At 50.9% G+C, this 44,582-nt stretch carries 44 protein-coding genes; 18 read left to right on the top strand and 26 right to left on the bottom strand.

Annotated elements, in window-relative coordinates; genetic code table 11:
* The 4 genes from NP589_RS13650 to NP589_RS13635 form a co-directional block, all read right to left on the bottom strand.
* Positions 1–646: radical SAM protein (locus NP589_RS13650; RefSeq protein WP_371929672.1), on the bottom strand; the 646-nt coding region annotated here is incomplete at its 3' end.
* A gap of 119 nt (positions 647–765) precedes the next feature.
* Positions 766–1,527, bottom strand: a complete 762-nt coding sequence (locus NP589_RS13645) for an ABC transporter permease (RefSeq protein ID WP_256607494.1) — start codon at positions 1,525–1,527, stop codon at positions 766–768.
* Positions 1,524–2,501 carry an ABC transporter ATP-binding protein gene (locus tag NP589_RS13640; protein WP_256607493.1) on the bottom strand — a complete coding sequence of 326 codons (978 nt, stop codon included), beginning with the start codon at positions 2,499–2,501 and terminating at the stop codon, positions 1,524–1,526. Before NP589_RS13640 ends, NP589_RS13645 begins: the two co-directional genes overlap by 4 nt.
* 382 nt (positions 2,502–2,883) lie before the next feature.
* Entirely contained in the window at positions 2,884–3,291 is a 408-nt protein-coding gene (locus NP589_RS13635) for a flagellar basal body-associated FliL family protein (RefSeq protein ID WP_256607492.1), read from the bottom strand.
* A gap of 62 nt (positions 3,292–3,353) precedes the next feature.
* Here NP589_RS13635 and nagZ point away from each other — a divergent pair, with 62 nt between their 5' ends.
* The 3 genes from nagZ to NP589_RS13620 are packed head-to-tail and all read left to right on the top strand — an operon-like array spanning position 3,354 to position 5,645.
* Positions 3,354–4,370 carry a beta-N-acetylhexosaminidase gene (nagZ, locus tag NP589_RS13630; RefSeq protein ID WP_256607491.1) on the top strand — a complete coding sequence of 339 codons (1,017 nt, stop codon included), beginning with the start codon at positions 3,354–3,356 and terminating at the stop codon, positions 4,368–4,370.
* Positions 4,363–4,908 carry a hypoxanthine-guanine phosphoribosyltransferase gene (locus NP589_RS13625; protein ID WP_256607496.1) on the top strand — a complete coding sequence of 182 codons (546 nt, stop codon included), beginning with the start codon at positions 4,363–4,365 and terminating at the stop codon, positions 4,906–4,908. Before nagZ ends, NP589_RS13625 begins: the two co-directional genes overlap by 8 nt.
* Positions 4,905–5,645 (top strand): S-methyl-5'-thioinosine phosphorylase, encoded by a 741-nt coding sequence (locus tag NP589_RS13620; RefSeq protein WP_256607490.1) that lies wholly within the window; start codon positions 4,905–4,907, stop codon positions 5,643–5,645. Before NP589_RS13625 ends, NP589_RS13620 begins: the two co-directional genes overlap by 4 nt.
* A 97-nt stretch (positions 5,646–5,742) precedes the next feature.
* On the opposite strand, the gene NP589_RS13615 is transcribed toward NP589_RS13620, so the two are convergent.
* A complete protein-coding gene (locus NP589_RS13615; protein WP_020482153.1) occupies positions 5,743–5,937 on the bottom strand; it encodes a hypothetical protein in 195 nt (64 codons plus the stop codon).
* Positions 5,938–6,059: 122 nt separating this feature from the next.
* On the opposite strand from NP589_RS13615, the gene NP589_RS13610 reads away from it, so the two are divergent.
* Together NP589_RS13610 and soxZ are read left to right on the top strand one after the other, a co-directional pair.
* A complete protein-coding gene (locus NP589_RS13610) occupies positions 6,060–6,521 on the top strand; it encodes a thiosulfate oxidation carrier protein SoxY (protein WP_256607489.1) in 462 nt (153 codons plus the stop codon).
* A 1-nt stretch (position 6,522) separates the two neighbouring features.
* A complete protein-coding gene (soxZ, locus tag NP589_RS13605) occupies positions 6,523–6,834 on the top strand; it encodes a thiosulfate oxidation carrier complex protein SoxZ (protein WP_256607488.1) in 312 nt (103 codons plus the stop codon).
* 8 nt (positions 6,835–6,842) lie between these two features.
* Here the strand turns inward: soxZ and NP589_RS13600 are convergent, their stop codons facing one another.
* Genes NP589_RS13600 through NP589_RS13585 form a run of 4 tightly spaced genes read right to left on the bottom strand, consistent with a single transcriptional unit; the run spans position 6,843 to position 10,366 of the window.
* The gene (locus NP589_RS13600) at positions 6,843–7,802 is read right to left on the bottom strand and encodes a beta-ribofuranosylaminobenzene 5'-phosphate synthase family protein (RefSeq protein ID WP_256607487.1); all 960 of its coding nucleotides are present in this window, start codon (positions 7,800–7,802) and stop codon (positions 6,843–6,845) included.
* Positions 7,803–7,836: 34 nt separating this feature from the next.
* A complete protein-coding gene (locus NP589_RS13595) occupies positions 7,837–8,514 on the bottom strand; it encodes an HAD family hydrolase (protein ID WP_256607486.1) in 678 nt (225 codons plus the stop codon).
* Complete coding sequence (locus tag NP589_RS13590) at positions 8,511–9,437, bottom strand: hypothetical protein (RefSeq protein WP_256607485.1); 927 nt, start codon at positions 9,435–9,437, stop codon at positions 8,511–8,513. Before NP589_RS13590 ends, NP589_RS13595 begins: the two co-directional genes overlap by 4 nt.
* A gap of 2 nt (positions 9,438–9,439) precedes the next feature.
* Positions 9,440–10,366: a GGDEF domain-containing response regulator gene (locus NP589_RS13585; protein WP_256607484.1), complete on the bottom strand. Its 927-nt coding sequence runs from the start codon at positions 10,364–10,366 to the stop codon at positions 9,440–9,442.
* A 158-nt stretch (positions 10,367–10,524) separates the two neighbouring features.
* On the opposite strand from NP589_RS13585, the gene NP589_RS13580 reads away from it, so the two are divergent.
* Both NP589_RS13580 and pntB read left to right on the top strand, forming a co-directional pair.
* Positions 10,525–12,081 carry a Re/Si-specific NAD(P)(+) transhydrogenase subunit alpha gene (locus NP589_RS13580; RefSeq protein WP_256607483.1) on the top strand — a complete coding sequence of 519 codons (1,557 nt, stop codon included), beginning with the start codon at positions 10,525–10,527 and terminating at the stop codon, positions 12,079–12,081.
* 10 nt (positions 12,082–12,091) lie between these two features.
* A complete protein-coding gene (gene pntB / locus NP589_RS13575; protein ID WP_256607482.1) occupies positions 12,092–13,480 on the top strand; it encodes a Re/Si-specific NAD(P)(+) transhydrogenase subunit beta in 1,389 nt (462 codons plus the stop codon).
* Positions 13,481–14,390: 910 nt separating this feature from the next.
* On the opposite strand, the gene NP589_RS13570 is transcribed toward pntB, so the two are convergent.
* The 3 genes from NP589_RS13570 to NP589_RS13560 all read right to left on the bottom strand — a co-directional run bounded on the left by NP589_RS13570 (position 14,391) and on the right by NP589_RS13560 (position 16,778).
* Complete coding sequence (locus NP589_RS13570; protein ID WP_256607481.1) at positions 14,391–14,735, bottom strand: hypothetical protein; 345 nt, start codon at positions 14,733–14,735, stop codon at positions 14,391–14,393.
* 104 nt (positions 14,736–14,839) lie between these two features.
* On the bottom strand, positions 14,840–15,355 hold the full coding sequence (locus NP589_RS13565) for a hypothetical protein (protein WP_256607480.1): 516 nt from the start codon (positions 15,353–15,355) through the stop codon (positions 14,840–14,842).
* Between the two features lie 76 nt (positions 15,356–15,431).
* The gene (locus NP589_RS13560; protein ID WP_256607479.1) at positions 15,432–16,778 is read right to left on the bottom strand and encodes a DUF723 domain-containing protein; all 1,347 of its coding nucleotides are present in this window, start codon (positions 16,776–16,778) and stop codon (positions 15,432–15,434) included.
* A gap of 571 nt (positions 16,779–17,349) precedes the next feature.
* Here NP589_RS13560 and NP589_RS13555 point away from each other — a divergent pair.
* Positions 17,350–17,832, top strand: a complete 483-nt coding sequence (locus NP589_RS13555) for a hypothetical protein (protein ID WP_256607478.1) — start codon at positions 17,350–17,352, stop codon at positions 17,830–17,832.
* Positions 17,833–18,317: 485 nt separating this feature from the next.
* Here the strand turns inward: NP589_RS13555 and NP589_RS21685 are convergent, their stop codons facing one another.
* The 11 genes from NP589_RS21685 to rpoE form a co-directional block, all read right to left on the bottom strand.
* Positions 18,318–19,970 (bottom strand): PAS domain-containing sensor histidine kinase, encoded by a 1,653-nt coding sequence (locus NP589_RS21685; protein WP_305891011.1) that lies wholly within the window; start codon positions 19,968–19,970, stop codon positions 18,318–18,320.
* Positions 19,967–21,250, bottom strand: coding sequence for an HD-GYP domain-containing protein (locus NP589_RS13535; RefSeq protein WP_256607477.1), 1,284 nt, complete (start codon positions 21,248–21,250; stop codon positions 19,967–19,969). Before NP589_RS13535 ends, NP589_RS21685 begins: the two co-directional genes overlap by 4 nt.
* 409 nt (positions 21,251–21,659) lie before the next feature.
* Positions 21,660–22,187, bottom strand: coding sequence for a hypothetical protein (locus NP589_RS13530; RefSeq protein WP_256607476.1), 528 nt, complete (start codon positions 22,185–22,187; stop codon positions 21,660–21,662).
* A gap of 186 nt (positions 22,188–22,373) precedes the next feature.
* The gene (locus NP589_RS13525) at positions 22,374–23,102 is read right to left on the bottom strand and encodes a hypothetical protein (RefSeq protein WP_256607475.1); all 729 of its coding nucleotides are present in this window, start codon (positions 23,100–23,102) and stop codon (positions 22,374–22,376) included.
* Positions 23,089–24,150, bottom strand: coding sequence for a hypothetical protein (locus tag NP589_RS13520; protein WP_256607474.1), 1,062 nt, complete (start codon positions 24,148–24,150; stop codon positions 23,089–23,091). Before NP589_RS13520 ends, NP589_RS13525 begins: the two co-directional genes overlap by 14 nt.
* Positions 24,143–25,399 carry a hypothetical protein gene (locus NP589_RS13515; RefSeq protein WP_256607473.1) on the bottom strand — a complete coding sequence of 419 codons (1,257 nt, stop codon included), beginning with the start codon at positions 25,397–25,399 and terminating at the stop codon, positions 24,143–24,145. Before NP589_RS13515 ends, NP589_RS13520 begins: the two co-directional genes overlap by 8 nt.
* A gap of 42 nt (positions 25,400–25,441) precedes the next feature.
* Positions 25,442–26,350, bottom strand: coding sequence for a cysteine synthase A (cysK, locus tag NP589_RS13510; RefSeq protein WP_256607472.1), 909 nt, complete (start codon positions 26,348–26,350; stop codon positions 25,442–25,444).
* A gap of 13 nt (positions 26,351–26,363) precedes the next feature.
* Positions 26,364–27,770, bottom strand: a complete 1,407-nt coding sequence (locus tag NP589_RS13505; protein WP_256607471.1) for a DegQ family serine endoprotease — start codon at positions 27,768–27,770, stop codon at positions 26,364–26,366.
* A 43-nt stretch (positions 27,771–27,813) separates the two neighbouring features.
* Complete coding sequence (locus NP589_RS13500; protein ID WP_064008563.1) at positions 27,814–28,758, bottom strand: MucB/RseB C-terminal domain-containing protein; 945 nt, start codon at positions 28,756–28,758, stop codon at positions 27,814–27,816.
* Between the two features lie 4 nt (positions 28,759–28,762).
* A complete protein-coding gene (locus NP589_RS13495; protein ID WP_064008562.1) occupies positions 28,763–29,269 on the bottom strand; it encodes a sigma-E factor negative regulatory protein in 507 nt (168 codons plus the stop codon).
* A 10-nt stretch (positions 29,270–29,279) separates the two neighbouring features.
* The gene (gene rpoE, locus NP589_RS13490; protein ID WP_064008561.1) at positions 29,280–29,870 is read right to left on the bottom strand and encodes an RNA polymerase sigma factor RpoE; all 591 of its coding nucleotides are present in this window, start codon (positions 29,868–29,870) and stop codon (positions 29,280–29,282) included.
* Positions 29,871–29,997: 127 nt separating this feature from the next.
* Here rpoE and nadB point away from each other — a divergent pair, with 127 nt between their 5' ends.
* The 4 genes from nadB (at position 29,998) to NP589_RS13470 (ending at position 35,429) form a co-directional block, all read left to right on the top strand.
* Positions 29,998–31,653 (top strand): L-aspartate oxidase, encoded by a 1,656-nt coding sequence (gene nadB / locus NP589_RS13485; protein WP_256607470.1) that lies wholly within the window; start codon positions 29,998–30,000, stop codon positions 31,651–31,653.
* A gap of 257 nt (positions 31,654–31,910) precedes the next feature.
* Positions 31,911–33,632, top strand: coding sequence for a bifunctional ornithine lipid synthase OlsF (gene olsF / locus NP589_RS13480; RefSeq protein ID WP_256607469.1), 1,722 nt, complete (start codon positions 31,911–31,913; stop codon positions 33,630–33,632).
* Positions 33,633–33,646: 14 nt separating this feature from the next.
* Positions 33,647–34,663 (top strand): M14 family zinc carboxypeptidase, encoded by a 1,017-nt coding sequence (locus tag NP589_RS13475; protein ID WP_256607468.1) that lies wholly within the window; start codon positions 33,647–33,649, stop codon positions 34,661–34,663.
* Positions 34,656–35,429, top strand: coding sequence for an alpha/beta fold hydrolase (locus NP589_RS13470; protein WP_256607467.1), 774 nt, complete (start codon positions 34,656–34,658; stop codon positions 35,427–35,429). Before NP589_RS13475 ends, NP589_RS13470 begins: the two co-directional genes overlap by 8 nt.
* Before the next feature lie 9 nt (positions 35,430–35,438).
* On the opposite strand, the gene NP589_RS13465 is transcribed toward NP589_RS13470, so the two are convergent.
* Together NP589_RS13465 and NP589_RS13460 are read right to left on the bottom strand one after the other, a co-directional pair.
* Positions 35,439–35,756, bottom strand: a complete 318-nt coding sequence (locus NP589_RS13465; RefSeq protein WP_064008628.1) for an H-NS histone family protein — start codon at positions 35,754–35,756, stop codon at positions 35,439–35,441.
* 62 nt (positions 35,757–35,818) lie between these two features.
* Positions 35,819–36,514, bottom strand: coding sequence for a DUF2914 domain-containing protein (locus NP589_RS13460; RefSeq protein WP_256607466.1), 696 nt, complete (start codon positions 36,512–36,514; stop codon positions 35,819–35,821).
* A 139-nt stretch (positions 36,515–36,653) separates the two neighbouring features.
* Here NP589_RS13460 and NP589_RS13455 point away from each other — a divergent pair, with 139 nt between their 5' ends.
* The 3 genes from NP589_RS13455 to NP589_RS13445 are packed head-to-tail and all read left to right on the top strand — an operon-like array spanning position 36,654 to position 41,376.
* Positions 36,654–39,497, top strand: coding sequence for a 2-oxoglutarate dehydrogenase E1 component (locus NP589_RS13455; protein WP_256607465.1), 2,844 nt, complete (start codon positions 36,654–36,656; stop codon positions 39,495–39,497).
* On the top strand, positions 39,487–40,677 hold the full coding sequence (gene odhB, locus NP589_RS13450) for a 2-oxoglutarate dehydrogenase complex dihydrolipoyllysine-residue succinyltransferase (RefSeq protein ID WP_256607464.1): 1,191 nt from the start codon (positions 39,487–39,489) through the stop codon (positions 40,675–40,677). Before NP589_RS13455 ends, odhB begins: the two co-directional genes overlap by 11 nt.
* 60 nt (positions 40,678–40,737) lie before the next feature.
* Positions 40,738–41,376 (top strand): MBL fold metallo-hydrolase, encoded by a 639-nt coding sequence (locus tag NP589_RS13445; RefSeq protein WP_256607463.1) that lies wholly within the window; start codon positions 40,738–40,740, stop codon positions 41,374–41,376.
* Positions 41,377–41,549: 173 nt separating this feature from the next.
* Here NP589_RS13445 and NP589_RS13440 read toward each other — a convergent pair whose 3' ends face one another.
* Positions 41,550–41,996 (bottom strand): Rrf2 family transcriptional regulator, encoded by a 447-nt coding sequence (locus NP589_RS13440; RefSeq protein ID WP_064038045.1) that lies wholly within the window; start codon positions 41,994–41,996, stop codon positions 41,550–41,552.
* A 111-nt stretch (positions 41,997–42,107) separates the two neighbouring features.
* Between NP589_RS13440 and NP589_RS13435 the strand changes: the two genes are divergently transcribed.
* The 3 genes from NP589_RS13435 to NP589_RS13425 are packed head-to-tail and all read left to right on the top strand — an operon-like array spanning position 42,108 to position 44,550.
* Complete coding sequence (locus NP589_RS13435) at positions 42,108–42,446, top strand: hypothetical protein (protein ID WP_256607462.1); 339 nt, start codon at positions 42,108–42,110, stop codon at positions 42,444–42,446.
* Positions 42,439–43,044: a c-type cytochrome gene (locus NP589_RS13430; protein WP_064008553.1), complete on the top strand. Its 606-nt coding sequence runs from the start codon at positions 42,439–42,441 to the stop codon at positions 43,042–43,044. The genes NP589_RS13435 and NP589_RS13430 overlap by 8 nt, the downstream gene beginning before the upstream one ends.
* A complete protein-coding gene (locus NP589_RS13425) occupies positions 43,045–44,550 on the top strand; it encodes a cbb3-type cytochrome c oxidase subunit I (RefSeq protein ID WP_256607461.1) in 1,506 nt (501 codons plus the stop codon).
* Positions 44,551–44,582 lie beyond the last annotated feature (32 nt).

Raw genomic sequence — 44,582 nt, 5'->3', positions numbered from 1 at the left:
CAGCCTCCAGGCGGCGTTGCGGCGCGGCGGCACGCGGCTCCAGGGTGCGCGCCAGCGTTCTATCCAGCGTGGTAATCGACAGATAAACTGACGCCAGACCTTGCCCGGCCATGTCCGCCAGAATATCGATGTCTCGCTCGATCAACGCCGACTTGGTGACGACGCTGACCGGATGGCGGGTCTCTAGCAGGACTTCTAAAATCTGCCGCATGATGCGCTGCTGTCGCTCCAGCGGTTGGTAAGGATCGGTGTTGGTCCCCAAGGCCAGGGGTGCGCAGCGATAACTGCGTTTCGCCAATTCCTCACGCAACAGGCGCGCGGCTTCGGGCTTAACCAGGATTTTGCTTTCAAAATCCAGCCCGGCGGAATAGCCCAAGTAAGCGTGCGTCGGTCTGGCGAAGCAGTAAATACAAGCATGCTCGCAGCCGCGATAGGGGTTTATAGACCGGTCAAACGGTATATCCGGCGAATCGTTATACGTGATCACCGATTTGCTGCTGTCGATGATCACGTCGGTCCGCAAGGGCGGCAGTTCTGCGTCCAAACAGCCCCAACCATCGTCCTCAGCTTGCCTGCTCTGCTTTTCAAAGCGGCCAGCCGCGTTGCTGATACTTGCTCGACCCTTGTAAATCAATGGCTTGGTCATAGCACAATCAACAAACAGGAGAAAATTCTGGAAAAGGGATTGTACCCATCACACGCCAATCTCCAGATCACTGCTCAGAAGTAAGCACCATGTTGCCCGCCGACCTTCGATTTTGCGCCTCAGCGTCTTATCTTGTATCCGCTCTTGAACACCCACCAGACAAAAGTCAGGCAAACCATCAGAAAGCCGAAAATCATGCCAATGCTCACCGCAACATCCACATCGGCTATCTCATAAAAGCTCCAGCGAAAGCCGCTGATCAAATAGACCACCGGATTAAACAAAGATATCTGCTGCCAGATAGGCGGCAACATGTTGATCGAATAGAACGCGCCGCCCAGAAAGGTCAGCGGAGTGACAATCAACATGGGTATAACCTGTAATTTCTGAAAACTATCGGCCCACAAGCCGATGATAAAACCAAACAGACTGAAGGTCACGGCGGTCAGCAACAAAAAGCCTATCATCCATATTGGATGGGCGATTTGGTAGGCTACAAAAAAACGTGCAGTGCCCAGAATCAGCATACCCAACATCACCGATTTAGTGGCCGCCGCCCCCACATAACCAATCAGCACTTCAATCCAGGATACGGGTGCCGATAGCAGCTCGTAAATCGTCCCGGCCCATTTGGGCATATAGATACCGAATGAGGCATTGGAGATACTCTCGTTTAGTAAACTCAACATCACCAAGCCGGGAATGATGTAAGCGCCGTAACCGATACTGTCGATGTCGCCCATCCGCGAACCGATGGCTTTGCCAAACACAATGAAATACAGCGAGGTGGTTAATACCGGAGCAGCGACACTTTCCATTAAGGTACGGAAGGTGCGAGCCATTTCAAAACGATAAATCGCGCGAATGCCGTAAAAATTCATGCCTGTGCCTCCATCGGCCTATGCACCAGGCTGACGAAAATATCTTCCAAGGAACTCTCGCTGGAACGCAAATCTTTAAACTCGATGCCGTGCTCGCCTAACGCACGCAACAACTCGGCAATGCCGGTTTCTTCCGTCTGCGTATCGAAGCTGTATACCAAGGCGTGACCGTGTTCGCACAGCGTTAGCGACCAATTGCTCAGCTCTGCCGGGATAATGCTCATGGGCTGTCGTAACCTGAGCGTAAGCTGCTTATTGCCGAGCTTGCGCATCAACACCTCTTTATCTTCCACCAGAATCAGCTCGCCCTTGCTGATGACACCAATACGGTCTGCCATCTGTTCGGCTTCCTCGATGTAGTGCGTAGTCAATATAATAGTAGTGCCCTGCTCTCGCAGTTCGCGGACCATCCGCCACATATCGTGGCGTAATTCCACATCCACGCCGGCACTCGGCTCATCGAGAAACAATATCGTCGGTTCATGCGACAGCGCCTTGGCGATCAACACCCGACGCTTCATGCCGCCGGACAACGCCATGATTTTCTCGTTACGCTTATCCCACAGCGATAAATCACGCAGGACTTTTTCCAGGTAAGTGGGGTTGGGCGGCTTACCGAACAGGCCTCGGCTAAATGTGACCGTGGCCCACACCGATTCGAACGCGTCGGTGTGCAGTTCCTGCGGCACCAGGCCAATAGCGGCCCGTGCCGCACGGTAGTCGCGGGCGATGTCGTGACCGTCGGCGATGATGCTGCCGGCACTAGCGTTAACGATGCCGCAGACAATGCTGATTAGCGTCGTTTTGCCGGCGCCGTTTGGTCCAAGCAATGCAAATATCTCGCCGCGCTGAATATCCAGGTTTATATTTTTTAGCGCTTGAAAACCGCCGGCATAGGTTTTACTAACCCCACGCACACTGATGATCGGTATGGAACTCTCGGCGGATAGGCTTGCTGTGGGCGATTTATTCATGGATGAAGTCAAGGTTACGAGGTGGCGCAGGGCACCAATCGTTTCACGGCTGGCGTTTGCAATCAAGCATGCAGCAATATTTGTTTGGCTATTCACTGACTGAAAACCATCTCCCGTGCCCGGTCAGTAACAAGGACTTTAACCTGGTCACCAAAGCGTCCTCATGGACGCACTCATTCCGGCGGATTGCCGGATTTCAGGCTTCATGGATGATTCAGAGCCTACCATTCGCGGAACAGGGTACTCGTTCTTGTGCTCTGTGGGTATCCGCGCGGCTAAAGCACTTAGCTGAAGATTCTTGCTGATCAGGAAGTTAAGGTGCAAAAAAAAGCTTGCATCGCTGCAAGCTTTTTTATTCAAGCCTATTGATTTATCACGATAGCTAATTGATCAAAAACTCCGAGAAGAAGACGTCGCGGAAACCATCGCTATTTTGAGCTTTGGTCAACAAATCCGTTATCAATTGTTTGGTTTTCAAGCGCAAAGCTTCACGCTGTTCCATGCTTTGCAAATCGGCGCTTTTCATGCCGCTCAGCATCATGATCATCTCATGACGTAAAACCGGCATATATTTTTTGATTTTTTCGACGTGTTCGGCGCCTTCCGCCAGTAGTTGCACATTCAGCATCAAATATTTTTTAGGCTCGGCCAGATTGACGGTGAACTTAGGTTTCATCTCCACATACTCAATAACCGGACCGGCGCTCTCGTCGGCTTTTTTTTCGCCGGAATTAGCCCAAGTCATCGTCGGTAACAGCATCAAACTGATCAACAAAATAAATGTTCGCACGGTTTCCTCATATAATGTGATGGTTGGACCAAAAGTATATTCCATTTTCACCATTTATCACCATGAAACCACAAGCTATCGGCCCGGTCATGATCGACATCGAGGCCCACAGCCTCAGCGCGCTGGACAAAGAAAAAATCGCTCACCCCAATACCGGCGCCTTAATCCTGTTCGCTAGAAATTACGACAACCCTCGGCAAGTCGCCGATTTGATCAAACAAATCCGCGCCGCGCGTAATGGCGACATTTTGATCGCGGTCGATCAGGAAGGCGGCCGCGTGCAACGCTTTCAAAACGGCTTTACCCGCTTACCGGCAGCAGCTTTTTACGCCGAACAATCCGAGCTGGCGGAAGCCGCCGGCTGGCTGATGGCCAGCGAACTGCTGGCGGTGGATGTGGACTTTAGTTTCGCGCCCGTGTTGGATGTGGATTGCGGCGTTAGCGAGATCATCGGCAACCGCTCGTTTTCCCAAGACGCGAAATTAGCCGGCGAACTGGCCGGCGCGTTTCGACAAGGCATGCGCAGCGCCGGCATGGCGGCCACCGGCAAACACTTTCCGGGTCATGGGGCGGTGGCGCTGGATTCGCATTTGACCTTGCCAGTCGACGAGCGCGACTTGGAAACGATCCGCCGGCAGGATTTAGTGCCGTTCAAGCAACTGATCGAACAAGGCCTGGAAGCCATCATGCCGGCTCATGTGGCTTATCCGCAGGTAGATCGCTACCCGGCAGGGTTTTCCAGCTTTTGGTTACAAACGATTTTGCGCGGCGAACTGGGTTTCGACGGTGCAATATTCAGCGACGATCTGAGCATGGAAGGCGCGGCCAGCATAGGCGACTTTACCGAACGCGCCGGCCTTGCCCAGCAAGCCGGCTGCGATATGCTGCTGGTTTGCAATAATTCGGCAGCCGCCGAACAAGTGCTGGATAAATTGCCTATCAGCCAAAACAGCAAACGCGAACAACGCTTGCAAGCCATGCGCGGTAAATGTCAGCTCGACAAGGACACCTTGGCGAAAAATGAAAAATGGCAAATAGTTTCCAAACAAATCTCGGAATTTTATGAATCCCATGCTTGAAGAAATCGGCATTGTTAAACAGCAAGCACTATTGCTGCATAGCGTCGAGGAAGTCGAGGCGGCTTTGGATAACATGGCCGCGGCGATCACCGAAAAACTACAAAACAGTAACCCCCTGGTGCTGTGCGTCATCAACGGCGGCATTATCGCTACCGGCAAATTGCTGCCGCGTCTGGACTTTCCCTTGAATCTGGATAGCGTCCACGCCAGCCGCTATCGCAACACCACTTCGGGCAGCGATATACATTGGCTATTCAAACCGACTACTCCGTTAGCTGGGCGCACGGTATTGGTGGTAGACGATATCCTCGACGAAGGTCATACGCTGCATGCCATTGTCGAATATTGCCGGGACCAAGGTGCTAGCGCCGTATACACGGCCGCACTGTTCGACAAGGACCTGCAAGTCACCAAACCTATCGAGCCAGACTTTATCGGCCTGACAGTCGCCAATCATTATCTGTTTGGCTACGGCATGGATTACAAGGGTTATCTTAGAAATGCGCCAGGCGTATTTGCCTGCAAGGAAGTATTATGACATTGGCGATCATAGGCGGCACCGGCCTCACCCAAATCGAATACTTAACAATCGCCGGTGAAGAACGTGTAAGCACACCTTTCGGCGAACCGTCCGCGCCTTATTTACTTGGCGAGCTAAATGGGAAGAAACTAGTGTTCCTGGCCAGACACGGCAATCCACATCGTATTCCGCCGCACAAAATCAACTACCGGGCCAATATCTGGGGTTTAAAACAGCTAGGCGTTACCGAGATTATCGGCGTTGCCGCCGTCGGTGGCATAGGCGCGGAGATGGCGCCGGCCGTTATTGCGATTCCCGATCAATTGATAGACTACAGCTATGGCCGGGAGCATACGTTTTTTGCCGACGATCTGGAGCATGTCACACATATCGACTTCACCGAGCCTTATACACCCTCGCTACGTACGCGCATTATGCAAGCCGCGCAACAGGCAAACATATCGATAAGCACCTCAGGCACCTACGGCTGCACCCAAGGACCGAGACTGGAAACAGTTGCCGAAATCAAACGCATGGCTAACGATGGTTGCGACTTGGTTGGTATGACCGGCATGCCGGAAGCCGCGCTAGCGCGGGAACTGGGTTTGGCTTATGCAAACATCTCGGTGGTAGCCAATTGGGCGGCCGGTGTGGTCGAGGGTGAAATCACCATGGCCGAAATCGAGAAAAACTTGGAAGTTGGCATGACCAATGCTATCGCCTTGCTGAAAGCAACAGTATTGTTTAACGACTAGCAGAAACAGAAACGGATTTTGACGGGGCCCGGATGCCCCACCAAAATCCGCGAATTTGGGAAACGCAGATCACATTTCCCGAAACGCTGAAAAGAGCTTATCTTTTCGCGCCACCGCTGTGAAGTACATCATTGCGGTAAGCTGAGTTGGCGGAGTCTTCGGCGATATTTTTTGCTGCGGTAGCATATTTGTCATGCTCGGCATTTTTTACCATCAGTACAGCGCCAGCCGCCAAGACGACAGCAATGACGATATAGAGCCAGAAATTATCTTTTTCTTGTACTTCACTCATTTTGTACCTTCCTTTTGTTGTTTGTGATGGTGGTGCTGAAAAAATTTCAACGGGGCAAAAGATAACAAGTGGAGGCTTAATTTTTTTGATATACATCAAACTTTTTATGGTTATTAAATTTCATGCCTAGCACCCGCCGTCTATTTCTAAAGCACTCCGGTATTTTGCTGGCCGGGGCTTGGCTGACAGGCAAATCCGCAAGCGCAGTTGCCGAGCGGTTGGCAAAGCATTTTGCCGCCGAGGACTTTGGCACCCTCTACGCGCAATTTATCGATCAGCGAACGGTGATTGATAGCGATAAACTCAATTTGATTCTGCCCGAGATTGCCGAAGATGGCGCGGTGGTGCCGGTGAGCATTGCTAGTGAGTTGGACGGCATCGAGAAACTGTATCTATTCGCCGATAAAAACCCTACGCCGCTGCTGGCGGAATTCGAACTCACGCCACTAATAGCAACCTTCCTCACCGCGCGGATTAAATTAGCCGAATCTTGCAGCGTGATTTTGCTTGCGGAACATAACGGAGAGCTACTGCGCACCAGCCGTTGGGTCAATGTAATGCGCGGCGGCTGCGGTACAGGTTGATATGGCTAACACTGTAAAAATCAGAAGCCAACGGCGCGACGGCTACGTAGAAGTTAAATTGCTGATCTCGCATCCGATGGAAAACGGCCGCAATCGGGATGCCAACGGTGAGTTGATTCCGGCGCATTTTATCGAGCAGTTGCTGGTTAAACTAAACGACCAACTGATTCTAACCGTCAACTTGGCCGGCAGTATCTCCAAAAATCCGTTTTTTACGTTTAGATTAAGAGCCGGCAATAGCGGCGATAGGCTTAGCGCAGAATGGACTGACAATAGACAAAGCAAAGATAGCGCCGAGCATGTGCTTGACTGAAACAAACGCTAACTGACAATAATTTCGGCTGTCTGATTTCGAGCGCTGGCCAGCATAAAACTTAACGGTGATGCGGCGAATTGCGCTTCCAACCGAGCCAGTAGCTCCGCCGCGCCTTGCGGATCGGCAACCGCACAAAATCCTGTCGGCCCCCACGAAGTCTGACCTATCGCCACCGCACCTTGCGCGGCCAGACTCGCCATCGCTGCCGCAACATCCGGGCTGGTAAATACCCCACCCTGTACCGGCGCGAAATGCTCACCCACCGCTTGTTGCAACGAAGTAATCACTTCACCGAATTTATCAAGATCGCCTTCAGCCAGAGCCGGCAAACCCTGCATCAACAGCAAGTAACACAAGCGTTCGGCCTGTGCTTGCGGAAACGGTGGCAACTGCTGAAAAGCACTTACTTCCTGTTCGCCGTGCAAACCTTGGCCGCGCTGATCGAACACCAAAATAAACCGCCAGTCTTCAGGCACAGCCATTTGCGCGATCATCGGCGGGGTTTTGGTATCAGGCCCTCGGCCACCGTCCACCACCAAGCCGCCTTTCTCAAAGATGCCGATACCAATACCGGAACGCGCGCCGCGATCGGAGAGCTGCGCTATTTCCCGCACCGACAGCCCCAATCCGTAAAAGGCATTTAACGCGGCACCGACAGCCAAAGCCATTTGCGTGCCGGACCCTAACCCAATATGTTCGGGGATGGCATTATCGATAGTGATCTTGAGTGCATCGGAAACGCCCAGCAGCTGACAAAATTGCCGGGTACATTTCAGGGCACGAGCAGCTGACGGGCCGCTAACTTGCAGGCTTTCCGCTGCGGTTATGGTAAGCCTGGTATTGATCTCGTTCAGCGCCAAACCAATACTGCCGAAATGCCGCCCCAACGCCCCGCTTAAATCGATAAAGCCCATATGCAAGCGAGCCGGCGCTATCACCGTGACTGTTTGGTACCGCGCTTTCACCACCTGGATTCCGTCAAATAGTAAGGAGCGGGCATTATAGCGGATGAAATTGGCGGGCCGAGATAAAATCGGCCACTTGGTGCAGATCGTCCATTAGAAAATCGGCGTGTTCGGCGGCCCATGCGTCAGTTGGCCGTAACGACGGCACGAAGACGCAAGGCGCTCCGGCGGCCAGAGCGGCGCGGACGCCTGTTGGCGAGTCTTCCAGCACCAAACAGTCTTCGACCTGCTGTGCCAATTCTGCGGAAGCGCGCAAAAAAATATCCGGGGCGGGCTTGGCGGCGCGCACCGTATCGCCGGCAACAATACAGGAAAAAATATCCGTCAATCCGGCCCAGGCCAGGCACTGTTGCGCTGCCGCGAGTGGGCTATTCGTTGCCAGACAGAACGGCAAACCGTGCAGAGCTAATACGTCCAACACGGCAAAAAAACCGGGTTTTACGGCGATACCGTATTGCTGCACATGCGCGAGCCAATAAATGCTACTTAATTGCTGAAACTTTTCCAGATTGAAATCAAGCCCGCAGTGCATTTGCAAACGCTGAGTAACCGTCTTTCCGGAACAACCGGACAAGCCATCCCAAAATTCGGCCGGCATCGTAAAACCAAGCTCATCGGCTGCAGCCTGCCAAGCTTGCACATAGGTAGGCTCACTATCCAAAACCAGACCGTCCATATCAAAGATAACCGCCCGCCAACGCCGACCTTTCAACGGATTACCTTGATAAATTCGCCTATGGCTTCCCGGTTCGAGCCTACCACTATGCGCTGGACACCGTCTCGATCGACTTCTAACTGCCCGGCCACGCGAATCCGTTCCCCGGTTTGTGCTTGACCGTTATAAGTCGCGGTAAAACACACCACGCTATCGACTTGCGGATGCTTAATAACAAACCGAGCGGGATAATCGAAACTGAATTGGTCATCGCACACTTCGGCGTCGATACTGATAAAGCCCAGTTTACGGTAGCTGCGATCCTGTGTGTACGGGTCGGCAACCGCCAGAGACAAATCGAATTTGCGCCCATTGATCATGGCTTTGTTGTACTTGCGCAGTTCGTGCCAGACATATTCGTCAAAGGCAAAATCACAGGCTCGCCGCTTATAAGCCTCCAACCAATCATCGTCGTTTAAGGCCTGACAGCGATCTTCAGCGATCAAAGCCTGAACGATATTGCGCGCACGATGAAACTCGCCACGCTCGTAGCAAACCAAATCAATATCGGAACTGTGTTTTTGCATACCCACCAGTAGCGAACCGGTCACGCCGAATTGGCTAAGCGCCAAGCCATTGTCCCGCAACAAGCCGCACAGTTTATGCAAATCGGCTAATACCGGGTCTCCGGGTTCGTCAGCCAATAAGCGTTGCAAGACTTGTCGAGGTTGGTAATGCCGGACAATCGCCGTAACCGGCACGGCATGTAAATTCGCATCGAGCAGCGCCGAGTAATGCAGATACTGCGGGCAATACTGCTCAAGATAGCGATTAGCCAGCTCGGTATCGACCTTGCGCCAGACACCCTCCAGACAGAGGTAGCGCAGAAAACATAAAACCTTCCCGTTTTCCTGGCCCTGGACAACTACCGCGAAAATCAATCCTTCCGCAGTTTCTATAAAATCTTTGGCTCGATACACGGTTAAGTTATTTCCACCCGGTTCCGGCCATTATGTTTGGCCTTGTACAAAGCAGCATCGGCCGCTTCGAGCATCTCCTGTTCGGTTTTGTACTGGCCAACATAGGTGGCAACGCCCAAACTCAGGCTAACGCGCCGCGCTTCCGCGTCCCCAACGGTAATATTAGTTTCGAAAACCTGCCGGCGAATGGTTTCGGCTAACGCCCGAGCATCCTGTAAAGGGGTATCGGGCAAGATCGCTACAAACTCCTCGCCACCATAGCGGCAAACTAGATCGCTATCGCGTTCCAACTGTTCCCTCATGACTTTGGCCACCTCAATCAAACAAATGTCGCCTTGCGGATGACCTAAGGAATCGTTGTAGTTTTTGAAGAAATCGATATCGCAAATGATCAATGACAAGGGCGATTTATTGCGGCGGGACAGCGCAAACTGCATGGCAAGATTGCTGTCGAAATGGCGGCGATTGCCCAGGCCGGTTAATTGATCGCGCAATGACAAACGCTCCAATGCCGAATTGGCGGCCTGCAATTCCAGTTGGGTTGTTTGCAGCTTTTGCCGCATGACATAAATCCGTTCCATCGCGATCACTGTCAGCCGCAAACGGGTAGGATTCAGCGGTTTAGGCAGATAGGCATCGCCGCCCGCCAAAATACCGTTGACGAACGATTTGTCGTCATCGTGCATGGTTAAAAAAATAATCGGAAACCAATCGGCTTTCTTTAACTCGCGGATCGCTTTGGTGGCTTCGAAACCGCTTAGAAACGGCATTTCCACATCCATCAGAATCAAGTCCACATCATGGTCGGCAATATACTGGAGCGATTCGGCGCCATTCTCGGCATAAGCCAATTCGTGCCCCATTTCCTTTAGACATTCCGTGACCAGTTGCCTGATCATTTTGCTATCATCGACCACCAATATTTTCATTGTTCTTCTAGTTGGCTTGAGCAGACCCTTGGATTTTAGCGTAATTCGCCACGCCCACAGAAAACAATTGATAAAACCGGTTCAATCCCCTATCCTCGCCCGCTGGCTTTTCGGCCTAACAACCATCCGTTCTTTCCCTCCAAACCTTAGGAGAAATCATGAAAATCGGTGTTCCCAAAGAAGTTCACGACGGCGAAAAGCGCGTCGCTACCACGCCAGACGCCGCGGAAAAAATCATCAAACTGGGTTTTGAAGTACTGGTGGAAAGCGGTGCCGGCGACAATGCCAATATTTCCGATGACGCTTATCGCGCGGCAGGCGTGCAAGTCGTCGGATCGGCTCAGGAATTATGGCAAAACAGCGACATCGTCATGAAAGTCCGGGCCCCCGAGTTTCATCCGCAATTGGCTATCGACGAAGCCGATTTGCTGCGCGAAGGCCAGCAATTGATCAGCTTTATCTGGCCGGCGCAAAACGAAGCGCTGATGCAAAAGCTCGCTGCCAAAAAAGTCACGGTGCTGGCGATGGACAGCGTGCCGCGTATGTCCCGCGCGCAAAAAATGGACGCCCTCAGTTCCATGGCCAATATCGCAGGCTACCGCGCCATCGTCGAAGCCGCCCAGCATTTTGGCCGTTTCTTCACCGGTCAGATCACTGCTGCCGGTAAAATCCCGCCCGCCAAAGTGTTGGTGATCGGCGCCGGCGTCGCCGGTCTGGCTGCCATAGGCGCCGCGAAAGGCATGGGCGCTATCGTCCGCGCTTTCGATACGCGGCCGGAAGTGAAAGAACAGATCGAAAGTATGGACGCCGAGTTTCTGATGCTGGATTTTCAGGAAGACGGCTCGGGCACAGGCGGCTACGCCAAAACCATGTCCAAGGAATTTATCGAAGCCGAGATGGCCTTGTTTGCCCAGCAAGCCAAGGAAGTGGACATCATCGTCACCACCGCCTTGATCCCCGGCAAACCCGCCCCCGAGCTGATTACCGCCGAGATGGTAGCCTCGATGAAACCCGGCAGCGTGATAGTGGATTTGGCCGCAGAACAAGGCGGTAACTGCGCCTTGACCGAGAAAAATCAGGTCGTGGTGAAACACGATGTGACTATCATCGGTTACACCAACTTGCCCAGCCGCTTGGCCAATCAATCCAGCCAGCTTTACGCCACCAACCTGCGGCATCTGCTGACCGATCTCACACCCGGCAAAGACGGGAACACCGTCATCAATATGGAAGACGAAGTGATTCGCGGCGCCACCGTGATCAAGGAAGGCAACATTACCTGGCCGCCACCACCACCCAAATTGTCCGCCGCACCCAAACAAGCTGCTGCGACTGAAACAGCTGCTGCGGCCGAAACCAAATCGCTGCTGCCGGAGCCGGTCAAGCAATGGCTGCCGATCTTGCTGGCAGGCTTGGCTTTATTCGGCGTTGGTGCCGTTGCACCCACCTCGTTTTTGTCGCACTTCACCGTATTCGTGCTGGCCTGCTTCGTCGGTTATCAGGTGATCTGGAATGTGTCGCCGTCCTTGCATACCCCATTGATGAGCGTCACCAACGCCATCAGCGGCATTATCGTCATCGGTGCGCTGGTGCAGGTTTCGGCACCCAGTGCCGTTGTCAGCATTTTGTCCGCGCTGGCCATCCTGATCGCATCCATCAACATTGCCGGCGGCTTTTTGGTTACGCGCCGCATGCTCGAAATGTTCAGAAAATAAGGAGAGCTACATGTCAAACGGTCTAGTTACAATGGCGTACATTGCAGCCTCGATTCTATTCATTCTCAGCCTCAGCGGCCTGAGCAAGCAAGACACATCACGGCGCGGCAACTACTTTGGGATGACAGGCATGGCGATTGCCATTGTCGCCACGGTATTCGGCGGCAGCGTCACCGCCTATACGATGCTGACTATTGCCCTGTTGATCGGCGGCTTTATCGGCACCAAAGCCGCAGCCAAAGTGGAAATGACGCAAATGCCGGAGCTGGTGGCTTTAATGCACAGCTTGGTCGGTATGGCGGCGGTGCTGGTGGGATATGCCAACTTTATGGACCATTCCACCAGTCTGGAAGGCGCGGAAAAAACCATCCACGAACTGGAAATCTACATCGGCATTTTCATCGGTGGGGTGACTTTTTCCGGTTCGGTGATCGCGTTCGGCAAACTGTGCGGACGAATTAGCGGCAAACCAATGTTATTGCCGGCGCGGCATTGGCTGAATCTGGCGATGTTCGTTGTGACTTTCATTTTGGGCGGCAGCTTTTTGGACGGCGCCGAAACCGGCGGCGGTTCGATTCCGCTGTTGATCATGACAGTTATTGCCTTGGCTTTTGGCGTGCATATGGTGATGGCCATCGGCGGTGCCGATATGCCGGTGGTGGTATCGATGTTGAACAGCTATTCGGGTTGGGCCGCTGCGGCCACCGGCTTCATGCTCAGCAACGATTTACTGATTGTTACCGGCGCTTTGGTAGGCTCCAGCGGCGCGATTTTGAGTTACATCATGTGCCGGGCCATGAATCGACACTTTCTTAGCGTCATTGCCGGCGGTTTTGGTAGTGCGGGCGGTGAAGCGGCGGAAGTAGTCGGCGACGTACAACCTATCGAAGTCGAAGAAACCGCGCAATTACTGCGCGACGCCAAAGAGATCGTGATCATCCCCGGCTACGGCATGGCGGTGGCGCAAGCTCAACACACAGTCAACGAAATCACCAAATACCTGACCAGCCACGGCAAAAAAGTCCGCTTTGCTATTCATCCGGTCGCCGGGCGGATGCCGGGCCATATGAACGTCTTGCTGGCGGAAGCGAAAGTGCCGTATGACATCGTCTTTGAAATGGACGAAATCAATGAAGATTTCCCACACGTCGATGTCTCCATCGTCATCGGCGCCAACGACATCGTCAACCCGTCGGCTTTGGACGACCCCAACAGTCCGATAGCCGGCATGCCGGTGCTTGAATGTTGGAAAGGCGCCACCACCATCGTCCTGAAACGTTCTATGGCCTCCGGTTACGCCGGCGTCGGCAACCCGCTGTTCGTGCATGAAAACACCCGCATGCTGTTCGGCGATGCCAACGACAAGTTACAGGGTTTGTTGAAAGCCTTGCAGGGCTAAATCTGAGGTAACTTATCGACCCGTAATTGCCAACCTTAGTTGTTGGCAATTACGTCAAACAAGATGGCGGGCTTTATTTTTAAATATTGGGAGGATTAATCAGCCTTCCCGGAATGCTTTCCATTGCCGCAACATGAATTGACCAAGGTTCGGCACGGGAGTTAATACTCTCTCCCGCTCATGGGACATGCAAACTGCCATGACTCGATAGACCAAAGCCATCTGACGATTTTGACGGGCAAATTCCGACCCGAAGTTGCCAATATGAATTAATTTGCAATGACAAGAAAGGGTAAATAAGCTGTCCTTCAAAATGTAGATGCGATTAGCTTGCGTAATCGCACATTTTGAAGCCAACATTCCTCCGATTACGCTATCGCTAATCGGAGCTACGCGGGCTGACGATTTTGACGGGCAAATTCCGACCCCAAGGCGACATTCGAAGCTTTGCGCTTAATGTCGGCAGGGATTCAAGGAGCAGCCATTCAACGTAAAGCCAAGCCGACCAATAAGGCACTATGGAAGCGGGCCGGCATGGAAAGCGTACTGTTCAGTATGCACGCGCCTTTAAGCATAGCAGAATGGAATGCAATATCTTGCCGTTGCCGAGCTTAGAGATTATATGTGCTATATCAGCGATAAAGTAAACCTCATCTTCTCCAGGAGGATCGTGCCACGCCTCGTGGGAAAGACCCCCATGATGAAATTTATCTCCAACTGACATGGCACCAAAGGGTGAATTTGACTCCAATTGACACACAGGGTCGTTTCTCGTTGACCCTATGCGGATTTCTAATAGGTATGTGATCGATGCCGTGTTTGTCATTCTATTCTCGTCTTGTATGTTCAACCTGAAGCTAATGGATGCCGCGCGACTTTGCCGCGTACCGTCGTAGTTGATCGCTGGTCTTTATGGTTGCCAGCCTCCAATCTCAGACCAGCCGTATTCAAGAAGAGCCAAACTTGCATCCCCTTTCCCAGCAGCAAGTAAGCGCTTACGAACTGAACCAACAGAAGTTTGCATACCCTTAAATCCAGCGAGACTCAATATCTCGCTTCCAATCTCGCGTACACGTCTGTATTGTGGGTAGCACTCTATTTCTGGCCAATCGTTTTCATTACCCCAAGCGTTCGCCTCGATCACCAGCGTGGTAAGTTCGGTGATGAGCGAATTGACATGCTCAAGCGCTGCCATGAACTTGCCGTGTCCAACTTGGGGAACGACTTCGTCGTATAGCTGTTCCAGTGTTTTCATGTATCGTTTTCCTTTTTAGCAAATGTCTTGATACACAATGATTAAGGTAACTTGACGTCAAAAGTGGAGCTTTTGGCGGTCAAATTGACCCGCTAGTTATAAAATTACTTAATGCCAAGATAAATTAGCATTAATGTCAAAAATCCAGCAAAAATACGAACCACCCAAGGATGTCTTAAAATTTCGGAAAACTTCGATAATGAAGTTCCTTCTCCTGGTGCTTCTCTTATAAATTTATGGGTAACGTCAACGCCACAATCTTGAATTTCATAGTCATTATAACCAACAACAGTATCAAAACTTGTGCCCACATTTTCTGAATTCAGGGCATTAGATTCTTCAATAATGTCTTTAAATAAATCGTCAGCTTTCTTGATAAGTTCTACATGTGCTACAGATAGCTCCCGTTTTAACTCTTGCTCATGCTTTTGGAGAGTTGAAACTATTTTTATATTTACAAGCTCTGAAGCAGCCAAAATACTCCCGCAATAGAAAAATGATTTATTTAGCTTATAAGGTTTAATAAATTTATTTTTTAAATCTCTTTCTGACAAATCTTTGAAAACACATAAGGGTTTTTTGTTGTTCTTAGATTTTACGACCACATGAAAATAAGGCATTACTATCTGGTATTAATAAGGTTTAGCTCAATCGACGAAAACCCCATAGCGATTTTTCATCAGGGGAAGTGCATGGTTAGATTTTGTACTCAAATGGTGTGAATAATATTTTACCTTCTTGTTTTCTTATGGAAACAATTTCTGATAGCACCTTGATTCGCAGCATTGTTAATTTTGAAATTGGTAGCGTCTCAGTGAAACCATCTGGCATTTTATGCCTCTCCACAAGACCACAATGACTTTTAAATATTTTCTTTATTCTTAATTCTACTCTTAACGCATGTGAACCATCAATAAATTTATAGGCATATTTAAGCTTATGCTTAAAAATTGATTTTACTTCTTGATTATTCATTCTTATAGAAGGGTCATTGTTAGTTATTCCGAATTTAATATACTTATCATCAAGTAGCTGAATATAAAAAAAGCCAGGTTTACATTTGTCATACCCTGAACCCGCGCAGCTTGGACATCCTCTTCCTTCCAAATGATGCCCCGCCCTTTGCATGAATTCGCCATGTTTGTAGCATATTATGGTTACAGAGCTAATTGTGTTCTTATAAACTGCTTTGCTGTAGTCGTATGTATTGCCATGTACTGTTCTAGCGCGTTCTATCCATTCGTCTGTAGATGGAATCCTTGCCCCACAAGTTGGACAGCCTTTTCCCATCATATGATCAATTGCCTTCTGAATAAACTCTCCATGTTTTGGACATGATATTGTAACTTTATCACTCATCTTAACGAATGTTACTGCCTCATATGAGTAATTATTATTATGCTTCCTTTTACATAATTGGATCCATTCATCTAAAGTTCTATTTCGACCTATGCATTTAGGGCAACCAGAACCTACAAGGTGACTATCAGGAGTTTGATAAAATTCTCCATGTTCTTTACAAATTATAGTTACTACTTTATCGCTTCTAGAATATTTAACCTTTGAATAGTCGTACTTTTCTCCATGAGTCGATTTTGCTTTTTGTATGAACTCTTCTCCTGCTTTAGCTGCTAACTTTTCACCATATTCTTTGTGTTTCTTAATTCCACAAGTTGGACATCCTTGTCCAATTCTATGCTTATCCGGTACTTGTCTAAATTCGCCGTGAGCTTCACATATTATTGTTACTGGTGTTTTAGCATTAATGTAATTTGTTTTTGAATAGTTGTATGTGTCGCCATGAATCCTTTTAACAATTGCTATCCATTCATCCGTTGTTAATTGCTTACTTCCACCACATATTGGACACCCCCTCCCATATAAATGTTTATTAGGAGTTTGAAAGAAATCACCATGTTCATGACATGTAATTATGACCTTTTCATTGGTTCCGACATATCTAGTCTTTCCATAGTCATATAGGTAGCCATGTATTTTAATTGCTTTTAAAATAAATTCTTCTGTCGTCAGTCTTTTTTTCATTTATGTTATTGAGAGCAATGCCTATTAAGCCTAACAAGTTATTTAGCTGTTAACTGCATATCTACCACGAAACTTGTGTCGCCACAATAAGTTAGTGAGCGAGTAGTAGGTCGTAGGATCAAAAGCGAATAACTGTAACGTCTTGCAACCAAGCGTATACATCTAGCATGGAAGGCAGTTACCCATTCAATTGCCGCCACTTAAAACCGTACGCAGCAGTCCGCTTTTGGCCGAACTCGAACCTTTGAATTGGATAGCCATCAGCCCAACCAAACGGCTCGTCGGCATTACGATCAAATTTAAATCCCTTAACAAATCAACCCCTCTTATTATTCGGGTTTGGATAGGTTTGAATCCTTGCCGATTTTCCACTACACTCAGCCGGCAACCGATAGGCGAATCATGTTAGACGTTTATTTAACATGTTTTTCTGCTCGGTTGTTTAAATAGGCTGTTTAAGCATGCAGCGACTGCTATCTCTCTACCCTCCCTTTAATTTAGCGGGATTCGATCCGTTCGATGCAGGCATCGACATGCATCCCGGTATCAATTTTTTTGACAAGGAGCGATTATGAACAACGATTTAGTCAAGGGCGAACTCTCCGCCGACCAGCAGAATGCGGTGCTGGGATTGATCAATCAAATTCAAAACCTGTTACCGTTTTTGATCGATTTAAACGCCGACGAGCGCCGGGCCTTGCCCAAGCTGGGCGACAAGAGCCGAGCGTTTGTGGACCAAGGCTTGGTATTGGCCGTGCAAAATCCCGGCATTTTGCCGCGCAGTTTCGATTTGGACGAATATCAGCGCGACGTGACCTTAGTCCGGCAGTTGGAACCGCTGGTGTTGGCCTTGGGCCAGCTGCAAGGCCGGCTGGAGGATACGTTTTTGGCGGCGGGCAGCGATGCTTACAGCCAGACTTTGCTGGTGTATCAAGCGGCGAAACTGGCCGGCAAGAACGGCGCGCTGGAACAGCACCTGGACGGTTTGAGTCGCCGCTTCGCCAGAAAATCGACCAGCTCGACCACCGCGGCAAATACCCCATCCGCGCATTAATCCCCCTCCCCCGTTCGACTTATTTTCTCGGCCGTTGGAGTTATTTTCTCCAACGGCCAAGCTTTTTTCTCGATCATTGGACAAAATAACTCCAACGTTTTAGCTCGGAGCTTGAACGATGCAGCTTCGGCGGAGAATGGTTGAGAAAATAACTCGGCCGTTCCGGGTCAGAGCTCGATCAATTGAGAAAACTTCTCGGCCAATTGAGCTCGGAGCTCGGTCGTTCGAGAAAATTTCTCGGTCATCCGAGCTCCGAGCTTGATCGATGTAGAAAATAACTCGAACGTTGCTGATTGGAAACGTAATCACGGACTCTCCCGCCGGAACCATTCCCAAAAACACAACAGCTGTTCCCCGTTTGTCTGGGGGAATAGGCATAACGGCAAATTCGCTGAAGAGAAACCACATAGTCAGATCGAATTATCCTGATTACCGCGACCGTTTATCATGGTGGATTGCCTATCGGCAAAATGACGGAACGCCTGTCAGCTAGTCCGCGGCAAAAGTACCCGAAAGCAAGTACCCTTTCCGAGTTCGCTCTTCACCTCTATCCGCCCATTGTGTTTTTTAACAATCCCATAGGATAGCGATAGACCCAGGCCTGTGCCCATGCCGACCGATTTGGTGGTAAAGAACGGATCAAAGATTTTTCCAAGCTGTTCGGGTTTGATGCCCTTGCCGGTATCCTCCACCTCAACCCAAACACTTTTCTCGTCATGACCGGTGCGAAGCGTAATTCGACCGTGCTCCTCAATCGCCTGCACCGCATTGATCAGAAGGTTCATGAACACCTGGTTGAGTTGGGACGCGATGCAGTTGACCTCGGGGATTCCGCCATATTCCTTGACGACATCGGCTTTGTACTTGATTTCGTTCCACACCACGTTAAGCGTGCTGTCGAGACCCGACTCAAGATTCGCCGATTGCTGTTCCAATTCGCCGACGTGAGAGAAATCCTTCAGATCCTTAACGATGCGCCGCACCCGCTGCAAGCCGTCGAGAGATTCCGCCAGAAGATTGCCGATGTCGCCGCGCAGATAGCCGATATCGATTTCCTGCTTCAGATGCGTAATATCTTGCAAGGCCTCGTTCACCAACGTATCTTCGATCCGTTCGTAAGCCGCCAGCAATCTGAGCATCCCATCGACATACTCCTGCAAGGTACTCAAGTTGGAGTTGACGAAGCCAATGGGATTGTTGATCTCATGAGCCACGCCGGCAGCAAGCTGGCCAATCGAAGCCATTTTTTCGGATTGCAGCAGTTGCATCTGGGTTTCTTCAAGCTGCCTGATGAGATCCTCTTGACGCGCCTTCTCGGCCAGCAATTGGGTATTCGCCATTTGCAGGGAGGCAGTGCGCTTATGCACCTGCTCTTCGAGTTCGTCTCGGGAATCGCGCAAAGCTTCCTCGGCCCGTTTGCGTTCGGTGATATCGTTGAAGCCGAAGACACGGCCGATGATGTGCTCACCCAGATATTGCGGCCGCGATCTGCATTCGAAAATTCGACCATCATTGAGACTCAGGATATCTTCGGTTTCGCTGTTGCCGACCAGCTCCCGCAGGCGAATACGCAATACTTCCGGCTCGACAACCAGCCCGGCAATGAACTCGAGAATATCCGCTTCCTCCCTCTCCAGCAGCAAGTCGTCCGAAATGCCCCACATGCTACTGAACTGGCGGTTCATGTTGGCGATCTTGCCATGCCAATCGATGACCAGAATGCCGTTGCCTGTCGATTCCAGCGTTGCCCTCAGCTGGGACAATATCTGGGCCAGGGCATCCTCGGCCTTGTGTTCGTTCTGAACATCTCTGGCCTGTATCAGAATCAGAGGGCTGCCTTCATGCTGAATGACCTTGACGGATTTGGTCACCATCAACATCGAACCATCGGCGCATTGATAAAGTCCGTCCTGGGTCTCGATATCGAGATATTGGCCGTTACGGACATCTTCCCAATAAAAAACGTCTTGCAATGAACTTTCGATATTGGTGATGGCCATGGTTAGCAATTCCTGTTCCGAATAGCCAAGCATCTTCTCTACAACCTTGTTGGCGATGATGATCCGCAACTCGCCGGGTTCAACCAGCAACATCATATGCTGGCTGTAATCAATCATCAGATGTTCGAGGCTGCTCATCTGGCGGCTTGCTCCTGGCCGGGTTGGCTCGGATCGAAATAATAATTGACCCGTTTGCGTGGACTGAGATAGTTGTATATTTCCCGCGGCACCTGCGCCGGTCTGATCGCCTTCGCAATATTCGCATCTGCTTCGCACGCCATGTCCACCAGGATCGCTTCATCCCTGGGAATATCCGCGTCGTAGATGAGCACCAGCGGTTTCATCGGCTTGGCGGTATTGACGGTGACGACCATACCGATCACTCCATTGGAAAACTGCACGATCGTGCCGGGCGGATAAACCCCAAGACAACGGATGAAGACCTGGAGCAGTTTCTGATCGAATTTGTTGCGCAACTTGGCGAACATCGTCGACAGAGCCTCATGGGGCGTCAGTGCATCGTTAATATTCACCGGGTTACACAGTTCATCGTAATGGTTGGCAATGACGACAATGCGGGAAAGCAAATCGATAGCTTCGCCTTTGAGTTTACTAGGGTAACCAGTCCCATCGAACAATTCGTGATGTTCGCGAATGATGGTCAAGACGGCTGGTGCAAGCCCCAGTCGCTGGCCGATACCCGCGCCATATTGGCAATGCATTTCGAACAAATGGCGCTCAGCCTGATTGAGCGGGTCCTTTTTCATCAGAATTTTTGAGGGTATTTCCTTATGACCAATATCGTGGAACAGTGCGCCTATTCCCAAGTTGCCGACCAACTCTTGGGGCAAGCCGATGTCGCGAGCCATCATCAGGGACAGCATGGTTACATTCAAGGAATGGTAATACAATTCCTCGGCACCCGCCTTGCCTATCATGACGTGGATAGCGAGTTCCGGCGCGGAAAGCAGCGAGTCGACAATTTGGTCCACCAATTGTGTCGCCTTTCGCACGGTCTCCGCCGGCATGGTAAACAAGTTTTTCTCGATGCCGTGAATGGTTTTAGCGCTATCGATAAAGGCATTTTCAATTCGTGCAGCCGCCTCTCGCTGCTGCTGGATACGCTCGACTAGCGCGAGTTTGGCCGCCAATACCGGCGAAATATCCGGCTTGGCTTCATCCTGTGCCTGCGGTATCTGCTGTGTCTGCTGTGTCTTTTGAGGTAGCGGATTGCAATCGCTGAGGGCCGGATCGTAACGAATCGACTTGAGCCCGAGACTCCGGATGGTCTTGATCTGTGCCTCGTTCTTTATCTTGAAATGGCTGAACGAGAAAGGGTGATCAAACCACTTGAGATCGAGGTGGACATACAACCCGACCCGCAGCTGCTCCATGGTAATGTTGAAGTTATCTTGCATCGGGATTGACAGTCCGATCTACTTTTGTCAAATGGAAAAATGCGGAATGCATGCCGTCTTGACCAACGCTCTGCCCCCGTCCATTCGAAGTTTTGCGACCATCTTTAAAGGGATGTAGACGCCGCATCAGTGTGTTTGACCGAAAGCGTAGGGGAAATAAGGAAAATAAGCAAACCAGGATTCAAGTTGAGTTGATCTCCGTGTCAAGCAAAAGCCAGGAAACTAAATGGCGAGGAATTCTCCTCTCTCCAATAGCTCCATGCCTTGCCTTCTGCATCCATATAGTCGTTCATCAGGAGATGAGTAATTTCTCGGCGCTTTGCAGTGTCTTGCGATTCGCTGAATAGTTGCAACCTGCCAACGCTTGAGTTGGCAATAACATGAAAGTGTTTAGCTTAATTTATGCCGATTACCGGGATCTTTTATCCCGTTCCAGTTCCAAATACTTATGCCGTAAATCGACATAATTACCGCCTATCCATTGCCAAAATGTCGCCGCTGCTTCCGGATCGGTGCTGATTAACTTCACGGCTATCGCGCCGTTGCTGCTGATGTCGGTAATCTGCGCGTCTATGTCGATGTTGGCTTTGTTCTTGACGACGCGTCTGTCGGTATCGACCCGAAAAGTCACCGGCTCGCCCACCTGAAAGACGATGTCGCGTTTTAAACCGCCCAAAAACTTCAGGCGATATTCCGGAACGGATTGAAACGGCAAGACAAACTCTGCATGCCAGCGAAACGGCGGACATTGGATGGGGCCGCTGTTCTTCGGAAAGTGTACGGTGTAGCCATCGTCGACCTTGGCTTTAACCACCCCTCTGGTATAAATTTCGTGACAATTGGTCAGTACCGCGTCGCCCGGCTCCAGGCCGTATTTCGCAGCGTGCACAGACAAGCTATTGAAAGCCACGATAAATCCCAAAACGATTATTTTCATGCTGCTCTCCTGATTATTATTGTTAACTTTCATCCCTAAACGTTTGGCTCGGCCAAGCAGAGACTAGACATCAAATCCAATTCCTAGCTTAGCGGCTGTGCACCCAGTCTGTAACGGGCACCAGGTGTTGTCAATATTTTGCCTGCAATCAAGCATACCCGGGGGGCGGAAAACCAAATTCCATCTTTATCGCGGTGGCGCCGTGCTGGGTTGAAATGGACCAAGCAGGCTACGCACCAGCGTATTGGTTTCGTCGATATCCACAGTGATCATGTGCCCTGTGTTAGTACCTAAATAGGCTTGCATGGCCGCCGCCATATACGGGAACACCAGGCGTAAGTCATTGCTGGAACCGTTGCTTTGCACGCTGGTTTTCCATAGCTGTTTGCGCTGTTGCTGTTGCAAATAGGCCTCTTTATCGCAGGCTTCCAGCACCAGGTAGCGCCGGAATGTCGTATAGGATTCGGTACGTTGCGAATAGCCGCCGACGCCGAAGCCCGGATAATAGCCGTTGTAAAATCTGGACATTCGGTACGGATAGTAATACCCCATGTCGTTCCACAATGGTACCTCGTAAGTGTATTGATGCACTTCAGGGGCACCGACACCGTAACTCAGGAACATCACCAAGTTGCTGTCCTGGATACTGTTGGCCTTGCTGTAACCGCGATTAGCCAAGACTTTTTCGATATAGGTTTTAAATTCGATAAACTGCAAATCCTGTTCGTTTGCACCGGCATTGCCCGGCAATACCACAAATCGCATAGCGCTTTGCGGAGCGCTAACGGCGACTAGCGAATCGATTTCCGTGCGAAATTGCAGCGGACGCGGTGTGGTACTACAAGCCGCCAGCAACGCGGTCAGTAGCAAAACCAACAGCCGATAACTTACACCTATCAATTTATTGCTCTGCATGATCACTCCCTGTTTCGTTCGTTGAACCATTCTCTTGCCATAAGCTTTGCGTGCGTTGCTGCAAGCGAATATCGGCAAGCACCTTTTTATCGTGCAATTCCGCCTGATGGGTCAATTGTTCTGAGAGCTGCTGACTTTCCGCAAGCCTTTGCCGGGCCTGCTGGGCTTCCTGGGCAAGCAACTCCGCTTCAAGACGCATGGCCTTTAATTCGTTTTCGTGGCGTAGCTGTTCGGCATACAAACGCTTCTCAAGTTCCAGTTGCTGACTGAGCTGATCTTGTTTGTCTTCAAGCAGGCGCCGCTGTTTTTCGGCTTCCTGAGCCTGCATCTGCAATTCCAACTCGGATACGCGGCGCAAATGTTCCAGTTGCAGGCGCTTTTCGTGTATTTCCTCCTCTTCCAATAAGCGTTGTTGCCGGGACAGCTCGCGGGTGCGCTCTTCATTCAATTCAAAAGTCTTTTTCAACACGTTCAGATAAACGCTATCCCGGCCCAGCTGCACGTTCGGAAATTCGTTAAAACTGGCCGTTAGACTGCATAGCGCTTGCGATTGAATATGCTGTTGCATCAACACTTGGTTGATAGCCAGGGCGATACGTTTTTCGATGTCGATCAGGCCGCTATGAATCCAGTTGCCATCGGCCAGCGCTTGCAGCTCAAGATTGACCACATCGTCGATAATATCGCCATACAACTGCTTGATATGTTGGTTAATCGTGGGCAGCATTTCGCTGTTTTTCAGCACATAAGCCAAGGTAGCCTGAAAGCGCAAATCCAGTGCCAAGTCCACTGTGCAAAAATCGTCGAACATACTTAGCTGTCGCCGGTATTGCCAGCTTTCTATCGTCAGCGGGTGAATATGGTGATAGAAACGTTTGACGAATTTTTTCGGCCGTAGATAGAGTTTTTTATACGGGCCGAGTTTGAGCTGCACCACTTGCCGGTCGGCATCGAAACCGGCAATCCACTGCTCCGTATCGGCGAGCGACTCTTCGAATAAGTCGCCGCCGGCCAGCCAGGCTTCCAATTCTGTTCCGGGGCTATTCATGGCTAACGGCGCCGGGCGCGGCAACGGTTTTTTGTTTAAGCGCGGCGATTTTGTCGGACATTTTTTCCGCGATCAGCGGATACAGATTCGGCGCAAACTCCACGGTCCTGTCGTCCACTTTACGCAAAAAACCGCGACTGAGTAATAGCCCGACCACGAACATCCGCGACCAATCGGAATAGCGCCGGGCTTTTTCCAGGTCGGATTTTTCGATTACCATTTCCAGCTCGTCGTTTTCGTTGATCCGAAACTCGGTGAATTGCCGCAGGCATTCGAACACCAGTTCTTCTTCCTGGATCGTTAACGGTCCCGGCGCGGTAAACTCCAAGCGATAAGACAGCAGCACCGTGAAAAAATCCACCATCGCCGCACAGGCAAATGCAAACCATGAAAACCCGCGCCACATCGCAAACGAGGGCTTTACTTCCTCAACGAACTGTTTGTACGTCATTAGCAAGGGTGCATCGGGTAAAGACAGGCCGATGCTGCTGGCCAGTTGGTTAACACCCAGCTGAATATCCTGATAATTCTTTAAAAATTGTGAATAGGTGGCTTCCTTGTCGTTGGTTACATCCAACTGATTCAGGTTGCTTTGTAACAGGCGAATATTGCTGTCCAGCGCCTGAAAAGCTTGCTCCTGCTGTTGCAAGGCCTGCTTTTTTTCTTGATAAATTTGGTTGTAGTGGCGCCAGAACGGCCCTTCTCCCACCTGATTTTTATAGCCGGGCCCGATCTGATTGTGTGTACCGAAATAGGCCTGACTGGCATCCAAGGAAGCTTTTTCCAGATCAAGTTTTTGTTGGTGCAGCATCTGGCTTTTAACTTGCAGGATACCGTCCAGATAACTTTTAGTTTGCTGCCTCAACTCGTTCAGCCGATTGATATGCAGGGTTTCCTGCTCGGATATTTCGTAAAACTTGAAATACGAAAAAGTCACCGATGCGGTAATCGCCACAGCCAACGACGCTACCACGGTAAAGTAGCGCATTCTGTTTGCCTTCCAATGGATGCCGGCCATTTCCAAGGAACAGATAACGATGATGGACTGAATGGCGACGGTAATCACCAACGCAATCCAGGGGGTGATGAAATGCGATAAACCGTAATAGGTGGTAAAGCCGGACGACAGGCTGAGCATCAGGACGATGGGTATCGTCCAGATACGTAACATGCTGACAAACAGGGTTTGAATGCGGTTAATAAAATAACCGAGTCCGGTAGAACGTATTTTGATGCTGGGATTTGTCATTGTTATTATTTTTGCTCCAGCAGAATGCGGGATAAAACGGCGTTAGCTCATACTTAAATAGCGCTCGCCGGTGTCGTGAATAATGGTCACCACGGTTTTACCGGCACCCATCTGTGCCGCGACGCGCACCGCCGCGCAAACACTGGCACCCGAGGAAATACCGGCCATTATGCCCTCTTCTTCGATCAGCCTTTTGCGCATCGTAAAGGCTTCTGCCGTGGTGACCAATTCAATGCCATCCAATAGATCGACTTCCAGATTCTTGGGCACAAAACCGGGCCCTATACCCTGAATTTTATGCGGCGAATGCGTGCCGCCGGAGATCAGCGGGGACTCGGCCGGCTCCACCGCAATCACTTGGAACTGCGGTTTACGGTTTTTGATCACGTCGGCAACCCCGGAAATGGTACCGCCGGTACCAACCCCGCACACGAAGGCATCGAGTTGACCATCGGTAGCAGACCAGATTTCCTGGGCAGTGGTTTGTCTGTGAACTTCCGGGTTAGCGGGATTTTCGAATTGATGGGGCATAAATGCCCCCGGCGTTTGCCTGACGATTTCCTGCGCCTTGGCAATTGCACCGGTCATACCTTCAGCACCCGGTGTCAACACGATTTCCGCACCATACAATGCCAATAATTGCCTGCGCTCGATAGACATGGTTTCCGGCATCGTCAAAATGCAGTGGTAACCGCGCGCAGCGGCGATCATGGCCAAAGCAATACCGGTATTGCCGGAGGTCGGCTCGACAATAGTACCGCCGTTGCGCAAGCGCCCCGCTTTCTCGGCGGCTTGAATCATGGCCAGACCGATTCTGTCCTTGACTGAACCGCCGGGGTTTCTCGATTCCAACTTTGCCAGCACAGTCGCGGAGTTTTCCAACACGACTTTATGTAATTTCACTAAGGGCGTATTGCCGATCAATTGCGTTACATTGCTGGCGGTAGGCATTGAGTTACCTCAATTATTTCTCGATTTTAAACGCTAAAAACACCGGACTGCCGTTACGTTGTACCAAAAGTGCTATCGATTTTTCAACCGGTAATTTCGCGACGATGGAATTAAACTCGGCTGCATCGCGCACCACATTATTTTGAATGCGTAAAATAATGTCACCTGGCTGGATGCCGGCATCCATCGCAATACCTTTGTTAACTTTTTGTACCAATACCCCGTTTTTTTCCACCTGCGATTGCTGGCGTTGTTCGCTTGTTAAATCAGCAACAGCCAATCCCAGCCGATTCACAGCCACTTCAGGGGCGGCGGCGGGCGCGTTTGCCAAAGAGGAAGGTTGCGCAGGCAGCAAACCGATTTTCACACTAAGATCCTGCTTATCACCTTGGCGAATGATTTTAACCTTGGCTTTTTCATCGATAGGCGTCATGCCCACTCTAGGCGGCAATTCGCCGGAAGTTTCGATTATTTGACCATTAAACTCGACAATAATATCGCCGATTTGAATACCGGCTTTTTCTGCAGGGCCGCCTGGAATAACTTTTGATACCAATGCACCGTGCGGTCTATCCATGCCAAACGACTCCGCCAACTGCCGGGTCACATCCTGGATTTGTACACCCAACCAGCCGCGCGAGACTTTACCCTTGCTTTTAATTTGGTCGACCACGTTCATCGCCACATCGATAGGAATCGCAAACGATAAACCCATGTAACCGCCGGAACGGCTGTAAATTTGCGAGTTAATCCCTACTACCTTGCCTTGCATATTAAATAAGGGGCCACCGGAATTACCCGGATTGATGGCTACGTCGGTTTGAATGAAAGGCACATAGTTACCATCAGGCAGACTGCGCCCTTTGGCACTGACGATACCAGCGGTGACGGATTGATCAAAACCAAACGGCGTACCGATAGCCAGTACCCACTCGCCCACTTGCAATTGCTCCGGCGAACCGACTTCCACTACCGGCAGGTCTTTCGCCTCTACCTTCAACAAGGCCACATCGGTGCTTTCGTCGGAGCCTATCAATTTGGCGATCAACTCCCGGCGGTCTTTCAATTTAACGACAATCTCGGACGCATTGTTAACTACATGGTGGTTAGTCAATACATATCCGTCCTTGGAAATCACAAATCCCGAGCCCAGGGAGTTGGTTTCTCGTGGTGAATTACCACCACGCCCAGGCCCCTGGAAGAACCGCCGAAAAAACTCTTCCATTTCCGGTGGCATATCCTCCGGCATTTGCTGCTGATCGACGCCGGCCTGCGGATCGGCAGCCTTCTGGGTAGTACTGATGTTAACCACAGCGTCCCCGTTGGTTTTAACCATTTCAGTAAAATCAGGCAATTGCGCATAGCTTGCATCAATCGCCACTAAAAATATCAAAACTCCATAAAACAGCTTATTAAGCATGTAATCTCCACTCATACATTTGATTTGTTACAAAAAGGACACGCTAACGTAGCGCTATGCCGTCAGCAATTAGCTCGACTGTTTTGGCGGGTACTTCACCCAATACGGTGAATTGTGTATCGCCAATCACCTTACTGAAAGAATTGACAGAACCCAGACTATGCAAACCGTTCATACCTTGCGATTCTTTGGCTTCCAGATACACCGACACCGTAGAGAAACCGTCGCTAATCAATAGATGATCCACGGCTTTCTGAGATTGCTGGATGGAATTGCGAATAAAAAATACCGGCTCAAACCCTGCCGGCCAATTCTTCAACACGAATCTGGCATTTTCAAACGGTTCGGCTTGAGTAGCGTGGATGTGTTTGACATGAAAGCTGTTGTCGTCGACATTGCCGGCATGGGGCTCGGCCGATGAATCGGTCATTAAATCGGTGAAGACTACTTGTTCCAGGATGCTGCCGTCTAAATTGTAAACTTCTACTTTCAGCGGCAAAAAATGCTGGGTATCCACCCAGATTTTTCTCGGGTAACGCAGCGCATCAGTAGGTTCGACACTAACGATTTGCGTCGGCAACATGGCGATAGATTCCTGGCCGGACAAACCTAGTTGGTAATATTTTTCCAGAGTTGCGGTGTTCTGCGGCAAATTGACGATAAACGAGCTGTCAAGCGGATGGTGATTCACCACTTTCTGACTGGTTTCTTTAAACACGCAGGTCACTTCGTTGGATTTGCGAGTCACTTCCCGCATCGGCGAATTCAACGACGCCAAGTGCTCCTGTTCAACGCCGTTTTCGACACTGTGCCGATATTTCATCGTATCGAGCTGGCCGTTTTTCATGAAAATCACGGTACCTCGATAATTGAGGGTTTTCATCGCCCGGTTCATATTATCCAGCCATTGCCGCGCCGTAACTTGATCCTTATCGGCGACAGCGCTTTGGCAAACAACGCATAGCAAAAAAGCTTTTAAAACTCTCACGCGGTTATTCCTGCCGATAGCCCACCACCCGCGCATATGGCTGCCCCGCTTGCACGCTATTGACATACATCGCGTTATCATGAGCTTCCAGATAATCCTTGAATCGAGCATGCATTTCCTCGGCTGATGCCTCTTTACTCTGGGCCACTATCTCGACCGTGGCGAAAGGATTATGCATTTGCTTATCCACTTTGCTACTGACCCATACAACGGCCAGCGCTACCGAGGCGGCAATCGCCAGCGCCGCTTTTTGCCAATTTACCGCCGACTTTTTCCGGGGTAGGAAGTAAGTAGGTTCTTGCCGAATCTGTTCGTGGATCTTGTCGACAAAATCGCTGGTAACGTGGGAGTATTCGCCACTCTTCATTACTTGGCTGGCAATTTGATAGCGACGCAACTTGTCTTTTAGCAAGCCGTCGTTCTGCAAAGACTTCAATAGCGACAACGCCTGCTGACTATCCAGTTCGTCGTCTATCAGTTGAGAAAGTTTTTCGTTAAGTTGTTCTTGCATCGATACACCTTTAGTCGAGCAATGGGTTTAATTTTTGGTCTATGGCTTCGCGAGCCCTAAAAATCCGCGAGCGTACCGTACCGATGGGGCAATCCATCGCTTCCGCGATTTCCTCGTAACTCATCCCTTCAAACTCCCTGAGGGTAATTGCAATCCGCATCTCTTCTGGTAACCTCTCGATAGCCGATTTAATGACCGCCACAATTTGTTCATTCATCAACAAATTTTCCGGCGTTTCTATATCTTTCAGTTGCGGCGCGTTTTCTACTTGTTCGGCGTCTTGGACATCGATCTCGTAATCAAAATGACGGCGCGAACGCGACAACAAATAGTTTTTGGCAGTGTTGATCGCTATGCGATACAACCACGTGTAAAAAGCGCTGTCACCCCGAAAATCACCCAAGGCCCGGTAAGCCTTGATAAAGGTATCCTGAGCGACATCCTGAGCTTCGCTCGGGTCCTTGACGTATCGGTTCACCAAGTGCACGATCTTGTGCTGGTACTTGATCACCAAAAGATCGAAGGCGGATTTATCCCCTTGCTGCACACGCCGCACCAGCTCTTGATCCAGATCTTCGGTATTCCTTTCTTGTTCGTTCACTGCGCTATTTTGATATTGAAGTGGACAGAATTAAACCTCATTAGTTCTGGCAACACAAAAAAAATTACCGCAGGATTAAAACCAGATATTATTCAAAAACGCTAAAACTATTCATCCGGCCGCAAAGTTGACCACACAGACAGCAAACCAACCCATCAATACCGCTGATTCTTATTATGACATCCTCATCGCCGGCAGCGGCGGCGCCGGCCTGAGTCTTGCGCTCCATCTTGCCGACACCTACAAGGTGGCGGTGCTCGCCAAATTCGCGTTGACCGAATGCAGCACTTACTACGCCCAAGGCGGAATTTCCGCCGTGTTCGACGAAGAATACGATTCCATCGAATCGCATATCGAAGATACCTTGATTGCCGGCGCCGGCCTTTGCGACCCGGAAATCGTCAGGTTGACCGTCGCTCAAGGCCGGCAAAGCATCGAATGGCTACGGCAACAAGGTGTGAACTTTACCGAAGAGCGTAACGCCGACGGCGCCAAACAATTGCATTTAAATCGCGAAGGCGGTCATTCACATCGCCGTATTGTGCATACCGACGACGCCACCGGCAAAGCGGTCTCGCTGTCCTTGATCGAACGCGCCCAGGCTCACCTCAACATTACCCTGCTGGAATACCACAACGTCGTCGAGCTAATCACCGCCAGCAAACTGGGGGCGAGCGAACAACGCATATGCGGCGCCTATGTGTTGGACAGTAAATCCGGCAGCATCAAATCGATAGCCGCCAAGGTGGTGGTACTGGCGACCGGGGGCGCCAACAAGGTGTATTTGTATTCGACCAACCCGCATATTTCCAGCGGCGACGGTATTGCGTTGGCCTGGCGGGCCGGCTGCCGGATCAGCAATATGGAATTCATGCAATTTCATCCCACCTGCCTGTATCACCCGACCGCGCGTTCGTTTTTAATCAGCGAAGCGGTGCGCGGCGAAGGCGCGCATTTGATCTTGCCGGATGGCGAGCGCTTCATGCGCCGTTACGACGAACGCATGGAACTGGCGCCGCGCGACATCGTCGCCCGCGCCATCGATAGCGAGATCAAAAAACACGGTATTGAATGCGTCTATCTGGACATCAGCCACAAATCGCGAGAGTTTATCCAAAAGCATTTTCCCACCATTTATATGCAATGCCTGGAGCTGGATATCGACATCAGCCAGCAACCGATTCCCGTGGTACCGGCAGCGCATTATACCTGCGGCGGCGTATTGACCGACGCCAACGCCCGCACCGACATCCCCGGTTTGTACGCGATTGGCGAAGTCGCCTGCACCGGTTTGCACGGTGCTAACCGCATGGCCAGCAACTCATTGCTGGAATGTTTAGTATTCGCCGAACAAGCCAATCAGGACATTCGCCGCACATTCGCTCAATTACCGGGACCGCTGCCGCTGCCGGATTGGGACGAATCCAAAGTCGGCGACTCAGATGAGGAAGTGGTGATCGCTCACAATTGGGATGAATTACGCCGCTTCATGTGGGATTACGTCGGCATCGTCCGCACCAACAAACGCCTGGAACGGGCTATGAACCGGCTAGTCTTGTTGAAAGAAGAAATCGCCGAGTACTACGGTCAGTTCCGCATTACCAGCGACCTGCTGGAACTGCGCAACCTGGTCATCGTCGCCGAGCTGATCATCCGCTGTGCGCAACAGCGCAAGGAAAGCCGGGGTTTACATTACACCAAGGATTATCCGGATCTGGACAACAGCCAGCCACCGCAAAACACCGTGTTGACGCCGGAGAAACCCGGCCGGAAAACTTACTGATTATCGTCGGTGTTTTGCGAAAACAAGACTAAAACGGGTTGAACATCCTCTTCCGGCCCGCCAACATCGGGCACCTAAACCGCAATTTTAGCGAAGAATAAACAGCACCAACGGCCTGCTCTAGCGTTTGGGGCACGTCGTTTGCGGCTTATCAACCATTGGCTGACAGGCTTTTTCATCAGCCTGCGGCTGACATATTTCTGACATATTCGCTCACTAGAATCCCCGCCATACTCCTTTTTCCAGGACACTGAGCGATGATCGATGCTGAACGCATTCTGCAAGAAACCTATCCGGACTTTAAATTAGGCAAGGACAATAAACTGGTCGTAAAAGCTTTAAAAAAACTGATCCACGAAGACGATTTCAACGACGTTATCCGCAAAAACCAGCACCTACGCGGCTTCGCCTTCCTCGACAAGCTACTGAATTACTTCAAATTCAATTATCAAGTCAGCAACGATTGTTATAACAATATTCCCTCCGAAGGCCGCTTGCTGATCGTCGCCAATCACCCTATCGGCACCCTGGATGGCTTGGCCTTGGTGAAATTGATTCGCTCCGTGCGGCCCGACGTGCGCATCGTTGCCAACCGAGTCTTGTCGCACATGGAGCCTTTGCAATCGATCTTTCTGCCGGTCGACGTGTTGTCCGATAAGAAAAAACTGAAAGACGTTTATAAAGTGATGCTGGAGGCACTGGAAAACGAAGAAGCCATCATTTTCTTCCCGGCCGGCGAAGTGTCGCGCATTACTCCCAAAGGCATCCGCGACGGTGCCTGGCAATCCGGCTTTATCAAACTGGCCCGTAGGGCGCAGTGCCCCATCCTGCCGATCTTTATTAAAGCCAAGAATTCGGCCTTGTTCTATAGCGCCTCCACGCTATACAAACCGCTGGGCACGATGCTGCTGGTGAAAGAAATGTTCAATAAAAAGGGCCAGGAAATCAAATTCATGGTCGGCGCGCCGGTGCCTTACCAAGTCATCGCCGACAGCGAGGAAAGCAACAAACAGCTCAGCCAACGCTTTCGTAAGCACGTGCAAAACCTGGGCAAGAAAAACAAACCGGCGCTATTCGAGACGGTCGCCACCGTGGCGCATCCTTCCGACACCAAAGCGGTGAAGAAGGCGCTATACCAATCTCGTCTGCTTGGCGAAACCCGCGACGGCAAGAAGATCTTTTTATACCAGTTTCGGGACGATTGCCCGGTCATGCGGGAAATCGCCCGTTTACGCGAGCTGACCTTCAGAACCGTCGAAGAAGGTACCGGACTGGCTTTGGATCTGGACAAATTCGACATTTACTACAGCCATATCGTGCTGTGGGACGACAACGATCTGGAAATCGTCGGCGCCTATCGGGTCGGCGAAGGCCCGGCCATTATGGCCAGCCATGGCGTGGACGGTTTCTATACGCAAACCCTGTTCGATTTGCGCAGCGAATTTGAGGCTTATCTACCCCACAGCATTGAACTGGGCCGCAGCTTCGTGCAGCCGCGCTACTGGGGACAACACAGCCTGGATTATCTTTGGTACGGCATCGGCGCCTATTTACGCGAACGGCCGGACATCAAATATCTATTCGGCCCGGTCAGTATCAGCAATGCTTATCCACAGGCGGCCAAGGAACTGATTATCGGTTTTTATCAACAGCAGTTTGCCTCCGATTTACAGCACACCAAGGCCAGAACGCCATTCGTAATTTCGCAACAAGGCAAGGCATTTGCCGCAACCGAATTCAGCGCCGATTACTCAACCAGTTTTAAAGTATTGAATAGCGAACTGAAAAAACTGGGTGTCAAAGTCCCTACGCTTTATAAACAATACGTGGAATTATGCGTCGATAAAGGCTGCCATTTCGTCGCCTTCAATATTGACCCGGACTTCAACAATTGTATTGACGGCCTGATCATGGTAGAGGTCGATAAAATCGCGCCTAAGAAAAGACAACGCTACATCGAAAAATCGCTGGCAGGATAGAGTTGCGCGAATTCATGGAAAATCGTTCATTCCCGGAGCTGGAACAGTTGGAAGCGCTGATCGAGCAATTCGGCGACCGCGCCCGTTGCGAGATCGTCGAGCAAATTACATATAAAGACAGGCAATTTCCCATTCATTGCCTGAGCCTAGGCTCGAACAGCCCGGACGTTCCGGTATTGGCCTTTTTCGGCGGCGTGCATGGTCTGGAGAAAATCGGCTCGGAAGTGATACTGGCCTACTTACAAACCATCCTGCAATTATTGGATTGGGATGAGGAATTTAACGCTCGCTTGCAACATTCACGGCTGGTATTCGTACCCATCGTCAACCCGGTTGGCGTCTATCGAGGCACCCGCTGTAACGGTCATGGCGTGGATTTGATGCGTAATTCGCCGATCGAAAGTATCGGTAATACCCGCCTATACAGCGGCCAGCGTTTCAGTGCCAAACTGCCCTGGTATCGCGGCGATGAATCGAAAATGGAAAAAGAAGCGCAGGCGCTGTGCCGGGTGGTACATAAACATTTGTTCAACGCGCCCTTGTCGATTGCTATCGATCTGCATTCAGGGTTTGGGATTCACGATAGATTATGGTTTCCCTATGCGTCCTGCCAGACGCCGTTTCCGGGCATTGCCGAAGCATACGGCTTAAAACAATTGTTTGATCGCTGCTACCCGCACCATTTCTATAAAATCGAGCCAATGAGCCAGGAATACGTCATCAGCGGCGACTTATGGGATTATCTATATGACGATTTTATCGACCGGCACGGCAAACAGCGCGTGTTTCTGCCCTTAACCCTGGAGATGGGCTCCTGGTTGTGGCTGCGCAAAAGCCCGACGCATTTGTTTCAACGTCACGGCTTGTTCCATCCCTTGCTGCCGCATCGCCAACAGCGCATTATGCGCCGGCATTTAACCTTATTCGATTTCTTGTATCGCAGCCTGCTTTATCCGCAAAAATGGGCGACGTTAAACAGTCTGCAACAAGAGAGCTATCGGCAACAGGCTATGGATTTCTGGTATGCGTGAGTCAGCCGGACAACATTGGTTATTACTGCGTGGTCTATGCCGAGAGGCTGCACATTGGGGAACTTTTCCGAATTTGTTGCAGCAGGCTTTTCCACAATCAACCGTCAGCACTATCGATTTACCCGGCACCGGCCGGTATTACCGAGAACCCAGCCCGGACGACATCGAAGCGATAACGGAACAAGTCCGCCGCCAGGCTTTAGGTGATGGTTTAGTGGCAGAGCCTGTCACGCTACTCGCATTATCCCTCGGCGGCATGGTAGCCTGGGAATGGTTGCAGCGCTATCCGCAAGACATCGCCGCAGCCGCCCTGGTTAATACCAGCCTAGCGGGCTTAAGCCCTTTTTATCGGCGCATGCGTTGGCAGAGTTATCCGCAGTTTTTTAGGCTATTGCTGAAAAGGGATTTGTACAACAGGGAACTAGCGATACTTCAGCTGGTTAGTAATCGGCGGGATCATTACCCGGAAACAGCCAAAGCCTGGACCGCCATACAGCAAGCTCGGCCGATCAGTCTTGCGAATTGTGTCAGACAGTTGAAAGCCGCAGCGCGATATAAGCCTGATCATAGAAAGCCCGAAACGCCGTTGCTGCTATTGAACGGCCGGGGCGACCGTTTAGTCGCACCGGCTTGTTCCGACACCATTCATAACAAATGGCAAATCGACATCTTCACGCACCCGTGGGCGGGGCATGACCTATGTTTGGACGATGGAGCCTGGGTGGCAAACCGCTTGCGGGACTGGATGAACCAGCCAACGGTTTAAATCCGAAGATTACTTAATTTCAAACTCGGCTTTATTGCGACCGGACGCCAGTAATTCCTGCATCCATTTCGGCGCCAACCCGCGGCCCGACCAAGTTAAAGACGCATCGTTAGGGCTACGGTATCTAGCCGCAACTTTACCGGTTTTTCTTTCGGATTTCTTCTCGCCGTCTTGAATATCGACAGTTACACCGATAGAAGCCGCCAATTCCTTTATTTGCGTAATAACTTCCTTACGTTTACTGGATTGTCTTTCTTTTAATGCTTTTTCGGCATTATCAATAACAGCCTGTAATTCGGCTTCGGATAGTTTATTAAAGTCAGTCATATTTTCCTCGTTAATCAAAAAACGCAATCAATTCTATCACCCGGCGTTTCTAAATAAAACTATTATTCGGGATTTACTGAAAAATTGACTTCGGAATATACCTTGCCTTTCTTATCCGTCAACTGTACTTGCCATTCGCCTTTATCTTTAGCCGACAAGGTTTTACTGGACCATACCTTGGTTATTTTGTCTTTCATATCCAATTGTTTTTGATGCACGATTTGACCGTTACGCGACCAACGATGAAACAAAGCCTTGCCCTTCATGTTTTTTATCTCGCTAAAATAAAAAACTTCCTGGGATTGGTTAGGAATAACTCTCAGCGGCGACTTAATCGGCTCGCCAGGTTCATCATCCTTGGGCTCACTATTTAAAGATGCTCTGATAACCTTACGATCCAATATAATCGCCGCCGGCTTTTTAACAGTGTCGATTTTTTTAACACTTTCAGAGTGGGCTGATTCCTTAGGCACTATCGCCGGCACTGGCTTTTCTATTACCGCAGGCTCTTGCCGTTCAACAATTTCAGCATCCGTGGTATTAAATTGTTGAACTTTTTCCGTGGTATCGATCTGAGTATCAGTATCTTCGTCAGCGCCGCCAAACCATGAAAATAATACTATTACTATCAAAACTAAGGCCAGAGCCGCAACCAGTATCCTGCGAATATGCCAAACCGTTACCGTTTGCGGCTCCGTGTTTATGCCTGAGTGTTTCTTATCATAATTAATTTTGATAACTACTTTATTATCAGCCATGTTTTTTCCCGATATTGAATCAACCAAATGAAACTGGAATCACTTGATGCACTAGCCCGTTACAACACATTGTCCTTGGTAATATAACATTTTAGTTCTAACATAATCGGTTCAACTTGCCGAAAACCTGGATGTTTGCATGAGTAGCCTGCTTAAACAATTCGAAGAGTCCTCCTCATTGTACGGAGGCAACGCCCACTTCATCGAGTACTTGTACGAACAGTACTTGAGCAATCCGGAATCTATCAGCCCAAGCTGGCGACAGCGCTTCGACCACATTCGTAGCGGCGCCACCGAAGATACGCCGCATAGCGTGATTGTGGAACGCTTCGAAAAGCTGGCGATTGCAGAACCGGGCAGGCTGGCCAGAATGCAAGGTTTTACCGAGCAAAGCGTCAAGAAACAATCGGCGGTAGCCCGCTTGATCAATCATTACCGGGTCAAAGGCCATCAGATAGCCTCTAACAACCCGCTTGGTCAATCGCAAAGCGTCCCCGCTGACTTGGAACCTATATATTATGGTTTGACGGAAGCGGACATGAGTACGCTGTTCGACACCGGCGGCCTGTGCGGCGTCGACCGCTTGCCCTTAAAAGCGATTATTCAAACGCTTAACGAGATTTACTGCGGCAGCATCGGCAGCGAATACATGCACATCGTCGATGACGAAAAGAAGCGTTGGATCAAGGATAAGCTGGAAGGCGCGAAACCGGATTTCAGCAGCCATCCGGAAAAACGCCAATGGCTGTTAAAGTTATTAATTGCCGCCGAAGGTCTGGAACGGTTCCTGCACCGTAAATATGTCGGCCAAAAACGCTTTTCGCTGGAAGGCGGCGAGTCCCTTATTCCGGTACTCGACGAATTGATCCAGCGCGCCGGCGAACACAAAGGCAAGGAAATCGTGATCGGCATGGCCCATCGCGGCCGTTTGAACGTACTCATTAATATACTGGGCAAAAGTCCGGCGGTATTGTTCGGCGAGTTCGAGGGCACCCACACCTCCTCGCCAGGCGTACTTACCGGCGACGTCAAATACCATCAAGGCTTTTCCTCTAATATCGCCACGCCGGGCGGCCCGATTCATTTGACGCTGGCTTTTAATCCGTCGCACCTGGAAATCATCAACCCGGTGGTGGAAGGCTCGGTAAAAGCCCGCCAAGATAGGCACGGCCCGGATGGTTTCGATGCGATTCTGCCGATATTGATTCATGGCGACGCCGCTTTTGCCGGCCAAGGCATTGTCATGGAAACCTTGAACATGTCGGAAACGCGTGCCTTTTCCACCGGCGGCACCGTGCATATCGTCATCAACAATCAAATCGGTTTTACGACCAGCAATCCGTTCGACGCACGCTCCACCCTGTATTGCACCGATGTGGCCAACATGATTCAGGCACCGGTATTTCACGTCAACGGCGACGATCCGGAAGCGGTGATTTTCGTCACGCAACTTGCTTTGGATTACCGAAACACCTTTCATAAAGACGTGGTGATCGATTTAATTTGCTACCGCCGCCACGGCCACAACGAAGCGGATGAACCGGCCGCTACCCAGCCGATGATGTACAAATCCATCCGCGATCATCAAACCCCGCCACAAATCTACGCACAGAAATTAATTGCGGAAGGCGTGGTCACGGAAGACATGGTGCAGAAAATGGAGCAGGATTACCAACAACTGCTCAACGAAGGCCAACCGGTATCGCGACCGATTATCGAAAACAACATCTATTCCTATTCGGCGCGCTGGGTACCGTATCAAAACAAACATTGGGACACGCCCGCCGACACCTCGATAAGCCTGGAGCATCTCCAATTCTGCAACCAACGCCTGCAAAGCTTGCCGGACGGTTTTGAGTTGCACCCTAGAGTCGCCAAGGTAATGGAAGACCGCAATAAAATGGCGGCCGGCGAAATCCCGATGGATTGGGGCTTCGCGGAAAATCTGGCTTATGCGACGCTGCTACTGGAAAAATACAATATGCGCTTGACCGGCCAGGACATAGGCCGCGGCACTTTCTCGCATCGCCACGCTATTTTGCTGAATCAAGCCAACGGCGAGAACTACATCCCGCTCAAACACCTAAGTGAAGACCAGGGCCGCGCGCAAATCTTCAACTCGCTGCTCTCGGAAGCCGGCGTCTTGGGTTTTGAATACGGTTACAGCTCCACCGAACCGAATAAACTGGTGATATGGGAAGCGCAATTCGGCGATTTCGCCAACGGCGCGCAAGTGGTAATCGACCAGTTCATTTCCTCCGGCGAAACCAAATGGGGCAAGCTCAGCGGCTTGGTGATGCTGCTGCCGCACGGTTTTGAAGGTCAAGGGCCCGAACATTCCTCGGCCCGCCTGGAGCGTTATTTACAGTTATGCGCCGACCACAACATTCAAGTCTGCGTCCCCACTACACCGGCACAAATTTTTCATCTATTGCGCCGGCAAATGTTGCGCCAATATCGTAAGCCGCTTATCGTAATGAGCCCAAAAAGCCTGCTGCGCCACAAGCTGGCGGTATCGACGCTGAGCGATTTGACCCATGGCGAATTTTTGAACGTGATAGGCGAACAGGACGATATCGATCCCTACCATGTCACCCGCATAGTGTTGTGCGCCGGCAAGGTATATTTCGATCTATTGGAAGCGCGCCGCCTGGATCAGGAACAACTGCGCCATGTCGCTATTATTCGTATCGAGCAGCTCTACCCATTTCCGAACGAACAATTCAAACGCGAAATCGACAAATATCCGAATATCGAACATATTGTCTGGTGTCAGGAAGAACCGAAAAACCAAGGCGCCTGGTACCAAAGCAAGCACCATTTTTTCGATTTGCTAGACAAGAATATTCCGATCAGCTATGCCGGCAGGGTCGCCTCGGCGTCACCGGCGGTCGGCAATTACAAAACCCATCTCAATGAACAACGCGCCGTGGTAAACGCCGCGCTCTATGGCAGCAACGAAGGAAATACACATGAGCTTTGAAATTCTGGTCCCCAGCCTTCCCGAATCCGTATCCGATGCCACCTTGGTCGCGTGGCACAAACAGGCCGGCGAATGGGTTAACGAAGGCGACAATCTGGCCGATCTCGAAACCGACAAAGTCATCCTGGAAGTACCGGCACCCAAATCCGGGACACTGGTGGAATTGGTGGTTCAAGACGGCGAAACCGTGGTGGGCGGTCAACTACTAGCGAAATTGGACGCCCAGCAAGCCAAACCCGCTCAGGTAGCCGAAAAAACCGAAGAAGCCGTCCTTAGCCCTTCTGTCCGCAAATTGGTCGCCGAAAAAGACCTTGATCCGCAAGCCATCGCCGGCTCCGGAAAACATGGCCGGATTCTGAAAACCGATGTATTGGATTTCTTGAACGAGCAAGCGAAAGACCCTGCGCCTGCGCCTGCTCCCGCACCAGCACCGGTAACGGAAACCCACTCGCCGTTATCGGCTACAGCCGTCGCCAGCCTGCGCCCGGAACAGCGGGTACCGATGACCCGCTTGCGCGCCAAAGTCGCCGAACGATTACTGCAAGCCCAGCAAAACGCGGCGATGCTGACCACCTTTAACGAAGTTAATCTAAGTGCCGTCATCGATCTGCGCAATCACTACAAAGATCGTTTCGAAACCAAACACAGCATCAAGCTAGGTTTCATGTCCTTCTTCGTGAAGGCATCCATTGAAGGCTTAAAACGCTTCCCGGCGATTAACGCCTCCATTGACGGCAGCGACATCATTTACCACGGCTATTACGACATCGGCATTGCCGTCACCACGCCGCGCGGCTTGATCGTGCCGATTTTGCGCGATGCTGATCAGCTGGATTTTGCCGGCATTGAAAAAGGCATACACGATTTCGGCAATAAAGCCCGCAACGGCTCGATCAGCGTCGAAGACCTCAGCGGCGGTACCTTTACCATCACCAATGGCGGCATCTTCGGCTCCATGCTATCCACCCCCATCCTGAATCCGCCACAATGCGCGATTTTAGGCATGCATGCTATCAAGGACAGACCGGTAGTGGAAAACGGCGAAATCGTGATTCGGCCTATCATGTACCTGGCCTTGTCTTACGACCATCGCTTGGTGGACGGCAAAGAAGCGGTGCAGTTTTTGGGCATCATCAAGGAATGTTTGGAAGCACCAGCGCATTTGCTGTTAAACATCTAAATACACCAAACCACAGCTCCCGCGAAAGCGGGAGCCCAGCAAACCAGCTATTTACCGAGCATGCGCTACACCATAATCCCCGTCACCGCCTATCAACAAAACTGCACCTTACTGGTCTGCGAACAAACCAATAAAGCCGCCTTGGTCGATCCGGGCGGCGATCTGGATGTATTACTGAAGGACGTTAAAAATCAAGGCGTGGCGTTGGAATCGATTCTGGTCACTCATGGTCATCTCGACCATGTCGGCGGCGTGGCCGAGCTGGCTGAAAAACTCTCGTTACCGATCATCGGCCCGCATGTGGAAGACGATTTCTGGATACAGGCTTTGGCGGAACAATGCCGAATGTTCGGTTTTCCGGAATCGAAAAGCTTTACGCCGCAGCGCTGGCTGAACGACGGCGATACGGTAAAGGTTGGCAACGAAGTGTTACAGGTGATTCACTGCCCCGGCCATACGCCCGGCCACGTGGTGTTTTTTAGCGAAGAACAGCGTTTGGCCTTGGTGGGCGATGTGTTGTTCAAAGGCTCGATAGGCCGTACCGATTTCCCCAAGGGCGACTATCAAACCTTGCTCGACTCAATTCAGTTAAAACTCTGGCCCTTGGGCGAGGATGTGAAATTCATCCCCGGCCACGGCCCGATGTCTACTTTTGGCGCGGAAATGCGCAGCAATCCATACGTTGGGGCCTACCGCTAACCGAGCAAAACCATGCCAAGGCCAGGTTGAAATGGAGGAACTAGCATTTCGGGTAATAGCCTTTTATTGACAACAGTAGAATGGGTAGAGCGAAGCGAAACCCATCAAATATCCTCAAACCGATGCGATGGGTTTCGGCTATCGCCTTTACCCATCCTACACATTGCAATGCCTTAGCCCTGTTTTGGCGGTACTGCGTCCAAGCCGCCCGGCAGGGGGCCGGGCACCAAATCGCTCAAAACCGCCTTATCCAAAGTCTGTAAAAACTGCTCTACAGCGCTGCCTAACAATCCTATCAATCCGCAACCACTCTCCAGAGCGCAACGGCCCTGTTTTTTAGGATTAAAGCATTCGGCCATCTGAAAGTGCCCCTCCACTTCCCGCACCACATTGCCGACACTAATCTCCCGCGCCGGCCGGGATAAGCGAATGCCGCCGCCCTTGCCGCGCACAGTTTGCACAAAACCTTTTACGCCCAGTTTGTGTACCACTTTGACCAAGTGGTTTCTGGAAATGCCGAAAAACTCGGCCAATTCCGTAATGGTTACTCGTTTTTCGGTGTTGATAGCCAGATAAATCAGTACGCGCAGCGCGTAATCGGTGTGTGCAGTCAATTGCATGTCGGTGAGTTCAGTTAAAGCCGTATTTGAAATAAATGTTAATGACGCTTACACTTGCCAAAAAGTTGCATTTTAAACACATGTTATAAAACCTTCCGGCGGTAAAATTTAATGTTGATCGAACCCGTTGCCCTGTCCGATTTTTTCCTGAGCTTTTTCAGCGCGGCGTTGATCATTCTGTTGGCCACCGTTTACGCCTCATTGTATGCCTGGGCCAAAATCAGCGGCCGTCGGGCGTTGAGCATCGGTGCCTGGCTGACCTACGCCGCCCTATTGATTTGCGTCGGCGTATTCAGCTACGTCAATCATTTTAACGATTATTGGCTGGTGCTGTCGCTGTTAATGGCGCTGGGCTACGGCTGGATGCCGCGACTAATCTGGAAACTGTGCGCCGCGACGCACGACGAAGATACTCATAACAATCATCAATCTGGAGGTCATCATGACTGAGCAAATCCCGCCCCGCTGGGCGTCGGAAACATTCTGGAAAAAAACCGCGATCTGGGTTACCGGCGGTTCTTTTGTGCTTTTAGTAATTTTAAGCTTCGATTCGATGAAACAAATCAGCGCCGGCGGCCCGCGCGTGCCCGCCTATAGCGTGATTAACAAAGACGTCAGCTATCGCTTCGACAAGGCCAAGCAGCGCTATCAACCAACGATAGGCGATGACGCGCCATTGTTCGGCAAAACTCTGAGCGAAGAAGAAGCCGAAAAACTGGTCGACCACGGCAAAAAGACCGTACAAGCCAAAAACTGCATGAATTGCCATACCTTACTCGGCAACGGCGCCTATTACGCACCGGATTTAACCAAAGCCTGGCTTGATCAAGGTTGGGGCGCCAAGGAATCCCGCGAGCAAATGATGGTGAATTTCCTGCTCGATCCGGAAAAAAATGCCCGCACTTACGGCTCCAACCGCAAGATGCCGAATCTGGACATCACGCCGCCGGAAGCAGAAGCCATCGTCGCCTTCCTGAAATGGATGTCGTCTATCGACACCAACGGCTTCCCGCATAATTTCATCGCGCTGGGCGAAGAGGACAAATAAATGACGCTACAAGCCTATCAAGAAAAAGCGGCCGTCTGCTGGACCGGTTGCAAACAAACTCATGCCGAGTTCATGGCCAACCCCAATTTAAGCGGCGGACAAAAACTGGCGGTGCATTATTTTACCGTCGCCATGGTGTTGTTTATGGCGCAATTGCTATTTGGTTTGCTGGCCGGATTGCAGTTCATCTTCCCGAGCTTTTTGTACGAAATCCTGGATTTCAACGTCAACCGCATGGTGCACATCAACGCGATGGTGGTGTGGATGCTGTACGGCTTTCTCGGCTCAGTGTACTGGTTTCTGGAAGATGAAAGCGGCGTGGAGATCGTCGGTCTGAAATGGGGGCAACTGGCATTTTGGGTGCTGACCGGTGCGGTCACCATCGTGGTACTGGTTTACCTGCTCATTCAAATCGGCAGCGGCACCGACACATCATTGTGGCTGATTAACGAAGGCCGCGAATACATCGAAGCGCCGCGCTGGGCCGACATCGGTATTGTCGTGGTGATGCTGACTTTCTTTTACAACGTCGCGGCGACCTTTGCCAAAGGCAAATGGTCGGGTATAGCCGGTGTGTTGACCCTGGATTTAGTAGCATTGGCCGGCTTATACCTGGCCGGGATGTTTTATGTGACTAACATTTCCGTCGATCAATATTGGTGGTGGTGGGTGATCCATTTATGGGTGGAAGCCACTTGGGAAGTGCTGGTGGGTTGCATCATGGCCTGGAGCTTGATGAAATTGTTGGGCGTACGCCGTAAAGTCGTACAAACCTGGCTGTATATCGAAGTGGCGTTGATGTTCGGCTCCGGCATCTTGGGCCTGGGCCATCATTATTTTTGGATCGGTACGCCGGAATATTGGTTCACCATCGGCGGCTTCTTCTCCGCACTGGAGCCGATTCCATTGGTCGCCATGGTGGTACATTCGATTTACGATGCCGGCGCGCATAAATTTAAAAACAGCAACCACCCGGCCCTGGCCTGGATCATCGCTCACGCCTTTGGCAACTTTCTCGGCGCCGGCGTTTGGGGCTTTATGCACACGCTGCCGCAAATCAATTTATATACCCACGGCACCCAATGGTCGGCGTCGCACGGCCATTTAGCTTTCTTCGGCGCCTATGCCACCATCAATATCGCCTTCTTTTATCTGGCCGCACAGCAAGCGCGCGGTAAGGTCTGGATGGGCGGCGGGCTTGCCAATGGCTGGCGCTGGAAAACCGCCGCAGTGCTATTGAATCTGGGCGTGATGGGCATGACGGTGGCTTTATTGATCGCCGGCTACGAGCAATCCTTTATCGAGCGAGCAGTCGAAGGCTCAACCTGGGCCGGCTATTTCGCCGCACAAAATCACCCCTGGTTTATGCAGGCGATGATTTGGCGCATGGTATTCGGTTTGATGACTGCGGTAGGCGGCGGTTTGCTATTCTGGGATTTACTGGAAATCGGCAAGGGCGAGCAACGGCCGGCGGCAGTGATAGACAGCGAAGCCGTTAACCCGTAACGCAGTGACGGGCGGATTGCCGGCCGGCAATC

The organism is Methylomonas rosea (genome assembly GCF_024505055.1).
Taxonomy (GTDB): Bacteria; Pseudomonadota; Gammaproteobacteria; order Methylococcales; family Methylomonadaceae; genus Methylomonas; species Methylomonas rosea.
This window is presented reverse-complemented; position numbering and strand designations above follow the sequence as displayed.

Excerpts from the sequence above, each read along its gene's own strand:
- NP589_RS13645 (WP_256607494.1), bottom strand. The coding sequence starts at position 1,527 with ATGAATTTTTACGGCATTCGCGCGATTTATCGTTTTGAAATGGCTCGC.
- NP589_RS13640 (WP_256607493.1), bottom strand. The coding sequence starts at position 2,501 with ATGAATAAATCGCCCACAGCAAGCCTATCCGCCGAGAGTTCCATACCG.
- nagZ (WP_256607491.1), top strand. The coding sequence starts at position 3,354 with ATGAAACCACAAGCTATCGGCCCGGTCATGATCGACATCGAGGCCCAC.
- NP589_RS13625 (WP_256607496.1), top strand. The coding sequence starts at position 4,363 with ATGCTTGAAGAAATCGGCATTGTTAAACAGCAAGCACTATTGCTGCAT.
- NP589_RS13620 (WP_256607490.1), top strand. The coding sequence starts at position 4,905 with ATGACATTGGCGATCATAGGCGGCACCGGCCTCACCCAAATCGAATAC.
- NP589_RS13615 (WP_020482153.1), bottom strand. The coding sequence starts at position 5,937 with ATGAGTGAAGTACAAGAAAAAGATAATTTCTGGCTCTATATCGTCATT.
- NP589_RS13610 (WP_256607489.1), top strand. The coding sequence starts at position 6,060 with ATGCCTAGCACCCGCCGTCTATTTCTAAAGCACTCCGGTATTTTGCTG.
- soxZ (WP_256607488.1), top strand. The coding sequence starts at position 6,523 with ATGGCTAACACTGTAAAAATCAGAAGCCAACGGCGCGACGGCTACGTA.
- NP589_RS13585 (WP_256607484.1), bottom strand. The coding sequence starts at position 10,366 with ATGAAAATATTGGTGGTCGATGATAGCAAAATGATCAGGCAACTGGTC.
- NP589_RS13580 (WP_256607483.1), top strand. The coding sequence starts at position 10,525 with ATGAAAATCGGTGTTCCCAAAGAAGTTCACGACGGCGAAAAGCGCGTC.
- pntB (WP_256607482.1), top strand. The coding sequence starts at position 12,092 with ATGTCAAACGGTCTAGTTACAATGGCGTACATTGCAGCCTCGATTCTA.
- NP589_RS13570 (WP_256607481.1), bottom strand. The coding sequence starts at position 14,735 with ATGAAAACACTGGAACAGCTATACGACGAAGTCGTTCCCCAAGTTGGA.
- NP589_RS13565 (WP_256607480.1), bottom strand. The coding sequence starts at position 15,355 with ATGCCTTATTTTCATGTGGTCGTAAAATCTAAGAACAACAAAAAACCC.
- NP589_RS13560 (WP_256607479.1), bottom strand. The coding sequence starts at position 16,778 with ATGAAAAAAAGACTGACGACAGAAGAATTTATTTTAAAAGCAATTAAA.
- NP589_RS13555 (WP_256607478.1), top strand. The coding sequence starts at position 17,350 with ATGAACAACGATTTAGTCAAGGGCGAACTCTCCGCCGACCAGCAGAAT.
- NP589_RS21685 (WP_305891011.1), bottom strand. The coding sequence starts at position 19,970 with ATGAGCAGCCTCGAACATCTGATGATTGATTACAGCCAGCATATGATG.
- NP589_RS13535 (WP_256607477.1), bottom strand. The coding sequence starts at position 21,250 with ATGCAAGATAACTTCAACATTACCATGGAGCAGCTGCGGGTCGGGTTG.
- NP589_RS13530 (WP_256607476.1), bottom strand. The coding sequence starts at position 22,187 with ATGAAAATAATCGTTTTGGGATTTATCGTGGCTTTCAATAGCTTGTCT.
- NP589_RS13525 (WP_256607475.1), bottom strand. The coding sequence starts at position 23,102 with ATGCAGAGCAATAAATTGATAGGTGTAAGTTATCGGCTGTTGGTTTTG.
- NP589_RS13520 (WP_256607474.1), bottom strand. The coding sequence starts at position 24,150 with ATGAATAGCCCCGGAACAGAATTGGAAGCCTGGCTGGCCGGCGGCGAC.
- NP589_RS13515 (WP_256607473.1), bottom strand. The coding sequence starts at position 25,399 with ATGACAAATCCCAGCATCAAAATACGTTCTACCGGACTCGGTTATTTT.
- cysK (WP_256607472.1), bottom strand. The coding sequence starts at position 26,350 with ATGCCTACCGCCAGCAATGTAACGCAATTGATCGGCAATACGCCCTTA.
- NP589_RS13505 (WP_256607471.1), bottom strand. The coding sequence starts at position 27,770 with ATGCTTAATAAGCTGTTTTATGGAGTTTTGATATTTTTAGTGGCGATT.
- NP589_RS13495 (WP_064008562.1), bottom strand. The coding sequence starts at position 29,269 with ATGCAAGAACAACTTAACGAAAAACTTTCTCAACTGATAGACGACGAA.
- olsF (WP_256607469.1), top strand. The coding sequence starts at position 31,911 with ATGATCGATGCTGAACGCATTCTGCAAGAAACCTATCCGGACTTTAAA.
- NP589_RS13475 (WP_256607468.1), top strand. The coding sequence starts at position 33,647 with ATGGAAAATCGTTCATTCCCGGAGCTGGAACAGTTGGAAGCGCTGATC.
- NP589_RS13470 (WP_256607467.1), top strand. The coding sequence starts at position 34,656 with ATGCGTGAGTCAGCCGGACAACATTGGTTATTACTGCGTGGTCTATGC.
- NP589_RS13465 (WP_064008628.1), bottom strand. The coding sequence starts at position 35,756 with ATGACTGACTTTAATAAACTATCCGAAGCCGAATTACAGGCTGTTATT.
- NP589_RS13460 (WP_256607466.1), bottom strand. The coding sequence starts at position 36,514 with ATGGCTGATAATAAAGTAGTTATCAAAATTAATTATGATAAGAAACAC.
- NP589_RS13455 (WP_256607465.1), top strand. The coding sequence starts at position 36,654 with ATGAGTAGCCTGCTTAAACAATTCGAAGAGTCCTCCTCATTGTACGGA.
- odhB (WP_256607464.1), top strand. The coding sequence starts at position 39,487 with ATGAGCTTTGAAATTCTGGTCCCCAGCCTTCCCGAATCCGTATCCGAT.
- NP589_RS13445 (WP_256607463.1), top strand. The coding sequence starts at position 40,738 with ATGCGCTACACCATAATCCCCGTCACCGCCTATCAACAAAACTGCACC.
- NP589_RS13440 (WP_064038045.1), bottom strand. The coding sequence starts at position 41,996 with ATGCAATTGACTGCACACACCGATTACGCGCTGCGCGTACTGATTTAT.
- NP589_RS13435 (WP_256607462.1), top strand. The coding sequence starts at position 42,108 with ATGTTGATCGAACCCGTTGCCCTGTCCGATTTTTTCCTGAGCTTTTTC.
- NP589_RS13430 (WP_064008553.1), top strand. The coding sequence starts at position 42,439 with ATGACTGAGCAAATCCCGCCCCGCTGGGCGTCGGAAACATTCTGGAAA.
- NP589_RS13425 (WP_256607461.1), top strand. The coding sequence starts at position 43,045 with ATGACGCTACAAGCCTATCAAGAAAAAGCGGCCGTCTGCTGGACCGGT.